This window comes from Micromonospora fulviviridis, assembly GCF_014648395.1.
GTDB classification, from domain to species: Bacteria; Actinomycetota; Actinomycetes; order Mycobacteriales; family Micromonosporaceae; genus Micromonospora; species Micromonospora fulviviridis.
Genome location: NZ_BMRA01000016.1, coordinates 56667 through 99891, shown reverse-complemented (window position 1 = coordinate 99891; position 43225 = coordinate 56667). Strand labels below are relative to the sequence as shown.

The 43225-nt window shown below is 70.0% G+C and carries 45 protein-coding genes, 1 tRNA gene and 1 pseudogene (1 of these 47 running past the window's edge); 26 read left to right on the top strand and 21 right to left on the bottom strand.

Features of this window, described 5'->3' with window-relative positions; all coding sequences use genetic code 11:
• Positions 1 to 115: 115 nt before the first annotated feature.
• Entirely contained in the window at positions 116 to 1408 is a 1293-nt protein-coding gene (locus IEY96_RS30235) for an extracellular solute-binding protein (protein ID WP_189198204.1), read from the bottom strand.
• 254 nt (positions 1409 to 1662) lie between these two features.
• Between IEY96_RS30235 and IEY96_RS30230 the strand changes: the two genes are divergently transcribed.
• The 3 genes from IEY96_RS30230 to IEY96_RS30220 all read left to right on the top strand — a co-directional run bounded on the left by IEY96_RS30230 (position 1663) and on the right by IEY96_RS30220 (position 6434).
• Positions 1663 to 3288 carry a glycoside hydrolase family 43 protein gene (locus IEY96_RS30230; protein WP_189198203.1) on the top strand — a complete coding sequence of 542 codons (1626 nt, stop codon included), beginning with the start codon at positions 1663 to 1665 and terminating at the stop codon, positions 3286 to 3288.
• A gap of 247 nt (positions 3289 to 3535) precedes the next feature.
• Entirely contained in the window at positions 3536 to 4729 is a 1194-nt protein-coding gene (locus tag IEY96_RS30225; protein ID WP_189198202.1) for an endo-1,4-beta-xylanase, read from the top strand.
• A 292-nt stretch (positions 4730 to 5021) separates the two neighbouring features.
• Entirely contained in the window at positions 5022 to 6434 is a 1413-nt protein-coding gene (locus IEY96_RS30220) for a glycoside hydrolase family 10 protein (protein WP_189198201.1), read from the top strand.
• A gap of 155 nt (positions 6435 to 6589) precedes the next feature.
• Here IEY96_RS30220 and IEY96_RS30215 read toward each other — a convergent pair whose 3' ends face one another.
• Entirely contained in the window at positions 6590 to 7474 is an 885-nt protein-coding gene (locus IEY96_RS30215; RefSeq protein WP_189198200.1) for an aminoglycoside phosphotransferase family protein, read from the bottom strand.
• Positions 7475 to 7664: 190 nt separating this feature from the next.
• Here IEY96_RS30215 and IEY96_RS30210 point away from each other — a divergent pair, with 190 nt between their 5' ends.
• From IEY96_RS30210 to IEY96_RS30195, 4 genes are all read left to right on the top strand, one after another.
• Positions 7665 to 8258: a maleylpyruvate isomerase mycothiol-dependent enzyme family protein gene (locus IEY96_RS30210; protein WP_189198199.1), complete on the top strand. Its 594-nt coding sequence runs from the start codon at positions 7665 to 7667 to the stop codon at positions 8256 to 8258.
• A gap of 168 nt (positions 8259 to 8426) precedes the next feature.
• Positions 8427 to 8924, top strand: a complete 498-nt coding sequence (locus IEY96_RS30205) for a SigE family RNA polymerase sigma factor (RefSeq protein ID WP_189198198.1) — start codon at positions 8427 to 8429, stop codon at positions 8922 to 8924.
• 143 nt (positions 8925 to 9067) lie between these two features.
• On the top strand, positions 9068 to 9949 hold the full coding sequence (locus IEY96_RS30200; RefSeq protein WP_189198197.1) for a hypothetical protein: 882 nt from the start codon (positions 9068 to 9070) through the stop codon (positions 9947 to 9949).
• Between the two features lie 77 nt (positions 9950 to 10026).
• Positions 10027 to 10338: a hypothetical protein gene (locus IEY96_RS30195; protein WP_189198196.1), complete on the top strand. Its 312-nt coding sequence runs from the start codon at positions 10027 to 10029 to the stop codon at positions 10336 to 10338.
• Positions 10339 to 10352: 14 nt separating this feature from the next.
• Here the strand turns inward: IEY96_RS30195 and IEY96_RS30190 are convergent, their stop codons facing one another.
• Entirely contained in the window at positions 10353 to 11933 is a 1581-nt protein-coding gene (locus IEY96_RS30190; protein WP_189198195.1) for a hypothetical protein, read from the bottom strand.
• Between the two features lie 77 nt (positions 11934 to 12010).
• Positions 12011 to 13102, bottom strand: a complete 1092-nt coding sequence (locus IEY96_RS30185) for a winged helix DNA-binding domain-containing protein (protein WP_229791979.1) — start codon at positions 13100 to 13102, stop codon at positions 12011 to 12013.
• Positions 13103 to 13252: 150 nt separating this feature from the next.
• Here IEY96_RS30185 and IEY96_RS30180 point away from each other — a divergent pair, with 150 nt between their 5' ends.
• Complete coding sequence (locus tag IEY96_RS30180) at positions 13253 to 13753, top strand: HIT family protein (RefSeq protein WP_189198194.1); 501 nt, start codon at positions 13253 to 13255, stop codon at positions 13751 to 13753.
• A gap of 45 nt (positions 13754 to 13798) precedes the next feature.
• Here IEY96_RS30180 and IEY96_RS30175 read toward each other — a convergent pair whose 3' ends face one another.
• On the bottom strand, positions 13799 to 14329 hold the full coding sequence (locus IEY96_RS30175) for a GNAT family N-acetyltransferase (RefSeq protein ID WP_189198193.1): 531 nt from the start codon (positions 14327 to 14329) through the stop codon (positions 13799 to 13801).
• A gap of 467 nt (positions 14330 to 14796) precedes the next feature.
• On the opposite strand from IEY96_RS30175, the gene IEY96_RS30170 reads away from it, so the two are divergent.
• The 4 genes and pseudogenes from IEY96_RS30170 to IEY96_RS30155 all read left to right on the top strand — a co-directional run bounded on the left by IEY96_RS30170 (position 14797) and on the right by IEY96_RS30155 (position 18293).
• Entirely contained in the window at positions 14797 to 15522 is a 726-nt protein-coding gene (locus IEY96_RS30170; protein WP_189198192.1) for an ABC transporter ATP-binding protein, read from the top strand.
• Positions 15519 to 16289: an ABC transporter permease subunit gene (locus IEY96_RS30165; RefSeq protein WP_189198191.1), complete on the top strand. Its 771-nt coding sequence runs from the start codon at positions 15519 to 15521 to the stop codon at positions 16287 to 16289. The genes IEY96_RS30170 and IEY96_RS30165 overlap by 4 nt, the downstream gene beginning before the upstream one ends.
• On the top strand, positions 16286 to 17632 hold the full coding sequence (locus tag IEY96_RS30160; RefSeq protein WP_229791978.1) for a sensor histidine kinase: 1347 nt from the start codon (positions 16286 to 16288) through the stop codon (positions 17630 to 17632). Before IEY96_RS30165 ends, IEY96_RS30160 begins: the two co-directional genes overlap by 4 nt.
• A 14-nt stretch (positions 17633 to 17646) precedes the next feature.
• Positions 17647 to 18293 (top strand): annotated as a pseudogene (locus tag IEY96_RS30155) (response regulator).
• 2 nt (positions 18294 to 18295) lie between these two features.
• Here the strand turns inward: IEY96_RS30155 and IEY96_RS30150 are convergent.
• Positions 18296 to 18436, bottom strand: coding sequence for a hypothetical protein (locus tag IEY96_RS30150; RefSeq protein WP_189198189.1), 141 nt, complete (start codon positions 18434 to 18436; stop codon positions 18296 to 18298).
• A 132-nt stretch (positions 18437 to 18568) separates the two neighbouring features.
• Here IEY96_RS30150 and IEY96_RS30145 point away from each other — a divergent pair, with 132 nt between their 5' ends.
• The gene (locus IEY96_RS30145; RefSeq protein ID WP_189198188.1) at positions 18569 to 18943 is read left to right on the top strand and encodes a YciI family protein; all 375 of its coding nucleotides are present in this window, start codon (positions 18569 to 18571) and stop codon (positions 18941 to 18943) included.
• A gap of 38 nt (positions 18944 to 18981) precedes the next feature.
• Here the strand turns inward: IEY96_RS30145 and IEY96_RS30140 are convergent, their stop codons facing one another.
• Positions 18982 to 19677: an MOSC domain-containing protein gene (locus IEY96_RS30140; protein ID WP_189198187.1), complete on the bottom strand. Its 696-nt coding sequence runs from the start codon at positions 19675 to 19677 to the stop codon at positions 18982 to 18984.
• 151 nt (positions 19678 to 19828) lie between these two features.
• Positions 19829 to 21187 (bottom strand): MFS transporter, encoded by a 1359-nt coding sequence (locus IEY96_RS30135; protein ID WP_189198186.1) that lies wholly within the window; start codon positions 21185 to 21187, stop codon positions 19829 to 19831.
• 84 nt (positions 21188 to 21271) lie between these two features.
• On the opposite strand from IEY96_RS30135, the gene IEY96_RS30130 reads away from it, so the two are divergent.
• Entirely contained in the window at positions 21272 to 22228 is a 957-nt protein-coding gene (locus tag IEY96_RS30130; RefSeq protein ID WP_189198185.1) for a DUF5937 family protein, read from the top strand.
• A gap of 112 nt (positions 22229 to 22340) precedes the next feature.
• Here the strand turns inward: IEY96_RS30130 and IEY96_RS30125 are convergent, their stop codons facing one another.
• Complete coding sequence (locus tag IEY96_RS30125) at positions 22341 to 22835, bottom strand: GNAT family N-acetyltransferase (protein WP_189198184.1); 495 nt, start codon at positions 22833 to 22835, stop codon at positions 22341 to 22343.
• Between the two features lie 420 nt (positions 22836 to 23255).
• Here IEY96_RS30125 and IEY96_RS30120 point away from each other — a divergent pair, with 420 nt between their 5' ends.
• Together IEY96_RS30120 and IEY96_RS30115 are read left to right on the top strand one after the other, a co-directional pair.
• A complete protein-coding gene (locus IEY96_RS30120; protein WP_189198183.1) occupies positions 23256 to 24437 on the top strand; it encodes a low temperature requirement protein A in 1182 nt (393 codons plus the stop codon).
• Positions 24438 to 24723: 286 nt separating this feature from the next.
• Positions 24724 to 25512, top strand: coding sequence for a maleylpyruvate isomerase N-terminal domain-containing protein (locus IEY96_RS30115; RefSeq protein WP_189198182.1), 789 nt, complete (start codon positions 24724 to 24726; stop codon positions 25510 to 25512).
• A gap of 579 nt (positions 25513 to 26091) precedes the next feature.
• Here the strand turns inward: IEY96_RS30115 and IEY96_RS30110 are convergent.
• Together IEY96_RS30110 and IEY96_RS30105 are read right to left on the bottom strand one after the other, a co-directional pair.
• A complete protein-coding gene (locus IEY96_RS30110) occupies positions 26092 to 26265 on the bottom strand; it encodes a hypothetical protein (RefSeq protein ID WP_189198181.1) in 174 nt (57 codons plus the stop codon).
• The gene (locus IEY96_RS30105; protein WP_189198180.1) at positions 26262 to 26480 is read right to left on the bottom strand and encodes a flavin reductase; all 219 of its coding nucleotides are present in this window, start codon (positions 26478 to 26480) and stop codon (positions 26262 to 26264) included. The genes IEY96_RS30110 and IEY96_RS30105 overlap by 4 nt, the downstream gene beginning before the upstream one ends.
• Before the next feature lie 321 nt (positions 26481 to 26801).
• On the opposite strand from IEY96_RS30105, the gene IEY96_RS30100 reads away from it, so the two are divergent.
• Positions 26802 to 27203, top strand: coding sequence for a GntR family transcriptional regulator (locus tag IEY96_RS30100; protein ID WP_189198179.1), 402 nt, complete (start codon positions 26802 to 26804; stop codon positions 27201 to 27203).
• 8 nt (positions 27204 to 27211) lie between these two features.
• On the opposite strand, the gene IEY96_RS30095 is transcribed toward IEY96_RS30100, so the two are convergent.
• Together IEY96_RS30095 and IEY96_RS30090 are read right to left on the bottom strand one after the other, a co-directional pair.
• Entirely contained in the window at positions 27212 to 27811 is a 600-nt protein-coding gene (locus tag IEY96_RS30095; RefSeq protein WP_229791977.1) for a hypothetical protein, read from the bottom strand.
• A 237-nt stretch (positions 27812 to 28048) separates the two neighbouring features.
• Entirely contained in the window at positions 28049 to 28945 is an 897-nt protein-coding gene (locus IEY96_RS30090) for an aldo/keto reductase (RefSeq protein WP_189198178.1), read from the bottom strand.
• On the opposite strand from IEY96_RS30090, the gene IEY96_RS30085 reads away from it, so the two are divergent.
• Together IEY96_RS30085 and IEY96_RS30080 are read left to right on the top strand one after the other, a co-directional pair.
• Complete coding sequence (locus IEY96_RS30085; RefSeq protein ID WP_189198177.1) at positions 28944 to 29108, top strand: hypothetical protein; 165 nt, start codon at positions 28944 to 28946, stop codon at positions 29106 to 29108. The genes IEY96_RS30090 and IEY96_RS30085 overlap by 2 nt on opposite strands.
• A 705-nt stretch (positions 29109 to 29813) precedes the next feature.
• Entirely contained in the window at positions 29814 to 31022 is a 1209-nt protein-coding gene (locus IEY96_RS30080; RefSeq protein WP_189198176.1) for a low temperature requirement protein A, read from the top strand.
• Between the two features lie 322 nt (positions 31023 to 31344).
• Here IEY96_RS30080 and IEY96_RS30075 read toward each other — a convergent pair whose 3' ends face one another.
• Entirely contained in the window at positions 31345 to 31548 is a 204-nt protein-coding gene (locus tag IEY96_RS30075) for a hypothetical protein (RefSeq protein ID WP_229791976.1), read from the bottom strand.
• Positions 31549 to 33264: 1716 nt separating this feature from the next.
• Here IEY96_RS30075 and IEY96_RS30070 point away from each other — a divergent pair.
• A complete protein-coding gene (locus tag IEY96_RS30070; protein ID WP_189198175.1) occupies positions 33265 to 33732 on the top strand; it encodes a hypothetical protein in 468 nt (155 codons plus the stop codon).
• A gap of 250 nt (positions 33733 to 33982) precedes the next feature.
• Here IEY96_RS30070 and IEY96_RS30065 read toward each other — a convergent pair whose 3' ends face one another.
• Entirely contained in the window at positions 33983 to 34351 is a 369-nt protein-coding gene (locus IEY96_RS30065) for an immunity protein CdiI family protein (protein ID WP_189198174.1), read from the bottom strand.
• 612 nt (positions 34352 to 34963) lie between these two features.
• On the opposite strand from IEY96_RS30065, the gene IEY96_RS30060 reads away from it, so the two are divergent.
• Genes IEY96_RS30060 through IEY96_RS30050 form a run of 3 tightly spaced genes read left to right on the top strand, consistent with a single transcriptional unit; the run spans position 34964 to position 37943 of the window.
• On the top strand, positions 34964 to 36529 hold the full coding sequence (locus IEY96_RS30060) for a replication initiator (RefSeq protein WP_189198173.1): 1566 nt from the start codon (positions 34964 to 34966) through the stop codon (positions 36527 to 36529).
• Positions 36526 to 36723 (top strand): excisionase family DNA-binding protein, encoded by a 198-nt coding sequence (locus tag IEY96_RS30055; protein ID WP_107075187.1) that lies wholly within the window; start codon positions 36526 to 36528, stop codon positions 36721 to 36723. The genes IEY96_RS30060 and IEY96_RS30055 overlap by 4 nt, the downstream gene beginning before the upstream one ends.
• Positions 36723 to 37943 (top strand): tyrosine-type recombinase/integrase, encoded by a 1221-nt coding sequence (locus tag IEY96_RS30050; RefSeq protein ID WP_189198172.1) that lies wholly within the window; start codon positions 36723 to 36725, stop codon positions 37941 to 37943. Before IEY96_RS30055 ends, IEY96_RS30050 begins: the two co-directional genes overlap by 1 nt.
• 77 nt (positions 37944 to 38020) lie before the next feature.
• On the opposite strand, the gene IEY96_RS30045 is transcribed toward IEY96_RS30050, so the two are convergent.
• Both IEY96_RS30045 and IEY96_RS30040 read right to left on the bottom strand, forming a co-directional pair.
• A tRNA-Val gene (locus IEY96_RS30045) sits at positions 38021 to 38092 on the bottom strand.
• Positions 38093 to 38142: 50 nt separating this feature from the next.
• On the bottom strand, positions 38143 to 38676 hold the full coding sequence (locus IEY96_RS30040) for a TIGR02611 family protein (protein WP_189198171.1): 534 nt from the start codon (positions 38674 to 38676) through the stop codon (positions 38143 to 38145).
• Positions 38677 to 38949: 273 nt separating this feature from the next.
• On the opposite strand from IEY96_RS30040, the gene IEY96_RS30035 reads away from it, so the two are divergent.
• Positions 38950 to 39381 (top strand): SsgA family sporulation/cell division regulator, encoded by a 432-nt coding sequence (locus tag IEY96_RS30035; protein WP_007457244.1) that lies wholly within the window; start codon positions 38950 to 38952, stop codon positions 39379 to 39381.
• A 70-nt stretch (positions 39382 to 39451) separates the two neighbouring features.
• Here the strand turns inward: IEY96_RS30035 and IEY96_RS30030 are convergent, their stop codons facing one another.
• Positions 39452 to 40228 carry an SDR family oxidoreductase gene (locus IEY96_RS30030; RefSeq protein WP_189198170.1) on the bottom strand — a complete coding sequence of 259 codons (777 nt, stop codon included), beginning with the start codon at positions 40226 to 40228 and terminating at the stop codon, positions 39452 to 39454.
• A 151-nt stretch (positions 40229 to 40379) separates the two neighbouring features.
• Between IEY96_RS30030 and IEY96_RS30025 the strand changes: the two genes are divergently transcribed.
• The gene (locus IEY96_RS30025) at positions 40380 to 41294 is read left to right on the top strand and encodes a helix-turn-helix transcriptional regulator (protein ID WP_189198169.1); all 915 of its coding nucleotides are present in this window, start codon (positions 40380 to 40382) and stop codon (positions 41292 to 41294) included.
• A gap of 7 nt (positions 41295 to 41301) precedes the next feature.
• Positions 41302 to 41757 (top strand): RrF2 family transcriptional regulator, encoded by a 456-nt coding sequence (locus IEY96_RS30020; RefSeq protein ID WP_189198168.1) that lies wholly within the window; start codon positions 41302 to 41304, stop codon positions 41755 to 41757.
• 4 nt (positions 41758 to 41761) lie between these two features.
• Here IEY96_RS30020 and IEY96_RS30015 read toward each other — a convergent pair whose 3' ends face one another.
• The 3 genes in view from IEY96_RS30015 to IEY96_RS30005 are tightly spaced (each overlapping or abutting the next) and all read right to left on the bottom strand, a layout consistent with a single transcriptional unit that may run on beyond the window.
• Positions 41762 to 42373 carry a malonic semialdehyde reductase gene (locus tag IEY96_RS30015; RefSeq protein ID WP_189198167.1) on the bottom strand — a complete coding sequence of 204 codons (612 nt, stop codon included), beginning with the start codon at positions 42371 to 42373 and terminating at the stop codon, positions 41762 to 41764.
• On the bottom strand, positions 42370 to 42933 hold the full coding sequence (locus IEY96_RS30010) for a flavin reductase family protein (RefSeq protein WP_189198166.1): 564 nt from the start codon (positions 42931 to 42933) through the stop codon (positions 42370 to 42372). The genes IEY96_RS30015 and IEY96_RS30010 overlap by 4 nt, the downstream gene beginning before the upstream one ends.
• Positions 42930 to 43225, bottom strand: the 3' end of a protein-coding gene (locus IEY96_RS30005; RefSeq protein WP_189198165.1) for an LLM class flavin-dependent oxidoreductase. It continues 1039 nt past the right edge of the window; only the last 296 of its 1335 coding nucleotides appear in the window; the start codon falls outside the window, past its right edge; the stop codon is at positions 42930 to 42932. The genes IEY96_RS30010 and IEY96_RS30005 overlap by 4 nt, the downstream gene beginning before the upstream one ends.

The following is a 43225-nucleotide window of genomic DNA, read 5'->3' as shown; positions in this document are numbered from 1 at the left end:
GCCGGCCGCGAGCTCGGTCGCCGGATCGGCGCTTCGCAGGCCGGGCATCGTCGACGGAGTCATCGTGCCTGCTCCACTCGGTTGTCGGCGGCGGCTTCGGGGTGGTGGGACATGGCTACTGGCTCTTCGCCACCGTGGTGATGTCCTTGACGATCTGCTCCGGCGTCTTCGACCCGGCGATCAGCTCGGCCACGCTGTCGTTGACCTGCTGGCCGACCGCCGGCGGGTACGCCTGGTCCAGGTAGAGCTGGAACCCGGTCGCGCTCGCCAGGGTCTCCGCCACGGTCTTGTTGTTGGGGTCCTTGATCGCGTCGACCGCCTCCTTGACCGTGGGCAGCACGGCGCCGGTCGCGGCGGCCTTGCGCTGGTTGCCGACCTCCAGCAGCGCCTTCAGGAAGTCGACCGTCGCCGCGGGGGCGTTCTTGCCCACCGTGAAGCCGTTGCCGCCGCCGAACGCCTCGGCCACCGAGCCCTTGCCGCCGTCGACGGCCGGGAACGGGAAGAAGCCCAGCTTGTCGCCCAGCCCCTTCTTGCTCGTGGAGGAGGATGCCTGCACGGACGGGGCCCACTGCCCCATCAGCTCCATGGCCGCGCCGCCGTTGCCCATAGTGGCGGCCTGCCCGTCCGGCGTGCCGTATCCGGCCCCGAGGAAGCCCTTCTGGAACGGCTTGAGGTCGACCAGTTCCTTCAGGCGCTGGCCGGCCGCGACGAAGTCCGGGGTGTCGAAGTTGTGGTCCTTCGCGGCCTGCTGCAGCGCGCCGAGCCCACCGATGCGCATGGCCAGGTACGCCCAGTAGTAGTGACCGGGCCACTTCTCCTTGCCGGCCAGCGCGATCGGGACGACACCGGCGGCCTTGATCCGGCCGACCGCCGCCAGCAGTTCGGTCCAGGTCTTCGGCGCGGCGGTGACACCCGCCTTGGCGAAGAGGTCCTTGTTGTACCAGAAGCCGACCATGCCGATGTCGAACGGGACACCGTAGATCTTCCCGTCGATGGTGAACGGCTGCACCGACGCCGGCAGCAGGTTGCCGATCCACGGCTTGACGTCGTCGGTGAGGTCCTTGACCAGGCCCGCGTCGACCTGCTGCTTGAGCACGCCACCGCCCCAGGACTGGAACAGGTCCGGCGGCGAGCCCGCCTGCGTGGCGGTGGTGAGCTTCGCCTTGAACGCCTCGTTCTCCAGCGGCTGGATGGTGACCTTGACGTTGCTGTGCGCGGCCTCGTACTCCTTCGCCATGGCCGCCCAGACCGGCAGCATCGGCTCGGTGTTCTGGATGTGCCACCAGTTGATGGTCTGCGGCGCGTTCGGATCGTCGGCCTTGTCGTCGCCGCAGGCGCCGAGCAGGAGCGCGCCGGCGCCGGCGCCGGCCAGACCCAGCAGCGATCTGCGGGAGAGGTGCGCTGTCATGTGCCATCCCTTCGAGGACTCAAACGAGGTGCTCGGACGCGGAACTGATCAGCGGACCGTGAAAGCGCGGTCCCGGAAGTTTCGGTCAACCTGCCGGTATTTTCAGGTGATGGCGGGCACGTTACGACGCGTCATGTGCGCGGTCAAGGCCCTGTCGCAAGTCGACTTCAACCGTTACGGTGGGCGGGATTTCTGAAAGTTCCGGGCGAATGCTTCCGGAAATTTGACGGAGGACCGATCAAAAGGAGCCGTACATGTCGACCGAGATCGCAGACGTGGCCACCGCCGCCCGGTCGATCCGCAACCCGGTCCTCACCGGGTTCCACCCGGATCCCTCGATCCTGCGTGTGGGGGACGACTACTACCTGGCCACGTCGACCTTCGAGTGGTACCCGGGGGTGCGCGTGCACCACTCCCGCGACCTCGTGCACTGGCGCGCGCTCGGCGGGATCATCACCGACCGCCGCCTGCTGGACCTGCGCGGCTGCGGGGACTCCAACGGGGTCTGGGCCCCGGACCTGTCCTACCACGACGGACTCTTCCACCTCGTCTACAGCGACGTGGCCAGCTTCGCCAGCGGCTACTGGGACCCGCAGAACTACCTCACGACCGCGCCGGACATCACCGGGCCCTGGTCGGATCCCGTGCCGCTGCACGCGCACGGCTTCGACGCCTCGCTCTTCCACGACTCCGACGGCACCAGCTGGCTGCTGAGCATGAGCGCCGACTGGCGGCCCGGCCGGGACCGTTTCGGCGGCATCGAGATCCAGCGCTACGACCGGGACCGGCGACAGCTCGTCGGCAAGGCCGAGATCATCTTCCACGGCACCCCGGCGGGCCTCACCGAGGGTCCGCACCTCTACCGCCGCGACGGCTGGTACTGGCTGGTCACGGCCGAGGGCGGCACCAGCTGGGAGCACCAGGTGACGGTCGCCCGCTCCCGCCACCTGCACGGTCCCTACCTGGCCGACCCGGCGGGGCCGCTGCTGACCTCCGTCGGCAACCCGGACCTGCGGCTGCAGAAGGCCGGGCACGGCAGCCTGGTCCAGACCCAGCACGGCGACTGGTACCTCGCCCACCTCGTCGCACGGCCGTACACGACCCGGGGCAACTGCGTGCTCGGCCGGGAGACCGCGATCCAGAAGGTCGACTGGCCCGCCGCCGGCTGGCCCCGGATCCTCGGCGGGGTGCCGGCCGAGGAGATCCCCGCGCCGGGCCTGCCCGCGCACCCCTGGCCGGACGAGCCCGCCACCGACGACTTCGACGGCCCGGAGCTCGGCACCTGCTGGTCGACGCTACGCCGCCCGGCCACCGTGGACTGGCTGGACCTGCGCGCCCGCCCCTCGCACCTGCGGGTGCACGGCGGGCAGTCCCCGGTCGGCAAGCAGCGGCCCAGCCTGGTCGCCCGCCGGGTCGGCGCCGAGCGCTGCTCGCTGGAGACCGTCGTCGAGTTCGACCCCGTCGACCACCGGCACCTGGCCGGCGTCACCGCCTACTACAACACCCTCAACTGGCACTACCTCTACCTCACCCGGGACGACGACGGCCGGGTGGTGCTGGAGTTGCTCAGCTCCGACCAGGGCCGGCGGAAGACCTACCCGGAACTGACCGTCGACGTCGGCGGCGCGTCGCGGGTCGGCCTGCGGGCGGTGTTCGACGGGCCCGTGGTGCGCTTCGGCTACGACGTGGGCGACGGGTGGCGCCAGCTACCCGTGGGGCTCGACGCGACGATCCTCTCCGACGAGCACGCCGCGCTGATCATCGACGGCGAGCCCGCGGCCTGGGGCTTCACCGGCGCCTTCCTCGGCCTGTGGGTGCAGGACCTCGGCAACGACGGGGTGTACGCCGACTTCGACCGGGCCACCTACCTGGAGCACTGACCGTCCGCGCGTCGTCCGTGGCCGGACCGGTCTCCGGAAGTTCCGGAGGTTGACGGGGCCAGATCGACGACCGTAACGTTCCGGCTCGGTACCGGAAATTGTCTCGGAACTATCGGCGCCGGCCGCGCTCGGTCCATCCTCCCGCCGCCCGCCCGGGCACCGACCCGCCGCCCAGGGCGCCGTGTCACCGCACCGCACGATCCGTGCCTCCTCGACCCTGTCGACCCTTCATCGGGAAGGAACGCAGATGAAACTCAGACGGTGGATAGCCGCCGGCGCGGTCGCCATCGCGACCGTCGGGGCGCTCAACGTCGCGCCGGCCACGGCCGGCCGCCCGTACGACCCGGCCGACCAGAGCCTGCGCAACCTCGGGCTGCGCCACGGCCTGGCCATCGGCACGGCCGTCGACATGGCCGCCCTCGACGATCCCGCCGACCCCCGGTACCGCCAGCTCGCGGCGTCGGAGTTCTCCACGGTCACCGCCGAGAACGCGATGAAGTGGGAGAGCCTGGAGCCGACCCGCGGCAGCTACAACTGGGGGCCGGCCGACCAGCTCGTCGCCTTCGCCAAGCAGAACCACCAGCGCGTACGCGGGCACGTCCTGGTCTGGCACAACCAGCTGCCCGCCTGGCTGACCACCGGCGTGGCCGACGGCTCCATCAGCGACGCCGAGCTGCGCGACATCCTCCGCGACCACATCACCGCCGTGGTCACCCACTTCAAGGGCCGGATCTGGCAGTGGGACGTGGTCAACGAGGCGGTCAGCGACCCCTGGGACACGCCGTCGACCCTGCACTACAAGGGGTTCTGGGCCCAGCACCTCGGCCCCGGCTACATCGCCGACGCCTTCCGCTGGGCCCGCGCGGCCGACCCGCACGCCCTGCTGTTCTACAACGACTACAACATCGAGGCCTTCGGCTCGCGCGACCCGGCCAACGACAAGACCCAGTTCGTGTACGACATGGCCAAGGAGCTGCTGGCCCAGGGCGTACCGATCGACGGCGTCGGCAGCCAGGGCCACCTCGGCACCCAGTACGGCAACTTCGACACCCTCCAGGTCGCCGAGGCGCTGCGGAGGTTCGCCGGGCTGGGCCTGGCCACGGCGTTCACCGAGGTCGACGTGCGCAGCCAGCTGACCGCGGGGGTCCAGGCGGGCGACTCGAACGAGATCAACCCGCGGTTGCAGGCCTCGGCCGCGAACTTCAGCGTGCTGCTCCAGGCCTGCCTGGCCGAGCGGCACTGCCTGTCGTTCACCGTCTGGGGATTCACCGACAAGCACTCCTGGGTGCCCGGCTGGTTCTCCGACCCGCCGGAGGGCCTGGCCACCATCTACGACGAGAACTACCAGCCCAAGCGGGCGTACCAGCTGATGAAGGCCGACCTGATCTACAGCGGCCCGCCGTACGTCCTGCCGCGCGTCACGCAGCGGCCGCGCCGCTAGGCGCGACCAGATCCGAGCGGGGCCGGTCGACCGACCGGCCCCGCTTCGCCGCGTCCGGAACCGCCACGCCCCCGCCCGGTGCCACCCGGGCCACGCCCCGCCGGCGGCATTGATAGTTCGAAATTGTTCCGGTACTTTTTCGAGAGATGCACTTCGATCGACTCACGGTGGGCCCGGGACAGCTGGTCCCGATCCGCGTGGCCTCCGGGCGGCCGCGCACCGAGCCGACCACCGTGGCGGGCAGTCGTCGAGGCAGCCGTCCTCATCGGTACAGCTATCGAAAGGCTCCCTCATGGACAAGGTGCTCGCCCGCGGCAGCGGGAGTGCGACGGGCCGGCGGCGAACCCGGATCACGCTGGCCTCGGCAGCGGCCGGGGTGGCGCTGATCGCCGCGTCGGTGGCGGTGGCGACCAGCGCCAGCGCCGGCACGACACTCGGGGCGTCGGCGGCGGAGAAGGGCCGGTACTTCGGCACCGCGGTGGCCGCGAACAAGCTGTCGGACGCCACGTACGTCGGCATCCTGAACCGCGAGTTCAACATGGTCACCCCCGAGAACGAGATGAAGTGGGACGCCACCGAGCCGTCCCAGGGCCAGTTCAACTACACCAGCGCCGACCGGATCGTCAGCCACGCCCAGGCCAACGGCATGCGGGTCCGTGGCCACGCGCTGGCCTGGCACTCGCAGCAACCGGGCTGGGCGCAGAACCTGTCCGGCACCGCCCTGCGGCAGGCCATGGTCAACCACATCACCCAGGTCGCCACCCACTACAAGGGCAAGATCTACGCCTGGGACGTGGTGAACGAGGCGTTCGCCGACAGCGGAGGCGGCCGCCGCGACTCCAACCTCCAGCGCACCGGTGACGACTGGATCGAGGTGGCGTTCCGCACCGCTCGGGCCGCCGACCCGGGCGCCAAGCTCTGCTACAACGACTACAACACCGACAATTGGACCTGGGCGAAGACGCAGGCCGTGTACAACATGGTCAAGGACTTCAAGGCGCGTGGCGTACCGATCGACTGCGTCGGCCTGCAGTCCCACTTCAACAGCGGCTCGCCGTACCCGAGCAACTACCGCACCACCCTGCAGAGCTTCGCCGCTCTCGGCGTCGACGTGCAGATCACCGAGCTGGACATCGAGGGCTCCGGCACCACCCAGGCCACCACCTACGGCAACGTCGTCAAGGACTGCCTGGCCGTGTCCCGCTGCACCGGCATCACCGTCTGGGGCATCCGCGACACCGACTCCTGGCGGGCCAGCGGAACCCCGCTGCTCTTCGACGGCAACGGCAACAAGAAGCCGGCGTACACGGCGGTGCTGGACGCGCTGAACGCCGGCGGCACCACCCCGCCCCCCACCACCCCGACGACCCCGCCGCCCACCAGCAACCCGCCGACCACCCCGCCGCCGTCGGGCAACGGCTGCACGGCGTCGCTCACCACGAACCAGTGGCAGGGCGGCTTCGTCACGACGGTGCGGGTCACCGCCGGCGCCACGGCGCTCAACGGGTGGGCCGTCGGCCTGACGTTGCCGGCGGGCGCGAGCCTGGTCAACACCTGGAACGCCCAGCCCAGCGGCACCAGCGGCGCGCTGACCTTCCGCAACGTGGCCTACAACGGCCAGGTCGGCGCCGGCACCAGCACCGAGTTCGGCTTCCAGGGGAACGGCACCGCCCCCAGCGGCACCCCCACCTGCACGGCCGGCTGACCGACCGTGGCCCGGCGCGGGGACTCCCGCGCCGGGCCGCGTTCTCACCACCGGGCCCTCACGTCCGGTGAGGACCGGGGACCGGGCGCGACACGGCGGCGGCCAGCACAACAGCTCGCCGCGGTTCCTTCTCCCGCTACGAACGAGAGCCGCGGTCACGGGCGTTCGGACAGCACCGCTCCCACCGCCCGCTGGGCGACGGCGTACATCGTGGGGTTTGTCTCCCGGTAGTAGGTCAGCGCGCTGATGAAGGTCAGCGCCCACCCCTTGCCGCGCGCCCAGGTCGCGTCGTCGAACCCGGCCGCCTCGCGGAACACGGCGCGCGAGTCGGCGTCGAGGAGCGTCCACGCCGCCATCGCGTCGCAGGCCGGGTCGCCGACGCCCGCCGCGCCGAAGTCGATCAGACCGCACAGCCGGCCGTCCTTGACCAGCACGTTGCCCGCCAACAGGTCGCCGTGGCTCCAGACGGGCGGACCGTCCCAGGCCGGCGCGGCAAGCGCCGCCTCCCAGACGGCGATGACCGCCTCGACGTCGACCAGGCCGCGGGCGGCCTCGGTCCACTCCCGCAGGTACGCGTCCCGGCCGCTCAGCGGGCCGCTGCGGTACCCGACAGGGGCGCCGCTGGTGTCCGCCCGCCGCAGGCCGGCCACCAGCTCGCCGAGGTCGGCGGCGAACCGTCGCGGATCGGTGTTGCTCCAAGTCGGGTTCTCGCCGTCGACCCAGCGACAGACCGCCCAGGACCACGGATACGATTCGGCCGGCCGGCCGACGGCACACGGCTCCGGCACCGCCACCGGCAGGTGCCTCGCGAGGACCGGCAGCCACTCGTGCTCGAACTCGACCTGGTCGACCGCGGACTCGACGCGTGGCAGCCGGACCGCGAGGTCGCCGCCGAGCCGGTAGATCGCGTTGCTCGTACCGCCGGAGGGCACGGGCGTGACCGGCCGGTCCGCCCACTGCGGGAACTGCCCGGCGACCAGCCGTCGGACCAGGGCGCTGTCCGTGCGTACCTCGTCCTTGTGCATCTGCCCACCGGGCATGCCGGCCCTCCTCCGGTCGCGGTCGTCCGTGCACGCTAGCCGGACGCGTCGCCGATGTCCCGGGAGTTATCCGTCACGCGACCGCCCCTGCTGACCCGCGGTGCGGCCGAGTTCGTCACACCCGTCGGGCACGCTGGCGGCCACCGACCCGGGCCGGTGCGACATCGGCCCTGAGAACCTGGAGGGAACCGTGGCGGTCACCGCCGACGACCTCGACGCGGCGCTGTCCAGCGTTGTTGCCAGCCTTCGACCGGCGGTCGGGCTGGACTGGTCCGCGCGGGCGGGCAGCCTGGAGTGGGACTGCTGGCACACCGCCGAGCACATCGGTGACTGCCTGATGTCGTTCGCGGGCCAACTCGTGGCCCGGCCGGAGAAGCGGTTCGTACGCTTCATGGCCAACGCCGACAAGGACGCGTCCCCGGAAGAGGTACTCGAGTTCGCCGAGGCGGGTGGCCGCATCCTGGCCGCCACGGTACGCACATGCGGGCCGGAGGTGCGGGCCTACCACCCCACCGGTCGAGCCGATGCCGAAGGCTTCGCCGCCATGGGGTGCGTGGAGACCCTGCTGCACGGGGACGACATCGCCCGGGGCCTCGGTCTGGCCATCGATCCCCCGCGTGACGTGTGCGCCCGGCTGCTCGCTCGACTGTTTCCGGACGCGGCGCGGGACCTGGTCACCGTCGACCCGTGGGCGGCGCTGCGGTGGTCCACCGGCCGCATCGAGCTGCCGGGACGTCCGCAATTGACGGAGTGGCGCTGGCGGGCTGCCCCGTTGGGCGAATGAGCCCATGAGCAGGGATGAAGCGTAAGCCTCACAGCCCTGTGCGCGATCCGGCGGCACTCGGCTGGGCTTCCCGCTACACCCGGCCGAGTCGAACGGCGGTCGGTCGTGCAACCTTTTCGCGTCATGGCCGGTACTACCTCGTGACCGACTGGGCGAAAGGGCGGGCACGTGATCACACCGGAGGGCTTCGACGACTTCGTCGTTACCCGGTCACCGCGGCTGTTGCGTACCGCGTTCCTGCTCACCCGCGATTGGGCGTTGGCCGAGGACCTGCTGCAGACCGCGCTGGCGCGGGCGTGGGAGGCGTGGCGGCGCATCGACGGTGACCCGGAGCCGTACGTGCGCCGGATCATCGTCAACGCGTACGCATCGTCATGGCGACGCAAGTGGTGGGGTGAACTTCCCACGGCCGACCTCCCCGAGGCGGCTGCCGAAACTGACCCGCACGCCGGCCTCGACGACCGGGACCGCCTCTGGCGGGCACTGGGCCGGCTGCCCCGCCGGCAGCGCGCCGTGCTCGTGTTGCGCTACTTCGAGGACCTCTCGGAAGTCGAGATCTCCGAGGTCCTGGGCTGTTCGGTCGGCACGGTCAAGAGCCAGGCCAGCCGGGCGGTGGCCAAGCTCCGCCTCGACGAGACGCTGACGCCGGAAGGGATGCTGGGATGAACCTGACCGATCTCAAGCAGGTGCTCGACGAACGCTCCGGCGATTCGGCCGACCAACTCGTGCACCACATGCGGTTGCAGGGCGTACAGACCAAGGTGGCGGCGCGGCGCCGGCGCCGGATCGCGACCTGGGCCACCTGCGCGGTGGCCGCCCTGGCCGGCATCGCCGTGGCCGCCGTCGTGCCGGGGCTGCGCACGCCCGTCACCCCCACCCCGGCGAACCGTCCGTCGCCGGTCCGCACCGTCGAAGGGTTTCCGGAGTACGCCAAGGGCGCCCGTGTCGTGGCTGCGGATTCCGCCGCGCTGCCGGAGCGTCAGATCGAACTGACGATCGTGCCCACCACGCTCGATCTCGTGATCTTCAGCCGCTGCGACGGCACCGGAGACGCAGTCGAGCTCGATGAGCGGTTGAGCGTCAACGGCCACCTTCTCACCGGTGGCGGCTGCGGCGGGTCGACTCAGCTGAGGAGCTGGGACGGGCTCGACGTGGCGGTCGGCAAGTCCGCCACGTTCGTCATGACGATCCCGGGCGCCAAACGGTTCGACGGGACGGACAAGGTGCCGGTGGCGATCCCGGACAGCGGTACGTTCGCGCTCGCGATCGGTGTGCGAGTGCCGTTCGACCAGTACCCGCTGCCGCCCCGGCCGGCAGGACCACTCGCCCCGTTGCCCCGGACTCTCATGGCGGGCTGCACCGAGGCGCTCTGCCCGGGCGCCGTCATCATCGGATCGGATCCGGCCGACCCGGAGCGTCCGATCAAGCGGACGGTGGTCTGGAAGATGACCGACTCGCTCGAGATGCTCGCCCAGACGCCGGGACTCCTTCACGTCCGCGTCAACGGCGTGGAAGTCACGACCGGCGAGTGGTGGGACTACCAGATGAGCACCGTCGGCATGTACGGCGACAAGGACGGCGCGTGGAAGCGCGAGTTCGGCCTCGACCTCAACCGGGGCGACTCGGTGACCATCGAGATCGTGCCCGAGCACGTCACCGGTGCCTGGCAGGTCGTCTTCACACCAGCCTGAGTAGCCAGGGTGTTGCACTGCCTTGTTCTCCGACACGGCCGGCGGCCGGTCGGGCTTCGCCCTGGAAAGATGACGGCATGGACCGCTTCGAGGGCTGCTGCTGGTTGGACTGGTGGGCGAACTCCTCCACCCTGCTCGGCAGCGTCGAGGTGGCCGTCGTGATTGCGGCCACCGACGCCGGCTGGCGGGCCCGGGGTCGCCTCGTCAGCGACGAGGACCAGGAGACGTTCGCGTTCCTGAACGACCTCGATCCCGTGTTCCTGTTGCGATTCGAGGACGGGAGCTCTGTCGCCGTCACCGTGCACCCCGACGGGCATCGCGAATTCAGCCTCACCGAGTACGCCGGTCCGCTTCAACGATCGGTCGAGAATCGCATCGCTCTGGGGTAGCGCCGAACCGGGATCTACACCATCTGGGACGTGGCCGCCTCGGCGCGCGGATCCAGGCGGAGACGGCCGGCCGCCCGGGCGAATCCGAAGAGCAGCACCAGCAGCACGGCACCCACCGTGGTGAAGAGCGGCACCGTGAGGGACGGGTCCTCTTCCATCAGGCCGCCGACCTGGGACCTCAGCACGACCGGCGCGAGCGCCGAGGCGCAGAGCATGAGCGCGGCCGGCCCGAGGACGAGCACGCCGGCGAGGTTGGACCCATGACGGGTCCGACCACCGGTCGGATCATCCACCAGGGCGACGGCCGGCGTGTCGGCGACGGCCGGCCCGGCCGCCGAATCGCCCCCCGTACGGCCGTCGACCGTGGCGGCCGGGCCGATGGGCGGCGTCCCCGCCGGATCGGTCACGAGGACGATGCCGGCCCCGAAGGCCAGGCCGAGACCGACGGCGACCAGCACCGCCCCGACCGTGTCGGCCGACGGGAGTTCCGCCCGGACCTCCGGCCAGGCCAACGGGCTCGCGGCGGCAACCACCACCAGTCCGATCGCGTCCCAGGGCAGCATCCGCGCCGCGTGCCGAGCCGCCAGCGCACCGCCGGCCACCGCGAGGATCCCGAACAGCAGCACGAGCGACGTCCGGGTACCCGACGAGGGGCCGTCGTACGGGAACTCGAACACCGCGACCGGTGCCGCCGCGGCCCCGAGCACCACCCAGCGGGCAGCCGGCGCGCGGCCGAGCCGGTAGGCGTACGCGGTCAGCAGGAGCGCGACCACAACGGCGAGCACCACAGCGGAGACCTGGGCGAACGACTCGATCGTCGCGTCCTGACCGGCCATCTCATCGGAACCGAGGCGGAGCTCCCGGATCGTTGCACTCCGCAGTGCGAAACCCAGGAGGAGCAGCGCGGCGACGGCGATCACGGCCACTGGCGCGCCGGGCCGGAACCGGGCGGAGGCGACGGGGCCGTACCCGCTCCTCCGGACGTACGCGACGACGGCGGCGACCACGACGAGCCCGAGAGCGAGCCAGACCTCCACGTCAATGGCGTTCACGATCCCCCGCTGGGCGGGTGCGAACGAGGGGTGTTCCGCACGCCGGGGCAGCACCGCGCGGAACAGCTCGCTGCCGACCGGGTGCAGGACCAGCCCGGCGCTCAGCCCCACGCCGACCCACCACATGGCGGCCGGCGCCGCCTGCACGAGCGCGAGCAGCACCCCGCCCAGGGCCAGCCCGAGGCCCGCGGTGGCGGCGAGCGCGATGGCGACCTCGCGTGTAGTGCCCACCTCGATGGGCAGCAGCGCCTTCATCATCACGTCGGCTTCGGTCAGGTCGGCGGCGAGGAAGACCGCCAGGCCGGCCGCCGCCACCGGCCACCCCGGCAGCCGCGGCAGCAGCGCCGGTACGGCGATCGCCACCGCGAGCACCGCCGCCGCGTACACGCCCCATCCCATGGGACCGTGGGCCAGCAGGTCGGTGAAGGCGGCGAACAGTGCCAGGGGGAACCCACGGGCCGCGACGACCAGTCCGACCGCCGCGGCCGCCACGACGCCGACCAGGTCCGGCCATGCCGCCCGTGGTGGTGTGTCCTCGTTCATGGTGGCCCTCCCCCGTGCCGGACGGACGCGGTGATGCTGCCACAGGTCTCGGCGGACGGGCGTCCCCCGATCATCCGCTAGGCGGGGATTTCGACGTCGGCGAGGGGAACGGCGCGGTACGCGGCGAGGCGTTCAGCTTGTTCGGCGATGTCATTGCGAGTGGTCGCCGACAGTGTCCGCCACGGCTGGACGGCCACCTTCATCGTCCTGCCGGACTTACGGGGACGCCAGGTGCCGGCCAGTTCACCGTCGACCAGGACGGCGCCGGGGCGTCCCAGCACCGGCCACAACTCCTTGGCGTGCGCCGTGTCCGGCACCAGGGTTCCCCGGTCCTTGGCCTGCAGGAAGAGGTCGAACGGGCCGAGCAGACGGGTTGCCCTGCTGTCGGCCGACTCCAACGCCTCTTGGTCGGCGGCCAGCAGCGAGCGCATCTCACCGCCGACCACCACCTCGATCACGTCCTCGGGCCAGCGCGCCTTAACGTCCTTGACCGTGGCGTCGAGATAGTCGGCGACGTGCTTGGGAGTGGCCGGGCCGAGCAGACGAAGGTACGCGCGGATGAGGTCGAGCCTCTCGTCCGGCGCGGCCGCCTTCTTGAACCGTGCGGTGCGTTGCAGGACCGGCGGCGACGTGTCGAGTTGCAACTCCAGTCCGGCCCGCACGGCGGCCAACCGGAACGGCATCTCGTAGAGGTGGGTGGCGTCGCACGGTCGGCAGAACCGCAGGTACGGCTCCGGCATCACCTCGGCCAGGCGGCCGGAGACGTCCCCCTTGACCATCGGCTCGGTGACGATGGCTCGCATGTGAGCGGCCACCTCGTCGAGGGCAGCCACGATGCCGATGCCAGCCGCCTTCAACGGCCTCGCGGCGTCGTAGATGCGCTTGCCCGCGTCGGCTTCGGAGAAGGGCTCGACGGCCGCCGCCACCTTCCCCACGTCAGCGCGGCGATAGAGGTGGGGAGCGCCTCGCACGGTCCACAGCAGAATCAGGTCCTCCGCGGACAGCGCCGCCACGTCGACCCCGCGGACGGCCAGCGCCCACCGGCCGCCGTCCGGACCGGTGTCCTGCACCCCGATGTCGAGCACGGCGGTGTTTCCCAGCGTGCCCTCGGCTCGGTCAAGCTGCTGGGCCCGAACGCGGAAGTTCATCACCTGGCGCTGGTCAACCACCCCCACACCCTAGTCAGCGCCCCCGACAGACGCGCCGCAGCGCCGTCGCAGCGATGTGGGCCGCATGGCCCCCGCGACAGAAGTGACGGGTTGTCCAGCCGGGTGGATCTCGCTTCACGTAATGCCGCCGAGCCGATCTAGTCTTCCCGGATGGGGGACCTGCCCGCGAAGGCCACGTTCGACTTCGAGCAGTACGCGCGTCGAGTGAGCGGAGGACCCTGCTTCGTCTGCGCATTCGTGGCCGGCAACCCCGACTACCGGCACCACCTCGTCTACGAGACCGACGACACCATCGCCTTCCTCGCCCGCTACCCGACGCTGCTCGGCTACTGCCTCGTTGCCCCGAAGCGTCACCTCGAAAGCTGGGTGCACGACATGGAGCAGCCCGAGTTCCTCCGCTTCCAGGGCATCGTGCACGAGGTGGCACGTGCCATCGTGGCGACGCTGCCGACCGAGCGGATGTACTCGATGAGCCTTGGCAGCCGGCAGGGCAACGCCCACCTGCACTGGCACCTCGCACCGCTGCCCCCAGGGGTCCCCTACCACCATCAGCAGTTCCACGCGGTGATGGCCGAGAACGGCGTCCTGGTGGTCGACGACAACAGCCAGGCAGCCCTCGCCCGGGAGATCCGCAGCCACATCCAGGTCTGACTGCCACACGCACGAAGCTTCACGCACGGCTGAGGGTGATGAGGTTCAGCCGGTTGCCGAGGACGGCCTCACCACCTGATACATGGCGTGGTCCTGCCACCGGCCGGCGATGTTGAGGTATTCCGGCGCCATGCCGAACTGCACGAACCCGTTGCGTTCCAGCACCCGCTGGGATCTGACGTTGTGCAGCAGGGTCTCCGCCTGCACCCGATGCAGCCCCAACTCCTCGAAGGCCACCCGCACGATCTCGCGCACCGCCCTGGTCGCGAACCCTCGGCCGTTGTGGCCGGCGCTCACCCAGTAGCCCATGGCGCAGGACTGAAAGGGGCCGCGCACGATGCCGTTGAGCGTGATGCGGCCGATCACGTGACCGGAGTCGTCGAGGATGACGTGGGGCAGCTTCGATCCCTGCTCGTGCTGCTGGAGATCGGCTTCGATGACGGCGTGCTGGCCGTCCGCCGTGAAGTAGTCCTCGTTCCGGATCGGCTCCCACGGCGCGAGAAACTCACGGTTGACGCGGAGCAGTTCGGCCAGGGCCGGCGCGTCCTCCACGGTGATGAGTCGGGTGATCTTCATCCACACATCGTCCCAGTCCTCCCACACCGGCCCGTGGCTGGCCGTCCGGTCTCGGGACCTGCGCTCAACATCGGTGTCACGACGCCCGCGACAAACCCCGGCCGCCTCGGCGAGCCGTAGACCGCGTCGCCGATCCGCGGGTGGTGGTCGCTGCGAAGCCTGCTGGGTGTCCGCTGGCTGGTCGAGCACGACTTCGACCCCGTCCTCGCCGGGCTGCGAGGTCGATGTGCGGAGAGCCCGGATGTGAGGCCGCCCGAGCCCGACGGCCACGTCCTCGCCGCCCGTAGAACCTAGGCCGACTACCACAGCAAGGGTCACCCGAGTGGGTCGCCGAGATCGCTTGATGGCTTCCCTCGTCGCTCGGAAGAGATCTGTGGGTCGGGACCGCGACGGGGGTGGAAACCTCCAGGCGGAGTCGGATGGTTTCCGGCTTCTGACCGCCGACGGCGCTGCCTAGCGTCGATCGTGTGATCGAACTACGTGAGCTGACGAAACGCTACGGCGACCGGGTCGCCGTCGACGGGCTGAGCGTCCGGGTGCAGCCGGGGGTGGTGACGGGCTTCCTCGGCCCGAACGGATCCGGCAAGTCGACGACGATGCGGATGATCCTCGGCCTGGATGCCCCTGATCGTGGCGAGGCACTGATCGGCGGCGTCCGGTACCGGGACCTGAACTGGCCGTTGAAGGCGGTCGGCGCGCTCCTCGACGCGGGGGCGTTCCATCCCGGTCGCAGCGCCCGTGCGCACCTGACCGCACTGGCCGCGAGCAACGACATCCCCGGTTCCCGGGTCGAGCAGGCGCTGCGTCTCGTCGGTCTGTCCGACGCGGCAACGCGGCGTGCCGGTACGTACTCGCTCGGCATGCGCCAGCGGCTCGGCGTCGCGGTGGCCCTGCTGGGCGACCCGGGCGTCCTCCTGCTCGACGAGCCGGTCAACGGATTGGATCCGGAGGGCATCCGCTGGATCCGGGACCTGCTGCGCGGACTCGCCGCCGAAGGCCGGACGGTGTTCGTGTCCAGCCACCTGATCGCCGAGATGGCGCTGACCGCCGACCGGCTGGTGGTCATCGGCCGCGGCCGGCTGCTGGCCGAGACGACCGTCGCCGAACTCGCCGCCGACGACGACAGCCTGGAGGACGCGTTCCTCCGGCTCACCTCGCAGGCCACCGACCATCGCGGAGTGGGAGCGTCATGAACGGGTACGGATTCCGGCACGCGGCCCGGATGGAGCGGATCAAGCTGAGCAGCGTCCGGTCGACGTGGTGGCTGGCGACCGCTGCGGTGGTCTCGATGGCCGCGGCCGGGGCCGGGGTGGGACTCGGCTACCGGTCGCACACCCCGGTCGCCACCGCCGCCCAGATCCTGAACAACAGCCTCGGCGGCGCCATCGTGGCCCAACTGCTCCTCGGAGCGCTCGGCGTCCTGATGGTGACCGGCGAATACGGCACCGGGATGATCCGCTCGACGTTCGCCGCCGTCCCGCGGCGTCGGGTCGTCCTGGCCGCGAAGGTCGCCGTGTGCGGCGGCGCGGCTCTCACCGTCGGTCTGGTCGCGAGCTTCGCCGGCTATCTGAGCGGGCAGCTCGCGATCCGCGGCACCGCCATCCCGGCCGCATCCCTCGGCGACCCGGCGATCCTGCGCGCGGTCGTGCTGACCGGGGTGTATCTGGGCGCCACCGCGCTGATCGGGGTCGGCATCGGGACGATCGTGCGGCACTCGGGCGCCGCGATCGGCACGCTGTTCGGTCTGATGTTCGTCCCGATGATCGTGGCCGGGCTGTTCGGCGAGGACGGAATTCAGGTCGGCCGCTTCGTCCCGCTGTTGATGCTGCTCAACTCGATCGCGGTGACCTCGCCCGTACCCGGGCTGTTCTCCGGCTGGATCAGCACGCTGCTGATGTGCGGGTACGCGGCGGTCGCGATTCTCTGCGGCGGCGTTCTGCTCCGCCATCGCGACGCGTGAGCGGCGACAATGGGCTGATGATCGCGCTGCGCGCCCCGTTCACCACACTGGCCCTGCGCCGGGCGGTGTTCTGCGTCGCCGGTGTGGCCAGTGCGGCCGCGATCCTGAGCGCACCGGCGATCGTGCCGGCCCTGGGCGTCCTCGTCCTCTGGGCGACCGGGGCCATGTCCCACCAGCCGGCACCCACGATCGGACCGGTGTTCCTGGTCCTGTTTCCGCTCACCATCGCGCTCCTGGTCGTGCTGGCCGCGCCGGTCGGGCGCGCGATGGGAGCCGTGCACCGCTCACTCGCCGGCCGGCTGCTCGACGTGCACGTGGACGCCCCGCCACCCCGGCTCTCGAAGCGGATCAGCGCCGTGGTCTCCGACGGACCGGGCTGGCGCGCCGTCGGGTACGGCCTGCTCAAGGTCCCACTGGCCATCCCCCAGGGGTACGGGGCGTTCTGCTACGTGTTCGGCCTGGTCAACCTCAGCTACCCGGTGTGGTGGCCGCTGTTCCGCAACCACCCGGCCGGCACGCGCCTCGGACCGGTGTGGGCGCTGACGCCGTTCGGCACCATCGGTACGCGGACGTTCGCCGGAACGTTCCTCATCGCCGCGGCCGGCCTCGCCATGGTGCTGGTCGCACCATGGCTGATGCGGGCCGGTACGACACTGGACCTCGCCGCCATGCGACGGCTGCTCGGTCCGCGCCGGCTCGCCGAGCGGGTACGCGAACTGCAGGTCACCCGGGCCCGCGCGATCGACGACGCAGCCGCGATGATGCGCAGGCTGGAACGGGACCTGCACGACGGCGCGCAGATCCGGCTCGCCACGCTGGCGATGAACCTCGGCATGGCGGCCGAGAAGCTCGGTGTCGACGGTCCGCCACCCGACCTCGCACAGGCCCGCGAACTGGTCGCGCTCGCCCACCGCGGAGCGAAGGATGCCCTCGCCGACCTGCGCGACCTGGTGCGCGGAATCCACCCGCCGGTCCTCGACAACGGTCTCGGCGACGCGCTCGCGACGCTCGCGACGAGCAGCGCCATCCCGGTCGCGGTGAATGTCGAGCTGCCCGACCGCCCGGCGCCCGCCATCGAGACCATCGCCTACTTCTGCGCCTCCGAGCTGCTCGCGAACGCGGCCAAACACAGCCGGGCGACCCGTATCGGGCTCGACGTCGTCCGATCCGGCGAGCGCCTGACGTTGACCGTCGAGGACGACGGCGTCGGCGGGGCGGATCCGGACGCTCCCGGCCTGTCCGGCCTGGCCCGCCGCATCGCCGTCGTGGACGGCCGGATGGGCGTGCACAGTCCGACCGGCGGTCCGACCCGGGTCGAGATCGAGCTGCCCACACAGGCGTGAACGGAGGCTACGACATGCGGGTGGTGATCGCGGAGGATGCCGCGATGATGCGCGAAGGGCTGGTCCGGCTGCTCACCGACCGCGGTTTCGAGGTGTGCGCGGCGGTGGCCGACGCGGATGCGTTGCGGTCCGCGGTCGCCTCCGTCGTACCGGATGTAGCCATCATCGACATCCGGATGCCGCCGACCCACACCGACGAGGGACTGCGCGCCGCGATCGACATCCGACGCGACCATCCCACCGTCGGTGTGCTGGTGTTCTCGCAGTACGTGGAGACCCGCTACGCGACCCGCCTGCTCGCGGATCGGCCGACCGGCGTCGGATACCTGCTCAAGGACCGCGTCGCCGACGTCGCCGATTTCGTGGACGCGCTGACCCGGGTGGCATCCGGTGGCACCGCACTGGATCCGGAGGTGGTCGGCCACCTGATGCGGGCCGGGCAGGACACGGCTGGGGTGGCGTCGCTGACCCCCGGGAGCGTGAGGTGCTGTCGCTGATGGCCGAGGGACGATCCAACGCCGGGATCGCGGCGGCTCTTGTCATCACCGCCGGAGTCGTGGAGAAGCACGTGGCGAACATCTTCGCGAAACTCGGTCTGCCGTCCTCGGACAGCGACAACCGCCGGGTCCTGGCAGTCCTCCGCCACGTCAGCGGCGGCTGATGTCACGTAAAGACGATGCACCAGCCGAGGCTGAAGGCTGCTGCCATCCCCTGTGCCGTCGACCCGTCCCGCGGCAGACAGGTGCGGTGGGCCTGCTCATAGCCGGTGGCGGCGGTGATGATCTCCGCAAACAGGGGCAACATGACGCCTGCGCGCGCCGAGCGGCGGAGGTCCCGTGGAAAATTCTTCTGGCACACCGTCGGATCCAGGGCGACTCGTTCCTAGAACAGGTGAGAGGCGGTCGGCGGAGGCCGCCGGGACAAGGGAGTGAGCGAATGCCGCGGTACTTGATCTCGTTCGACGCCGGCGCAATGGACCACATCCCCGCCGAGGAGATGCCCGACGTGGGCAAGGCCTCGCACGCCGTGGTCCAGGAGGCCGTGAGCGCCGGCGTGTGGGTGTACGGCGCCGGACTGGAGAGGCAGAGGGCGAGCATCGTGGCCACGGACGGGATGGTCACCGACGGCCCCTACCCGGAGACCAAGGAGGTCATCGGCGGGTTCTCGGTCGTCGACGTGGCCTCGCGCGAGGAGGCGCTGGAGTGGGCCGCAAAGATCGCCGCGTCCTGCCGCTGTGCGCAGGAGGTCCGGGAGCTCCTGCCCGACCCCGAGCAGGACGCGATGCTCCGCCAGGCTGACCGGCGATGGTGACATCCGACGACGGCGTGACGGTCGGCCAGGCGCTGGTGTCACCTCGGCAGAAGCTCGACGGCATCCCGCAACGCGATACGACCAGGGCGTTCGACTGTTGCCCACACGCCGAGCGTCATGTCGTTGTGCTCCGCGACAGTCCTCAAGAGCTGTCCGTGCTCGGGGAGGTCCTCCTGGGCAAGGTCGATCATGACGCATCGGGTCAGCCGTTGGCGTGGTCGCAACACGACCTCCGACCCGATACGGATGGCTCGGCCGAGCCAGCCGTCTTCAGCGAAGTCGCCCCCGGGTACGTCGATGAGAAGGTTCGCCCGGAACCGCGCCGGGTCAACCGGCTCCCCGAGGAGATCATGGAGTCGTCGCAGCGCTGCCGTGCTGATCAGGCTCACCGGCCCCTCGTCATGGTGCCTGACCTCCGCCTCGCGCTCGATGGTGACGCGACGAGCGAGCACATCGCTGACCACCTCGTGTCCGGCCGGCTCATCGGCACCGAAGCGGCGCCCGTCGGGCAACTCGACGACCGGCACCGGGTCACGAAAGTGCCCGCGGAGCATGAACAGACCCGGCATCCGGCGAAAGCGACGGGTGTTCTTTCCGCTGCCCAGCTTCCCGTCCGCGTCCCGTACCGCCCACAACCGGTCACCAACCAGTCCTCGCTGCTCAACCTCCACGGTCGTCAACTGCTCGCCGAGCAGGGACTTGATCGGATACCTGCGGATCTCCGCTACCTGCATCGGCCTCACTCTAGATCACCGAACCGCGCATGATCATCTAGCCGGACACGCCATGGGCGTCCTGAGACTCGACACCGGCCGGCAGCCGGCCTGTCCCATCGCGGGAGATGCTTGACACTCGCGTCTCATTTTGATGCCCGACATGATCCCCTCAGGACGCGTCTCGGATGCCTTCACGGTCCGCAACAGGGGCGCGCATCGAAGGGTGCACTCGATCTTCTTCGCTGACCCGGCCAGGCCGCCGTTCTTCCGGTGCGTCGAAGGTCTGCTGGCGCATCGGGGAGCGCAGGATCGGCACCCACACCAGAGCAAGCGCGGCGCAGGCAACCCAGGTGGCAGCGCGCGGACCGGCGTAGTCACCGACGAATGCCGCCGTCGCCGCGCCGAGCGTGAGCGCGCCACTGAACATCACGCGCAGGGTGCCGTTGACGCGTCCCAGGAGCCGTGACGGCGTGACGTGCTGGCGGAACGACATCAGGACCACGCTGTCGAAGCCGACCTTGAAGATCACCAGTGCCCACGCGAGCGCGGCGACCAGCCCAGGAACGGGCTGACCGACGAGCGGCAGCACGAGCGAGACCGGGGCGATGGCCAGCCCGATCGCAAGCACCGAGCGGCCAGCGCCGAGGCCCCTCGACAACCGTCCCCCACAGAGCGCCCCGAGCAGGCCACCGGTTCCACCGGCGCCGAGGAACAGGCCCAGTTCGCTCTCCGACCAGTGCAGTTCCTGAACCAGGAGAAGCGGCAGCATCGCGACCGTGCCTGCGGTCGCGAAGTTCACGAGCGCGCCGGCGACGGCGATCGCACGCAGGGTGTGGTTGCGCCGGACGAACGACAGGCCTTCGCGCACCTCGGCCGCGAGCGAGCGTCGTACGACGTCAACCGGACGCGGCTCCGGCCGCTCGATGCGGCGGATCCACAGCGCCGACCACAGGTAACCGAGTGCCGTCGCGACCAGGACCGCGGCCGCTGTCGACAGGCCGATCAGCCAGCCGGCCAGCGCGGGGCCACCGATCAATGCCATCTGGTCCACGATGCCGAGTCGCCCGTTGGCCGCGACCAGGCGCCCGCCATCCCCACCCCCGACAAGGTCCGGCAGGTGGCTCTGCATCGCGACGTCGAAGAAGACGGTCGCGACGCCGTTGAGGAACACCACCACCCAGAGCTGGGTCATGGTCAGCGCGGAAGCTGCGGCAGCGATCGGTACCGAACCGATCAGCACGAACCGAGCCAGATCCATGGCGATCATGACCGGGCGACGAGCAACCCGGTCCAGCCACGCGCCGGCCGGCAGCCCGAGCAGCAGGAACGGGGCGGTGCCCGCGGCGGCAAGCGAACCCGCCGCGCCCGGACCCGCGCCGAGCGAGGTGATCGCGACGAGCGGAATGGCCACCTTGGCGATGTTGAAGCCGCATTTCGCCGCCACCGCGGCGACGAGGTAGCGAGCGAAGTCGCGGGACAGGGCCCGGGCGGCGTCGTGCCCCCGACGAGAGGCGTGCTGGATCGACATGGCCGAACCTTCGGCGTCGGCCGCCCCCGGGTGCCAACGATTCAGACTACGGTGAATCCTCGTGGTGTCCGTCTTTTGCTGAAGATGTCGTTGTCCCTGGCCGATCTCGCGAGTGTCAGGTTCGCGATCTCCCCCGCCTGGGAGGTCGTCGCGAGTCTGCGGGTGCTCCGCGACCCCGGTGCGCACGCCGTACACCTGCCATGGGTGACCCGGCACCGGGCCACGGTGCTGGCCTCACCGGAGCTGCGTGAGCTGCGCGACCTGGTGATCGCGCCGGAGCGGCACCTGCCGGGCTTCCTGGCGCCCGCCCCGCATTCACCCGTCACCGAGCCCGAGGCGGAGTTCGCGGCGGTGCGGGAGACGCCGGCGGCCGTCGTGCGCGAGGAACTGGAGACGGTGTACGGCGACCGGCTGCCGGCCTCGCTGTCGGACCTGCGCCGCGCCCCGCGCCGTACCCTCCCCACGATCGTGGGTCAGATGCGGACCTACTGGGGCCTCACGCTGGCGCCGTACTGGGGGCGGATCCGCGGGATCCTGGAGGGCGATGTGATGTTCCGGGCGCGCCGGCTGGCGGACGACGGCCCGCACCGGATGTTCCCCGGACTCGATCCCGCGATCTCGTGGTCGGATGACGTCCTGTCGGTCGACCGGCCCAATCTGGACCGGGACTACGAACTCGGCGGTCGCGGCCTGGTGCTCGTGCCGTCGCTGTTCGCGTGGCCGAACGTCTTCGTCAAAGCGTCCGAGCCCTGGGCTCCGGTGCTGCGATATCCCGCTCGGGGCGTGGGCTCGATGTGGCACAGCGACCCACCCGCGGCCGATCTCGCCCCGGTGATCGGCCAGGCTCGCGCCGCCCTGCTGGTCGAGCTGACGACTCCGTCGACGACGACGTCGCTGGCCCGCCGCACCGGGCTGACCCCGAGCGGAGTCTCGGCCCACCTCTCGCGGCTCGTGACCGCCGGCCTGGTCACTCGGCAGCGAGCCGGGCGTCTGGTCTTTTACGTGCGTACCCCGCGAGGCGACGCGCTCCTCGGCGACTGATCCGGCCGACACACGAGCGACGTCGCCCAGGCGATCTCGTCCAACCCCGCGTCCGAAGGCTGGCTTCCGACTGTGAAGCCCTGGTCGAAGGCCCTCGATCGACGGCCGATCGCTAAGCCACGAGACTCTTGGCCATGATGTGCTCCCGGCGCACGCCATCGGGCATGAGGTCCCCCAGCTCACCCGTGTCACGGAAGCCGTTCCTCTGGTAGAGCGCCCAGGCGTTCCTGTTGCCCTCCACCACAGCCAGGCGCAGGGTCCCCGCGCCCACCAGCCGTGCCCACTGCTCGACCGCCCGCACGAGGTGGTCGCCCACGCTGCGGCCACGTCCCACCGGCGCCACGTACATCGAGATCAGCTCGACGACGCCGTCCTGATCAGTCGGCACCCCGCTGGCCATCCCGACGGGCTGCCCGTCGAGCATCGCCATGACGTTGTACGAGCCGGGGATGGCCAGCCGACCGCGCCAGCGCTCCTCACGGTCGCCCTCGCCCTGCCAATCCGCCAGCTGGGAACCGAACGCATACGCCGCCTCCGCCAGCGCAGCGAGCCGCAGTTCCCGCCACATCTTCCAATCGCCCTCGCTGAGCACACGCGTCTCGATCATGCCGGCAGCGTGCCGTAGGGGTGGGGAGCAGGCAACCCGGTATCCGGTGACGCGGTGTGACGAACGCGCCCCATCAGCCGTCGAACTCTCGCCCGATCAACCGAAACAGATCCGTAACGCATCAACTGGAGCTCGACATCGCCGGCAGCCGGCTGTCCAGTCTCAGAAACTGCGTGACGTATCGGTATCAGGACCTGGGTGACACTCCGCCCTCTGTAGCACCGGCTCGATGCTTGACCAGGTCGACGAGCCAATCCGAACCGCGGCGACGGACGGAAGGAACTCATCGGCCTCTACCGTCGCCCGTCCGTGTAACCCCGGGCGCTCGGTTCCAGGCCACGGCAGCACGTCCGCAGTCACCACCACTGGCGCATGACAGAATGCTCCAAACTGGGCAAAGCTGGCAGGACGGGCGAGCCGATGACGACAAGCAGGGCGGCCGAGCTGCTGCGGAGGCCCGAGGATCCACAGCGGGCTACGTTCCTGGAACTCTTCTTCGACCTGGTGTTTGTCCTCGCGCTCGCTCAGCTCTCGCGCGGCCTGGCCGAGGATCTCGGGTGGAGCGGTGCCTTCCGGACCCTGGTGCTGTTGGGGGCCATGTGGTGGGTCTGGTCCAGCACCGCGTGGCTGACCGACCGGACGGACCCGCAACGACCGGCAATCCAGGCGCTGGTCATCGCGACCATGGTCGGCAGCCTGGTGATGGCGGCCGCGGTGCCCGAGGCATTCGGCGACACGGGCCTGATCTTCGCGGGCGCCTACGTCGCCATCCAGCTCGGCCGCGGGCTCGTCCTCGTGGTCGTTCTGCGTGGCCACGAGCTGCAGCGCCACGGCGTGCGCGGGGTGTTCTGGTACGGCCTGTCGGCGCTGCCGTGGATCGCGGGGGCGCTCGTGCACGGTTCGGCGCGTGGCGGCTTGTGGGCACTCGCGGTGGTCCTTGACCACACGGCAGGCAGGATCGGCTTCCCCACCCCCGGGGCGGGTCGTACGCCCAGCCAAGACCTTGTGATCTCGGGCGAGCACCTGTCCGAGCGCTACCGGCAGTTCTTCATCATCGCGCTCGGCGAGCTGATCCTGGTTACCGGACTGGGATTGAGCAGCAGCGGCTTCGCGCCCGACCGGGCCGCCGCGTTCGGAGTGTCGATCGCAACCACCGTGCTGCTGTGGCGGATCTACATATACCGCGCTGGGCAAGTCCTGGCGGAAGCGATTGCCGTGTCTGCCGACCCGGTCCGCCTCGCCCGATCGGCGTCATACGCCCACCTGGTGATGGTGGCCGGCGTGGTCGTTGCCGCCGTCGGCGACGAACTCGTCATCGCCCATCCACTCGGACACACCCCACCGGCCTGGATCGCCGTCATCCTGGGCGGACCCGCGCTGTACCTGGCCGGGCGCGCCCGCTTCGAGCACGCGGTATTCGGCCGCGTGTCCCGGTCCCGACCGATCGGCGTCCTTGCGCTGGCCGCCCTGACACCGGCGATGCTCCCGCTGCCGCCAGTCGTGGTCGCCGCCGCTGCTGCCCTAGTCCTGACCGGGATCGCCATATCCGACGCAGCCCGCGCCCGCGGACGCCCGCCCGAGCCGCCGTCACCACGCCGCTAGCCGGAAGTGTCACCCCAGGTCTTGAGACTGTTCTGTCACGCAGGTCCTGAGACCCGACATCGCCGGCAGCCGGCTGTCGTACTCCGCTTGATGCGTTACGTCGTGGCTTCACTTGATGCGCGACACTCTCCTCGCATAGGAACCAGCCAGCGAAGGTCGCGTTCGACGTTGAGCAGTAGGCGCGTCGGGTGAGCGGAGGGCCTTGCTTCGTCTGCGCGTTTGCGCCCGCCGCGTCGGCTGTGGAAATCGCTGTCCGATTGTCGGAGCACAGTGTTAGAAAGCCGGGGTGCACAAAATTCTCCCGTTCCCTGATCAGCTGCGCCTGATCAACGAACGGTCGACCGCCTTCCGCGCCGCGGTCGCCGCGGCACCCAGCCTCGACGTTCAGATGCCGACCCATCCCGAGCGGACGCTGTTCGATCACGTGCAACACGTGGGCATGGGCCGCCGCAAAGCAGCCGCCGTCGTCACCGCAGGTCCCGCGGACGCTCCGCCGGAGGAGTCCGCATGGGGAGGCGGCACGGGTGCACCTCGGGAGCGCGAGGCTCTACTGGCCTGGTGGACCGAGTCCATCGAGCAACTAGCGAGCGCGCTGCGCGAGGCCGGCCCGGATCGCGGTTGCTGGACATGGTGGTGGGACTCGCCGTCACCGCAGACCTCCGGGGCCTGGGCGCGGCGCCAGCTCCACGAGATCGCGGTGCACACCTACGACGTCCAGCTCACCGGGGGTGCCCCGCAGCCGATACCGGAGGAGATCGCCCTCGACGGATTCGACGACTGCCAGTTCACCCTCTGCGCGACGACGGTCGCCTGGCCACACGAACCCGCCGTCGTCGATTACCACGCCACCGAGGGCCACTCGTGGCGCCTTCGGCTGTCCCACGACGGCGCACAGGTCGCCCGCCTCGGCGCTCCCGCTGCCGGCGAGGACTCGGACACGGCCGACGCCTCCGCCCGGGGCACGGCCAGTGATCTGGTCCTGCTCTTCTACGGCCGCATACCGTTGGATTCCCTGAAGTCCGAAGGCGACCGTCGTATCTTCGATCAGCTCGCAGCCTGGGACCCGTCCCTGTAACGGCATCCCAACTCGCACGCTCCCGTGCAGGTTCACAGCGACGCTGTCCTGCCCATCCCCGTGCACACGCGCCAGAGCGGCCGGGGCAGGCGTGAAGTCGCAGCAGTTCCACGCGGTGATGGCTGAGAACGGCGCCCTACGGGTCGAGGACGACAGCCCGACTCGACGTGCCATCGACGGACGCAGGTGCGGTACTGCTTCTTGGTAGGGGAGGAAGCGGAGACCGGCTAGCTCGTCGTCGGTTGGCTTGAGGGCTTCGGCCTGGTCGTCGTCGAGCTGTCCGCCGTCGAAGATGAACATCAACCCATCGGGCCATACGCCGTGTGCGGGCAGCCAGTCGACTACCAGTAGCCGGCTGATCGGCAGGTCGAGTACGAGTCAAGGCCCCTCGATTGAGGGGCCTTGAGCTTGCCTTATTCATGGTGGGCGATACTGGGATCGAACCAGTGACCTCTTCGGTGTGAACTCTCGGCGAGCTGGTCGGATCGGGCTCGGTGCGAGGTCAAACGGCCTGCTGAGGCCCTTCTCGGCTCGGTTCGGCTGGCACGGCTGCTGTACTTCGGTGCTGTACTGCTGGCATCAGACGAGGCGCTTGATGCGGACCTTCGGGCGCTCGTTTCTCAGGTGGCCTTGCTTGTGCTGGCGGACCTGCTCGTCCCAGACCTCTTGGTCGTAGTCCGAGTCGGGTGGGATCCACTTGTGGGAGCCGTCGCTGTAGTGGAACTTCTCGTCGCCGGCTCGCAGGATGCTCATCGGATCCAGCCGAGGAAGCGGTGGTGAAGGTGGCCGGCGGGGACGAGGGTCAGGTCCTGGGCGGCGTCAACGAGTTGGGCGGCCAGGTAGAGGGCTAGCGACACCGGGGCACTGTCGTACTCGGCTCGCAGCTCCCGCCGCCGGGTCGGGCAGGGCCACTCCCCCGCGCAGCCGCCGCACGTCCAGTCCGGTTTGATCGGGTGGTGAGTCGTCATCGCGGGCCGTCCTGGCTGGGCCAGTGGCCGCGGTTGATCGGGATGCGGTGACGGCTGTGGCAGGGCAGGTTCGCGCCGCAGCGGCAGATGCGTCGCCAGCGCCCCCACGACCAGACTGGCCGATGCCGTCGAGCCAAGGTCAGGGCGACGGCGAACAGGTACTCGTCATAGGAGACGCGCGGCACGGGACCCCCGAATCACGAAGTCGATGGCAGAGGGCGCAGGTCCGGAGCGGACTCCCGACCTGCTGAAGTCACCGTAACGACGTAGGACTGTAGATACAATAAGATGTAGAGCTGTTGGACACGTAGCGTCACAGCCGTGATCGACCCGAGCGCAGACCGCGCCGTGTTCCGGCAGCTCGCAGACCTTCTGCGAGACCGGATCGCGTCTGGCGACCTTGCGCCCGGCGCATCGCTGCCGAGCGAGCTGCGGCTAGCTCAGGAGTACGGGCTGAGCCGAACGAGCGTCCGACAAGCAATAGCGCTACTTCGGTCGGAAGGGCTCGTGATCGTGGAACCGCCGCGAGGCACCTTCGTCCGCGCCTTGGAGCCGACCGAAACGGTGACTCTCCTCAAGGGCGATACCGCCTCCGCGCGGATGCCAACCCCGACGGAGCGACGCGAACTGGAGATCGGCGAGGGCGTCCCAGTCATCGTCATCTTCCGCGCAGACGGCTCCCGGGAGCTGTACGCCGCCGACCGCATCCGCGTCGGCCGCTGACCGACGCATTACGAGTCCGTCGCGGCCTGCTGGTCGCCATGGTCCTGGTCCTCGTTCACCTGCGCCTGTGCTCCGTCGGTGTCCGCCGATTTTCTCTGGCTTGGCTGCTCGGGTGGCTGCTCGGCGGAAGTGCCACCCAACCAGGAGCCGGCGTGCAGGTATGGGCTCAGCTCGGTCCGGATCGACCCGGTCGAAAGGACCCACTCGTCAGCAAGCGATGCCACCAACAGAACTCCGCGCTCGAAACGCAGCCGCAGGCCGCCAACCGACGGCTCCGGCGCGTAGCCCTGGATCAGAGCAGCGTCAAGCAACCGCTGTCCAACGAACGCGGCCAGGAGGTCTGGCGCCTGCACCGGCTCTACCCGCGTCTCACCGTGCTCCTGCATGTCGTACGACGCGTAGGGCTCATTGAATTCCAGAAGCAAATACTCGCCGGTGCCGTGAGCCATGAGAGGCAACTTGCCCTCAAAGTGCAGCCAAAAGTGGATCAGACTGGCAGCGTCGCCGTCCCTCCTGCCTTCGTGCCAGTGGCGAGCCTCGGTCACCCCCAGCAACTGCCTCCCGATGAGGTCACGCGCAAGAGCCGCGGTTGCGGCAGGGCTGCTCACAAGCAAGAACGCTACCGCCTGCCTGACGAGGACCTCTTCGGTGTGAACGCGGCTGCGGCGCATCGTCTGTTGCCATCGGTTGTCGTCGCGTCCCTCTCAGCTTGGCTGCGACCCCGCCTGCTGTCGTTACGTGTCGACCGCAGGTGACACGTTCGCTGCCTCCTCGCTGCTTCCGAGAGTGGCCGGAGCATGCTTCCCGGCAGCCAGCTGGTCCAGCTGCGGGAGGCGGTGCCCGGGTTAGGCGGCGGTCTCGGGAACGAGGGCGGTCAGCTCCGCGACCTCGGCGTCGCTCACAACGATCCGCGCCGCCGCGAGGTTCTCCCGCAGGTGGGCCAGGCTCGTGGTGCCGGGGATGGGCAGCATCGCCGGGGAGCGATGCAGCAGCCAGGCCAGCGCGATCTGCTGGGGCGTGGCCGCGTGCCGAGCGGCGATCGGCGCGAGGGCGGCGGCGACCTGGTCGGCGTTGTCCCCGCCGTCGCGCAGGCTGACCGGGTGCCAGGGCGAGAACACCGCTCCGGCCCGCTCCGCCGCCGCAAGCAGGTCCGCACCGGTGCGGTTGCCGATGTTGTACAGGGCGGTCACCGCGGCGATCGCCGCAATCGACCGGGCGAGCTCGAACTGCGCCACGGTGACGTTGGACAGCCCGATGTGCCGGATCCAGCCCTCGTCCTGCAGCTTCCTCAGCTCGCCGACCTGGTCCTCGAACGGGGCGTCGGTCGCGTACCCGCTGTGCAGGTAGTAGAGGTCGAACCGATCCACGCCGAGGCGGCGCAGGCTCAGCATGGCTGACTGCCGCAGGTACTTCGGGTTGCCCACCCAGCCCAGGGTCGAGTAGTCGTGGCCGCCCCGGACGAAGCCGCCCTTGCTCGCCACCACCAGCCCCGCCGGGTAGGGGTGCAGCGCCTCGCGGATCAGCAGCTCGTTGGTGTGCGGCCCGTAGACATCGGCGGTGTCGATGAAGGTGACGCCCTCCGCCACCACCGCGCGCAGCAGCGCCAGCCCGCGCTCGTGGTCGGGGTACGGGCCCCAGACCTGGTCGCCGGTGAGCTGCATCGCCCCGAAGCCGACCCGTCCGACCGGAAGGTCGCCGCCAATGATGATCGTGGGCGGGGTGGACGGGGAGCCAGACGTCATGGTCATCTCGATTCTGGTCGCCGGCGGCCCGGTCGCCGACGCCGCCCGCAACTTCGACGCCATCCTGCGCGCGGCCACCGACGTCTTCGGCGAACTGGGCGCGGAGGCCACCCTGGAGGAGGTGACCTGCCGGACGGGGGCCCGTACACTCGACCATAACTGATCGAACCGGGATGAGCTGGTCGAAGCGGTCTACCTGGCGGAGGTTCAGGCGGTCTACGACCACGGCGGATAGAGCCGATGGGCGAGGCCTGCCCCTTGATCGGATACAGCCACGAGCACTCGTTCGTGCTGCGCTACCCGGACCGGCCACCAGTGCCGTTGATCCACACGTGTGGTGGCCAGGCGGGCGGCCTCACTTCGAGCACTCGGACCCGGATGGATTACACCAAACCGCACCTGGTGGACGAGTTCCTGAGCCGCTTCCAGCAGCAGTAGCCCATCGGTCCGAGCGTGCCGCAACTGCTCGGCTGGACGGCGTCGGGACAGGCGCGATGTGGGCTGGGTCGGAGCGCCCCGGAAAGGGACGACCCCCGTCGGGGGGAGCCTGGTCGTGATTGTCAGACAGTGCCGACGGGTGTCATCCCGCCCGCTCAGGCACGGCAGCTACGTCGTTCGTTCCGCCCACTGTCGTCGTGCAGCGGGCTGTTTGCTGACTCGATGCTGACTCCGCCTGGCTCCGACGTCTCGATTACAGAACTGCGCGCCTTGTCCGAGCATGTTCGCCTCCGTCCGCGACCTCGGACCAACGTAGGTGCTCCTCCGTCGACAGCCGTCCTCGTCCAGATCGGCTGCTAATCGTTGCTGTCGACCAGCAGCGGACACGCATTCAGCAGTGCGCCTGAGGCGATCAAAGTAGCGTCACCGCATGGCCATGGAGAGCGGGGCGGGTGAACAGCCGGGGACCTATAAGCAGTCCGAGCGGGCCGGCTTCGTGGAGCTGCTGTTCGACGTGGTGTTCGTGTTCGCGTTCACCCGGCTATCCGACACGATGGTCTCGGACCTCAGCTGGCGAACGGGCTACGCGACGTTCGTGCTGACGTTGGCGCTGTGGTGGGTGTGGTACCGGCTGGTATGGGCGACCAACAGGTACGACTCGACTCGGCCAGCGATCCAGCTGCTGGTCATCGGCACCACACTCGGCAGCCTGCTGATGGCCATCGCGATACCGGAGGCATACGACGACAGGGGTTGGCTCTTCGCGGGGGTCTACGTCGCGATCCAACTAATCCGCCCGCTGTGGATCATCGTGATTGGCACAAACAGTGAGATACGGCTGGTCTCTGTTCGGAACCTCTTCTGGGCCCTCATCTCGGCGGTGCCCTGGATCGCCGGCGCCTTTGCAGAAACCGGCGCGCGGCTGGCCTGGTGGAGCCTGGCCGTCGCTTTGGACTACGTCGCGGGCGTCCTCGACTACCCCACGCCGCGACTCGGCCGGGCCGGGTTCCGGGCCCATCCGATCCAAGAAGACCATCTCACCGAGCGCTACCGGCAGCTCCTCATCATCGCGTTGGGCGAGACGATCCTGATCTCCGGCATCCAGATCAGCCCGTACGGCCTCCAGCGGGACCGAGCCGCGGCACTGCTGGTGTCATTCGCCATCACGGTTCTGCTATGGCAGATCTACTTCTACCGGGCAGGCGAACTACTGGCCATCGCCATCGCATCGGCACAGTCCCCGGCATACATCGGCAGACTCGCGTCATACGCACACCTCATCATGATCACCGGCGTCGGCCTCAGCGCCGTCGGCGACGAACTGACCATCTCACACCCGCTCGGTCACACCGAACGATCCTGGGTCCTGGTCATCCTCGGCGGGCCTGCTGTGTTCCTGCTCGGGCGAGCCCTGCTCGACTACGTGACCTTCAGCCACATCTCCTGGTCCCGACCGATCGGACTACTAACGCTCGCCATACTGGCACCGGCGACGCTCGCACTCCCCCCGGTCCTGGTCGCCGTCGCGGCCACCGCCGTACTCACCGGAGTCGCCATCTCCAACGCCATCTCGTGGCGACTGTTCCCCCGGGCCCCTAAACCAGCCACACCCGGCCGAATGGCCTCCTACCGACCGTGAACTGGCTGCCGTGCGAAACGAGGCCGCCTTGCGGGTTACGACGTCGGCGTGCAGTTGAAGCGGAACATAGACCGCCTCTTCCCTGACCTGCGGCGGCCTGGTCGACGCGCTGGTCACGCTTGCTCCTGGGCTCGCGTCGTTGATGGCTGGTTGCCGACGTTTCACAGTGTCTTGTGCCCCATGTGTGCCCCGGAAGACTCCTTGACCCCCAGGCAACGATCAGGGCGTCTCTATCTGAGCCAACCTTGGTCATACGCCCGCTCTCGCGTCCGTGTCGTCCACAGACGTCTGGCCCCGTACACCCCGATCGTCACCCAGCTAGTCACTCAGCCGCCGCTTCGACTTCGGCTGGCCGTAGTCGCACCTGCCAGTTGTGAGCGGCATGGCCGACGACGACGCCATCGAGGTAGACGCCAATAGCTGGAAGCTCGCTGCCGCGCGGGAGCGGGGTTATCTCCATCAGGCCAAGCGCATCCGGCTGGCCGTCGATCTCAACGAAGACGCCGAACCGCATCACGGCGAGCACCCGGACGCGGACTCGTTCACCGACAGGCAGTGCCGACTTGGTCTCTGGCCACGAGCGCCTTGCTCGCTCAGCTCTGCCGTCGAGCAATCTCCAAGCCTCGGGGTCCATGGTCGCTCATCCTCGCACGGTCAGTTTGGAAGGTGTCGACTGTCAGCTTGGGAATCGGGTTAGTGCACACCATGAGTAGCTGGCTTGCCTGGCAAGTGAGCACGGAGCGTTCCGCCTGCGACTGCCGGGGGTGCCACTGGACGCCGGTATTGACCCCTGCATCGGGCACGCATCGGGCACGGAAGCTTTGGGTGAGCCTAGAAAATGGCTTTTGGGGGCTCCGAGCTGCGACCCAGAGCCCCCACATGCGACCCTTACCCAGTCCACGCGTTGAGCCAAGCAAGCGGTCCGTCGAACCCGAGTATGGGTTCCGGGGTTGTAATGAGTCAACGCAGCAAGTGCCCTTTGGAAGCGCCGACGACCCGATACACGACGAAAAAGTAAGACACACCGGGGGCATCGCAGTGTGAGCTTGGTCACACATCGACGGACACTTATATAGGCTGTTTTCGCAGCTCAGACGCGGGTGCGCGGCGACACGGTGCTGTCGGAGCCATGTGCTATGGACGGACGTCTCGACAGTCCTCGACTTCTCCGAACCGGGTGATGGCTGTCGCATACTGAGGCTCGTTCCGGCCCGACTGCGAATCAGGCCGGGGCACTTACCCAGTCCACGCGTTCGAGAAAGAGGTTCAACCTCGGTGAAAAGGAAGCCCATCAGCGGGTGCATCGTCATCCCGCAGAGCGAAGTCATGGTCCCCATCGCGGTCCTCGTCGTTGTGGTGGTCCTCGCTTGGATGGCCACCACCTTCATGAAGCTCACCGGAGCTGAGGTTGCGGCCATCGTGGTCGCCACCGCCGGCTTGCTTCAGTCCCAGCGCAGGGAGGCCACCAAGCGGCCGAGGCGTTAGCGCAGCAGCGCCAGCGTGACGCCGTAATGCCATCCCGTCTGCCGTCGACCCGCCCTCCGGGGAGCGGGCCGCCGCCCGGCCCGCCACGTCAAGCGGACCTTGACGCCCGTACGGACGCTGGCGGGCCGGGTGGAGGTCTGCTCGGCTCGCCCGGGTCGATGGCAGGCGGGATGGCTCCTTCCGCAACCACCCACGGACCGTGACCCGCCGGCGGAGCCCCGGCCATCCTGGAGCCGGAGCGCCCCCGCCGGAGGCGCAGTGACCGCAAGTCCGCCACCGCCGCCAGCTCGCCGACGCGGCCGGCGTGCGCTCCCCTACGCCGCGCGGGCTCGTGGCCGCGCGGCGCGGCCGGGTGCCGGCCCCCCACGCCACCGGTCAACACCCCTGTCGCTCTGCGGCGGCCCTCCGGGCTTCCCGCCCTCCGCGCCAGCCGCCGGGCGTCCGGCGTGACGGCCGCAGAGCGACAGCGGCAGCGGCCGGCGCGCGCCCAGGCGGCGGCGCGTGCGGCCCGTTGCGGGCCGCCTTGATAGATGTACAGAAAGTTCTCCCACACCGGCCGGAAGACGGCTGTCGTACTCCGCTTGATGCGTTACGTCGTGGCCTCACTTGACGCGTGACACGACGCCCTGGCTCGTTGGCTACCCGGTGTGAACGCGGGACGGCGGGAGAGGGCTGGCCTATCCGCTTCTAGCCAATGAGCGTGTGAAGTAGGACGGTCGATCGGACACGCGTAGAACGGCCGGGCAGACTGAGCCTGGTGAGCGATGATTACATCCGTCTGGTTCCCACGGATCCGAGCTGGCAGCCTGAGCCCGAAGCTGCTGCCGCCGTCGTTGCCTATGTGGCGAGCCTGTTCTCCGGGCCCGGTGATGCTGTCGACGAGGTGAAACAGACCTTCTACGACCGGGTGACCTTGATAGACGCAGGCATGTACACGGAGCGGATCACATGCCCATGCTGCGCTGGAGACATCAGCATGGATTGGCTCGGCGACCTGGTCCGCGAGAACGGCACGAGCTTCGACCACCTGGACGTGGCGGTGCCCTGCTGCGGTGCCGTCGTGGAGCTGAACACCTTGCATTACGAGGACCCGATTGGCTTTGCACGCTTCGAGGTAAGCGCCTTGAACGCGACTAGGGCGAGATACGAACTTGACACCAACGAACTGGCTCGCGTGGCCGACCTTCTGGGTCATCCGGTCGCGCAGATCCTCGCGCACTACTAGTGAAAACCTGGCGCGCTGATCTGCCGCTGACCTCGCGTCTCTGACGGACTGTCGAGTCCGCCCGGCGTCCGGCTGGGTAGTAACGCGGTGTAACGGCGGCAGCCCGTCATGCGGGAACCCGTCACGCGTCAAGTGGAACCGATGTGTCACGCATCAAGTGGAGCCCGACACGGCCGGAAGACGGCCGGCAAGACAGCTGTCCCGTCACAGGAGATGCTTCACGCCAAAGTTGGCCTGCTGCTGCGGCAGATCATCTCCGAAAGCTGACCGGGTCGACGAGGTACCGATCGAGGTCCGGATCCTCGTGCTCGTCTTCGAATTCGTCCGCGATCACCCACCGGTCACCGAGTTCGGTCCGCAGCTGGTCGAGCGCCCGCCGAACGGCCGCGTTGAAGGCTCGGCACTCCGGCTCGCGCCAAGGCCCAGGGTCGGGTGGATAGTCCCAGTTCAGTGATGTGTCGTACCACTCGATCAACTGGGTCAGCTCATCCCGAAGAGCCGCGCTGATCGGCAGCGCCTCCAGGCGCACCGGATTCCCCCAGGCATCCCAGTTCTCGGGCGCGGTTGGCCAAAGGACACCCCCAGACCCCGCGTCGAAGAAAAACCGGGCGTGCGGCATGGGCAGAAGTCTGGCACAAGTTCTAGGCGCAACGCCCCTAGGAGCAGGCAATGAGGCGGTGCATGGAATGCTTCCCGGGATTGGGTTTCCGGCTTAGACATGCGCTTCACAGCGGGTTGACGTGTCGGTACCCGGTGCTACTCTGGCGCTCGTCGAGCACGCCAGCGCGGCCTTCCTGTCGGATCGCTGGTCTCGACGTCGGAGATGTCGAGCGGCCTTTTTGCCGCTGATGCGGGCCACGTCCCGCCGGCTCTCGATCGCACCGGCCGCCGTGCCGGTTCCCCGAATCCGCTGAGCGGCCCAGCACGGCCTTTGCCTGCCGTCCACGATGGCCCGGATTCGCACTGCTCCACGGGTGGGTGCAGCCTGCGGCAGCCCGCCGGATGCCGATATTCCAGGCTCCCCACCCGTGCCGGCCCATATTCACAGGTTCACGAGCGTGAAAGGACATGACCCATCGGCGGGAAGTGGCGCGACCACGATTCCGCCCTCCGGCGTCGGCCGCCCTCTCGGCGGTGCCAGGAGACACGACGAACACCATCAGCGGACAAGCGTCCACGGCTGGTGGTGCTTCGTCTCCCGTCCCTGCCACCCCCTGATGAGGAGACAGTCGTGTCCACCCCGCTCACCATCTACCGGCCCGGTCTCGCCGTCGGCCGTGACGCCCAGGTCCTGCACCGCGCCGCCTCGCCGGAGTTCTTCGGCTGGCTGGAGCACACCCGCCCCGCTGGCGGCTGTGTTCGCCCGATCCGCCTCACCGGCACCATCGCCGCCGTCGACCGGAACACCGGCCGCATCACCGGCCGGCTGCACACCGACGAGCTGCCCGACGGGACGCTCTACAAGGCGTGCGGCAACCGCCGCGAATCGGTGTGCCCGGACTGTGCCTGGGTCTACCGGGGCGACGCCTACCAAGTCGTCTGTCGCGGCCTGACCGGCGGCAAGGGCGTCCCCGACTCGGTCGGCCGGCACCCCGTCGTCTTCGCCACCTTCACCGCCCCCTCCTTCGGCCCGGTCCACCACCGGCATATCCCCCGCCACACCTGCCGCAACCGGCAGCGCTGCGACTGCCGCCCCGCCCCCTGCCGCGCCCGCAGCAACGCCGACACCTGCCCGCACGGGCAGCCCGCAGCGTGCTTCGCCCGCCACGACGCCGACGATCCGCGGCTCGGCCAGCCGCTGTGCCTCGACTGCTACGACCACGACCACCAGGTCGTCTGGAACTACTTCTCCGGCGAGCTCTGGCGGCGCACCAAGCAGGCTGCCGACCGCCACTTGGCCGCGCGCTGCCGCCGACGCGGCATCCCCAAGGTCGGCACCGTCACCGCCTCCGGCAAGGTCCGCTGGGTGCCACCCGTGCGCGTGTCGCACGGAAAGGTCGCCGAGATGCAACGCCGCGCCGCCGTGCACTTCCACGTCCTGCTACGCCTCGACGGCGTCGACCCCGACGACCCGGACGCTCTTGTGCCGCCACCGGCCGCCATCACCATCGACGACCTGGAAGAGGCGATCCACGCCGCCGCCCAGCAGATCACCGTCACCACACCCCCGCACCCCGACCAGCCCGAAGGCTGGCTGATCGCCTGGGGCGCGCAGATCGACGTCCAACGCATCAACAGCACCGACGGCGAGCTGACCGACAGCAAGGTCGCCGCCTACCTCGCCAAGTACGCCACCAAAGCCACCGAAGCCACCGGCCACTCCTCCAACCGCCTCACCCCCGCCACCATCGACGACTACGCCGACCCCGAAGGCGACCACACCGCCCGCCTCATCGACGCCTGCTGGCACCTCGGCCGCCCCACCCCGAGCGACACCAGCAGCGGCGCCGCAACCGCCAGCCACCGTCAAGACAGCCTTGACAACAAACCTCGCCCCTTCGCCGGGCTGCGCCGCTGGGCGCACATGCTCGGCTTCGGCGGCCACTTCCTCACCAAAGCCCGCCGCTACTCCGTCACCTTCCACCTGCTCCGCGACACCCGCGCCACCTACCGCCGCAGCGAAGACGACGAACCCGCCGACACCATCACCGTCGGCACCCTCACCTACATCGGCTCCGGCTGGCTCACCGACGGCGACGCCCTGCTCGCCAACACCGCCGCCCGCCAGCGGCGCGAGAGCAGACGCATCGGCCGGGAAGAACTCGCCCACGAGGCGTGGCTGGGGGTGGCCGCATGACCCACGACCTCCGCCCCCGCTGGTACTCACCGGCAGAAGTCGCCGTCCTGCTCGGCTTCGGCATCTCCAAGGTCAAGATGAAGATCGCCACCGGCGAGCTGCGCTCCATCAAGGACGGCAAGTACCGCCGCATCCTCCCCGAATGGGTCGACGACTACATCCGCGAACAGGTCGAACGCCAGGAGGCCGCCTGATGCCCGGACGCGCCCGAGCCAACGGTGAAGGCTCGATCTTCCCCTACCGCAACGGCTTCGCCGCCTACGTCTGGGTCACCAAGCCCGACGGCCGGCGCACCCGGAAGTACGTCTACGGCAAGACCCGCGAAGCGGTGCACGACAAGTGGATCAAGCTGCACCAGCAGGCGAAGCAGGGGCCGGTGGCGACCAGCGTCCCCACGGTCGGCAGGTTCCTCACCTACTGGCTCACCGAGATCATCCAACCGAACCGGGCACCGCTGACCTACGCCACCTACGAGACGTTCGTCCGCCGCTACATTGCACCGAGTCTCGGAGGGAAGCGGCTCGATCGGCTCCAGTCGCGGGACGTGCAGACCTGGATCAACCAAGTCGCCCGCACCTGCCAGTGCTGCGCCCAGGGCAAGGACGCCGCCCGCCCGAAGCACAAACGGCGCTGCTGTGCGGTCGGCCGCTGCTGCCAGGCCGTCCCGTCGACGCGCACGGTCAGCGACATCCGGGCCGCGCTGCGAGCCGCCCTCACCCACGCCCAGGCCGAAGACCTCATCACCAAGAACCCGGCCGTCGCGGTCACCCTCGCCACCGTCCGCCGCCGCCGGGGCAAGTCCTGGTCAAGCGACGAGGCCCGAAAGTTCCTCGAATCGGCCCGCGCCGACGAGGACCCGCTCTACGCCGCCTACGCCCTGGTCCTCGTCACCGGACTACGCAAGGGCGAAGCCCTCGGCCTGACATGGGAGGACGTCGACCTCGACGCGGGAGAGCTGACCATCGGCCGCCAACTCCAACGAGTCCGCGGCCATCTCCTGCACCGCGACACCAAGACCCAGGCATCCGACGCCACCCTCCCCCTGCCCGACATCTGCCTGACCGCCATCAAGCTCAGACAAGAACAACGTGACGAGGCACGAGCAGCCGCCGGCAACGCCTGGCAGGAAACCAGCCTCGTATTCACCACCCGGTATGGCACACCCATCGAGCCGCGCAACTTCCAACGGTCGTGGCAGACGAGATGCGAGAGGGCCAACGTCAAGCCGATCACCGTCCACGACGCCAGGCGCACCTGCGCCACGCTGCTCGCCGACCTCGACGTCCACCCCAGAGTCGCCATGCAGGTGCTGAGGCACGCCCGCTTCTCCGTGACGATGGAGATCTACACACAGGTATCGACGAAGGCGACCAGAGACGCACTCAAACGCCTCGGTGACTCACTCGGCCGCTGACAGAACTGCTGTACTTAGCTGCTGTACACACGCAGAAAGGCCACCTCCCGAAGCCGGGAAGTGGCCTTTGACCTGCGTGGGCGATACTGGGATCGAACCAGTGACCTCTTCGGTGTGAACGAAGCGCTCTCCCGCTGAGCTAATCGCCCTCAGCGCCGATGACTCTACCTGATCGAGAGCCCGGACCAAAAACCGGGTCTCAGTGCGTCGCGAGGTAGTGCAGCGTCCGCGCCACGAGGTCGATCCCGAGGCTGTACTTGAGCGACAGCCACACCACGACCGACACGAACACCAGCCCGACGGCGCCCAGGGCGCAGCGCACCGGCAGCGACCGACTGGTGACCCAGCGCGTCCAGGCGTTGACGTGCCGGCGGGTGAAGGCGAGCAGCCGCCGCGCCCAGTGGAACTCGACGGCCCAGACGCCGAGGCCGGCGATCACCAGCAGCCAGCCGGGCCCGGGCAGCGGGATCAGCGCGACCCCGACGGTGACGACGATGGCGCCGAGCACGCCGATGAAGATCTTGAGGGCGACCCGGCCGGTCGGATTGGCCCGGATCAGTTCGAGGGTGGTGTGCAGGCGCGCGCGCCATCCCGCCTGGGGCCGCTCCACGAGAGCGGTCCGCGGGCCCCCTTCGTCAGGCACCTCGTACCCCCGACTTTCGGCTGCTCGGGCCGCACCTTTCGGCGGGCCGGCCGTGGTCCTCGCTGCCACCGAGGAACCCCTCGTGACCATTTCCACCCCCAGTGTCGCCCGGGACCGTCACCCTCGCTGAGGACTGGACGTTACCGGAGTAAGTCGACGACTGAACCACCCGTTGCCGGGCGGGATGACGGATCGGGCGGAAGCGGAAATCCTACAAGAATTTTCATGTTCTCGAAGGCTTTCCGACCCCCTTCCCACCACTGGGTGAAGTCAGCGTATGGCGGAGCGTAGCCAGGAGCAGCACCTGAGTATGGGAAAAGCGGGACACGCGCGTTCCGCAGCGGTGCCGGGGGGAGAACGTCCATGAGTGTCATCCGACCGACGACCGTAGAGGTCGAGACGTCGCTAAGGCTCGTCGCGCCTGACGCCACCGCCTTGCCGGTGCGTGCCAGTCTGCGTTACGACCCTGCTGACCCGTATGCGGTCCATGTCCTGTTCCACGCCGAATCCGCCGGCGGCGAGGCGGTGAGCTGGTCGTTCGCTCGCGAACTGCTGGTCACCGGTCTCGACGAGCCGGCCGGCATCGGCGACGTCCGGGTCTGGCCGTGGGCCACCCCGCGCGGCGACTTCGTCGCGCTCGCGCTGTCGTCCCCGGACGGCAACGCCCTCTTCGAGGTCCCGCGCAGCGTGCTCGTGCGCTTCCTGCGCCGGACCTACGTCGTCGTCCCACGCGGCCGCGAGGCCGAGCACCTGGACGTCGACACGGCGGTGAACCGGCTGCTCGCCGGCCGCTGACACGGCACACCGGGGCCGCGCGGATCTGCCGAGTCCGCGCGGCCCCGGGCCGTCAGTTCCGGAGTACGGCTCAGCCGTGCGTGGTGATCCCGCCGTCGACCGGGATGACCGCCCCGGTCAGGTACGCGCCGGCCCGCGACGACAGGTAGATCGCCGTGCCCGCCATGTCCTCGGGGCGGCCGATCCGGCCCAGCGGCACCTGCTGCTCGATGGCCGCCCGGGAGGCCGGGTCGTCCAGCGCGAAGGCCATCATCTTGCTCTCGAACGGCCCGGGCGCGATCGCGTTGACCGTGATCTGCTCGCCGGCGAGCTGGTGGGCGAGGCTGCGGGTGAGCATGTGCACGGCCGCCTTGGTCGCGGAGTAGGCGTACACCTCCATCCACGGGACCCGGATGCCGTCGATCGAGCCGATGTTGATCACGCGGGCCGGGTCGTCGGGGGTCGCCGCCGCGCGCAGCGCGGGCAGCAGCGCGGTGGTGAGCCGGAAGACGGCCTTGACGTTGACCGCCCAGAGCTTGTCGAACGCGGTCTCCGGGTATGACTCAAGCGGCGCGCCCCAGGTGGCGCCGGCGTTGTTGACCAGCACGTCGAGCCGGTCGGTGCGCTCCCGCACGGCCTGCGCGAGCCCGAGCGCGCCCTCGTCGTGGCCCAGGTCGGCGGGGATGGCCTCGCAGTGCCCCTCGGCGGAAAGTTCCTTGGCCACGGCCTCGCAGACGTCGGCCTTGCGCGACGAGATGATGACCTTGGCACCAGCCTGCACGAAGCCTCGGGCGATCATCAGGCCGATCCCCCGTGAGCCGCCGGTGACCAGGACCGTCTTGCCTTCGACCGAGAACAGATCCGTCATGCCCATCCCATCGCCGGTGTGCGGGGCCGCGGGTCGGTCGGCCGATCCGGGCGCTACCGATCGGTAACCTAACCGTCCCTGGCCAGTGCCGACAAGACCGGCCGAAACCGTCGAGATGCAACGTGCGCGCCGGGCGGTTACCGTCGGGACGATGGTCACTACCGGTCAGCCCTCCCCGGCCACCCGCACCGACCTGGCCGACCCTCGCGTCGACGCCGACGAGATCGTCACCGGTGCGCTCGGCGACCTCGCGCCCGTATCCGGCTGGTCCCGGCCGGTCCTGCTCGACGCCGACCTGCTGATCCTGGTCACCCATGGTCACGGCAGCGCCGAGCTGGACTTCCGGGCGCTGCCCTGCCGCCCGGGCACGCTGCTGCGGGCCCGGCCCGGTCAGGTGCTGCGCTGCCTCGGTCCGCAGCTCGACGCGACGGTGGTGCGCTGGCGTCCGGAGACCCTGCGCGGCCTCGACGTCGACCCGGACGCGGTGCCGGCGTACCGGCAGCTCGCCGGGGAGGACGAGGACGCGGTGATCAGCGAGGTGACGCAGCTGGCCGTGGACGCCGACCGGCACGCGGGGATTCCGGCCGCGGCGGCGCTGCTGCGCCACCAGCTCGCCGTGCTGCTGCTGCGGCTGAGCCTGCTGCCCGGGGCCGACGAGCGGGCCACGCCCCGGGCCGAGGCGGAGACCTTCCGGCGGCTGTGCCGGGAGGTGGAGCGCGGCTACCGGCACACCCGCCGGGTGGAGGACTACGCGGCCCAGCTCGGCTGCTCGGTGCGTACTTTGACCCGGGCCTGCCTGGCGGTGACCGGCCGCAGCGCCAAGCAGGTGATCGACGAGCGGGTGGCGTTGCAGGCCAGCCGGCTGCTTGCCGCCACCGACGAGCCGATCGCCCGGATCGGCCGGCGGCTCGGCTTTCCCGAGCCGACCAACTTCGGTCGCTTCTTCACCCGCGAGGTCGGGGTGAGCCCTGGGGCCTTCCGGGCCGCCCGGGAGCAGCCGCTGCCCGTCCGCATGGTGCGCCCTCGCCCGCCCGCCGACTCCCCCGCCCCCGCCGGCCGGGCATGATGGCAGGGTGCAGATCTCCGCGCGCGGCGACTACGCGGTCCGGGCCGCACTGAGCCTGGCCACCGCGTACCCCACCCTGCTGTCCACCCAGGCCATCGCGGCGGAGCAGGACATGCCCCGCAAGTTCCTCGAGGCGGTCCTGGCCGACCTGCGCCGGGCCGGGATCGTCCGGGCCCAGCGCGGCGCCGAGGGCGGCTACACCCTGGCCCGGCCACCGCGCGACATCACCATCGGGCAGATCCTGCGGGCCGTCGACGGCCCCCTCGCCGGGGTACGGGGGCTGCGCCCCGAGGAGACGCAGTACGAGGGCGCGGCGGAGAACCTGCCCCGGCTGTGGGTGGCCGTCCGCGCCGCCGTCCGGCAGGTGGTCGACGAGGTGAGCCTGGCCGAGATGGCCAGCGGGAAGCTCCCCGGCCACGTCCGCAAGCTGATCGCCCGCCCCGACGCCTGGGAGCCCCGCTGACGTCTCAGAGGGTGCGCACCACCTCGGCGTAGTCGAGCCGGGGCAGCCGCTCCCGCCAGGCGTCGGGCGCCGGCCGGCCGATGTTCATGAGCAGCAGCACCCGGTGCCGGCCGTCCGGGAAGAACTCCCGCTCCACCCCGGCCGCGTCGAACCCGGCCATCGGGCCGGCGGCCAGCCCGGCGGCGCGTACCCCGATCAGCAGGTAGCCGATCTGGAGCGCCGCGTTGAACCGGGCCTGGGCCTCCCGGCCGGCCGGGTCGCCGGTGAACCAGTCCCGGGCGCCGGGCCGGTGCGGGAACAGCTCGGGCAGCCGGTCGTGCCAGTCCACGTCTGCGGCGAGCACCGCGGTCAGCGGGGCCCCCGCGGTCTTGTCCCGGTTGCCGGAGCTGAGGTACGGCAGCAGCCGGGCCCGGGCCGGCGCCGAGCGCAGCAGCAGCACCCGCAGCGGCTGGGCGTTCATCGCGGTCGGGCCGTTCCGGACCAGGTCGTGGATGGCCCTGACCTGCTCCTCGTCGACCGGTTCGTCGGTGAACGCGTTGGCCGTCCGGGCCGCCCGGAACAGCAGGTCCTGGGCGGCCCGGTCGAGCGCCAGCAGCTCGGTGGCGGGTGCGCTCACCAGGTCTCCGGCCACGCGCCGAGCGTGGTGGTGTAGCCGCCGCGGTGGTGCACCAGCGGGTCACCGTCCTCGCCCGCGCCGAGCGCCAGGGGTTCGGCGAGCACGAGGGTGTGGTCGCCGGCCTCGATCCGGCGGACCACCCGGCAGAGCAGCACGGCCAGGGCGTCGCCGATCAGCGGCACCCCGAACGGCCCGGCCTCCCAGCCCGGATGGGCGGCGAACCGGTCGATCCCGCTGGTGGCGAAGATCTTCGCGATCTCCTGCTGCCCGGAGGCGAGCAGGTGCACGGCCACGTGCTCGGCCCGTTCCACGGTCGGCCAGCTCGACGACTCGCGGCCCAGGCAGAAGGAGACCAGCGGCGGGTCCAGCGAGACCGACGTGAACGAGGTGGCGGTGAAGCCGGCCGGGGGCAGCGACGGCAGGTGCCGGCCGCCGTGCAGGCCGGGCGTGGTGACCACGGTGACCGTGGACGCCTGCCGGCGCAGCAGACCGCGGAACGTGTCGGCGTCGACCGGTCGCAGCTCCAGGGTGCCGGCTCCGGGCCGGTCCACGGTGGTCATGCCGTCACCAGCTCTCGGCCGGCGTAGGTGCTCGCCGGGCGGGGCAGCCCGTAGTGCTCGCGCAGGGTGCGGCCGGTGTACTCGTGCCGGAACAGGCCGCGCCGGCGCAGCAGCGGTACGACGTGATCCACGAAGGCCTCCAGTCCGTGGGGCAGCAGGGGTGGCATGACGTTGAAGCCGTCGGCGGCGCCCTGGGTGAACCAGAGCTCGATCTGGTCGGCGATCTGCTCCGGGGTGCCGGCGACGACGCGGTGCCCGCGACCGCCGCCGAGTCGGCCGATGAGCTGCCGGA

Bases quoted from the DNA above. Each gene is read 5' to 3' on its own strand.
- IEY96_RS30235 (WP_189198204.1), bottom strand. From the start codon at position 1,408: ATGACAGCGCACCTCTCCCGCAGATCGCTGCTGGGTCTGGCCGGCGCC.
- IEY96_RS30230 (WP_189198203.1), top strand. From the start codon at position 1,663: ATGTCGACCGAGATCGCAGACGTGGCCACCGCCGCCCGGTCGATCCGC.
- IEY96_RS30225 (WP_189198202.1), top strand. From the start codon at position 3,536: ATGAAACTCAGACGGTGGATAGCCGCCGGCGCGGTCGCCATCGCGACC.
- IEY96_RS30220 (WP_189198201.1), top strand. From the start codon at position 5,022: ATGGACAAGGTGCTCGCCCGCGGCAGCGGGAGTGCGACGGGCCGGCGG.
- IEY96_RS30215 (WP_189198200.1), bottom strand. From the start codon at position 7,474: ATGCCCGGTGGGCAGATGCACAAGGACGAGGTACGCACGGACAGCGCC.
- IEY96_RS30195 (WP_189198196.1), top strand. From the start codon at position 10,027: ATGGACCGCTTCGAGGGCTGCTGCTGGTTGGACTGGTGGGCGAACTCC.
- IEY96_RS30190 (WP_189198195.1), bottom strand. From the start codon at position 11,933: ATGAACGAGGACACACCACCACGGGCGGCATGGCCGGACCTGGTCGGC.
- IEY96_RS30180 (WP_189198194.1), top strand. From the start codon at position 13,253: ATGGGGGACCTGCCCGCGAAGGCCACGTTCGACTTCGAGCAGTACGCG.
- IEY96_RS30175 (WP_189198193.1), bottom strand. From the start codon at position 14,329: ATGAAGATCACCCGACTCATCACCGTGGAGGACGCGCCGGCCCTGGCC.
- IEY96_RS30165 (WP_189198191.1), top strand. From the start codon at position 15,519: ATGAACGGGTACGGATTCCGGCACGCGGCCCGGATGGAGCGGATCAAG.
- IEY96_RS30150 (WP_189198189.1), bottom strand. From the start codon at position 18,436: ATGTTGCCCCTGTTTGCGGAGATCATCACCGCCGCCACCGGCTATGAG.
- IEY96_RS30145 (WP_189198188.1), top strand. From the start codon at position 18,569: ATGCCGCGGTACTTGATCTCGTTCGACGCCGGCGCAATGGACCACATC.
- IEY96_RS30140 (WP_189198187.1), bottom strand. From the start codon at position 19,677: ATGCAGGTAGCGGAGATCCGCAGGTATCCGATCAAGTCCCTGCTCGGC.
- IEY96_RS30135 (WP_189198186.1), bottom strand. From the start codon at position 21,187: ATGTCGATCCAGCACGCCTCTCGTCGGGGGCACGACGCCGCCCGGGCC.
- IEY96_RS30130 (WP_189198185.1), top strand. From the start codon at position 21,272: ATGTCGTTGTCCCTGGCCGATCTCGCGAGTGTCAGGTTCGCGATCTCC.
- IEY96_RS30125 (WP_189198184.1), bottom strand. From the start codon at position 22,835: ATGATCGAGACGCGTGTGCTCAGCGAGGGCGATTGGAAGATGTGGCGG.
- IEY96_RS30120 (WP_189198183.1), top strand. From the start codon at position 23,256: ATGACGACAAGCAGGGCGGCCGAGCTGCTGCGGAGGCCCGAGGATCCA.
- IEY96_RS30110 (WP_189198181.1), bottom strand. From the start codon at position 26,265: ATGAGCATCCTGCGAGCCGGCGACGAGAAGTTCCACTACAGCGACGGC.
- IEY96_RS30105 (WP_189198180.1), bottom strand. From the start codon at position 26,480: ATGACGACTCACCACCCGATCAAACCGGACTGGACGTGCGGCGGCTGC.
- IEY96_RS30085 (WP_189198177.1), top strand. From the start codon at position 28,944: ATGGTCATCTCGATTCTGGTCGCCGGCGGCCCGGTCGCCGACGCCGCC.
- IEY96_RS30090 (WP_189198178.1), bottom strand. From the start codon at position 28,945: ATGACGTCTGGCTCCCCGTCCACCCCGCCCACGATCATCATTGGCGGC.
- IEY96_RS30080 (WP_189198176.1), top strand. From the start codon at position 29,814: ATGGCCATGGAGAGCGGGGCGGGTGAACAGCCGGGGACCTATAAGCAG.
- IEY96_RS30065 (WP_189198174.1), bottom strand. From the start codon at position 34,351: ATGCCGCACGCCCGGTTTTTCTTCGACGCGGGGTCTGGGGGTGTCCTT.
- IEY96_RS30055 (WP_107075187.1), top strand. From the start codon at position 36,526: ATGACCCACGACCTCCGCCCCCGCTGGTACTCACCGGCAGAAGTCGCC.
- IEY96_RS30050 (WP_189198172.1), top strand. From the start codon at position 36,723: ATGCCCGGACGCGCCCGAGCCAACGGTGAAGGCTCGATCTTCCCCTAC.
- IEY96_RS30040 (WP_189198171.1), bottom strand. From the start codon at position 38,676: ATGGTCACGAGGGGTTCCTCGGTGGCAGCGAGGACCACGGCCGGCCCG.
- IEY96_RS30035 (WP_007457244.1), top strand. From the start codon at position 38,950: ATGAGTGTCATCCGACCGACGACCGTAGAGGTCGAGACGTCGCTAAGG.
- IEY96_RS30030 (WP_189198170.1), bottom strand. From the start codon at position 40,228: ATGACGGATCTGTTCTCGGTCGAAGGCAAGACGGTCCTGGTCACCGGC.
- IEY96_RS30025 (WP_189198169.1), top strand. From the start codon at position 40,380: ATGGTCACTACCGGTCAGCCCTCCCCGGCCACCCGCACCGACCTGGCC.
- IEY96_RS30010 (WP_189198166.1), bottom strand. From the start codon at position 42,933: ATGACCACCGTGGACCGGCCCGGAGCCGGCACCCTGGAGCTGCGACCG.